The 57,671-nt window shown below is 54.5% G+C and carries 52 protein-coding genes (2 of these 52 cut by a window edge); 23 read left to right on the forward strand and 29 right to left on the reverse strand.

Features of this window, described 5'->3' with window-relative positions; all coding sequences use genetic code 11:
• Window positions 1-525 carry the 5' portion of a tetratricopeptide repeat protein gene (locus tag CAP31_RS09340; protein WP_087447279.1) on the reverse strand. 891 nt of this gene lie to the left of the window's left edge, so the window shows 525 of its 1,416 coding nt (coding positions 1-525); its start codon is at window positions 523-525; its stop codon lies off the left edge, out of view.
• Window positions 526-943: 418 nt separating this feature from the next.
• Here CAP31_RS09340 and CAP31_RS09345 point away from each other — a divergent pair, with 418 nt between their 5' ends.
• Window positions 944-1,555, forward strand: a complete 612-nt coding sequence (locus tag CAP31_RS09345) for a polymer-forming cytoskeletal protein (protein WP_087447280.1) — start codon at window positions 944-946, stop codon at window positions 1,553-1,555.
• A gap of 82 nt (window positions 1,556-1,637) precedes the next feature.
• On the opposite strand, the gene CAP31_RS09350 is transcribed toward CAP31_RS09345, so the two are convergent.
• The 8 genes from CAP31_RS09350 to selD all read right to left on the reverse strand — a co-directional run bounded on the left by CAP31_RS09350 (window position 1,638) and on the right by selD (window position 8,487).
• On the reverse strand, window positions 1,638-2,570 hold the full coding sequence (locus CAP31_RS09350) for a hypothetical protein (protein WP_087447281.1): 933 nt from the start codon (window positions 2,568-2,570) through the stop codon (window positions 1,638-1,640).
• A gap of 61 nt (window positions 2,571-2,631) precedes the next feature.
• A complete protein-coding gene (locus CAP31_RS09355; RefSeq protein WP_087447282.1) occupies window positions 2,632-3,045 on the reverse strand; it encodes a hypothetical protein in 414 nt (137 codons plus the stop codon).
• A 127-nt stretch (window positions 3,046-3,172) separates the two neighbouring features.
• Window positions 3,173-3,430, reverse strand: coding sequence for a BON domain-containing protein (locus CAP31_RS09360; RefSeq protein ID WP_087447283.1), 258 nt, complete (start codon window positions 3,428-3,430; stop codon window positions 3,173-3,175).
• A complete protein-coding gene (locus CAP31_RS09365; RefSeq protein ID WP_087447284.1) occupies window positions 3,427-3,744 on the reverse strand; it encodes a hypothetical protein in 318 nt (105 codons plus the stop codon). The genes CAP31_RS09360 and CAP31_RS09365 overlap by 4 nt, the downstream gene beginning before the upstream one ends.
• Before the next feature lie 222 nt (window positions 3,745-3,966).
• Complete coding sequence (locus CAP31_RS09370) at window positions 3,967-5,328, reverse strand: sigma 54-interacting transcriptional regulator (RefSeq protein WP_087447285.1); 1,362 nt, start codon at window positions 5,326-5,328, stop codon at window positions 3,967-3,969.
• A gap of 18 nt (window positions 5,329-5,346) precedes the next feature.
• A complete protein-coding gene (locus CAP31_RS09375; RefSeq protein WP_087447286.1) occupies window positions 5,347-5,880 on the reverse strand; it encodes a hypothetical protein in 534 nt (177 codons plus the stop codon).
• Window positions 5,877-7,385: an ATP-binding protein gene (locus tag CAP31_RS09380; protein WP_087447287.1), complete on the reverse strand. Its 1,509-nt coding sequence runs from the start codon at window positions 7,383-7,385 to the stop codon at window positions 5,877-5,879. Before CAP31_RS09380 ends, CAP31_RS09375 begins: the two co-directional genes overlap by 4 nt.
• Window positions 7,386-7,446: 61 nt before the next feature.
• Entirely contained in the window at window positions 7,447-8,487 is a 1,041-nt protein-coding gene (selD, locus tag CAP31_RS09385) for a selenide, water dikinase SelD (RefSeq protein WP_087447288.1), read from the reverse strand.
• 15 nt (window positions 8,488-8,502) lie between these two features.
• Here selD and mnmH point away from each other — a divergent pair, with 15 nt between their 5' ends.
• The 3 genes from mnmH (at window position 8,503) to CAP31_RS09400 (ending at window position 14,437) form a co-directional block, all read left to right on the forward strand.
• On the forward strand, window positions 8,503-9,579 hold the full coding sequence (gene mnmH / locus CAP31_RS09390; protein WP_087447289.1) for a tRNA 2-selenouridine(34) synthase MnmH: 1,077 nt from the start codon (window positions 8,503-8,505) through the stop codon (window positions 9,577-9,579).
• A 121-nt stretch (window positions 9,580-9,700) separates the two neighbouring features.
• Entirely contained in the window at window positions 9,701-12,460 is a 2,760-nt protein-coding gene (gene mgtA, locus CAP31_RS09395) for a magnesium-translocating P-type ATPase (RefSeq protein ID WP_087447290.1), read from the forward strand.
• Window positions 12,461-12,562: 102 nt separating this feature from the next.
• A complete protein-coding gene (locus tag CAP31_RS09400; protein ID WP_087447291.1) occupies window positions 12,563-14,437 on the forward strand; it encodes a pyruvate kinase in 1,875 nt (624 codons plus the stop codon).
• Between the two features lie 91 nt (window positions 14,438-14,528).
• Here CAP31_RS09400 and CAP31_RS09405 read toward each other — a convergent pair whose 3' ends face one another.
• Genes CAP31_RS09405 through CAP31_RS09420 form a run of 4 tightly spaced genes read right to left on the reverse strand, consistent with a single transcriptional unit; the run spans window position 14,529 to window position 17,366 of the window.
• Window positions 14,529-15,035: an efflux RND transporter periplasmic adaptor subunit gene (locus CAP31_RS09405; protein WP_223247237.1), complete on the reverse strand. Its 507-nt coding sequence runs from the start codon at window positions 15,033-15,035 to the stop codon at window positions 14,529-14,531.
• Between the two features lie 26 nt (window positions 15,036-15,061).
• Window positions 15,062-16,342: a TolC family protein gene (locus tag CAP31_RS09410; RefSeq protein WP_087447292.1), complete on the reverse strand. Its 1,281-nt coding sequence runs from the start codon at window positions 16,340-16,342 to the stop codon at window positions 15,062-15,064.
• A complete protein-coding gene (locus CAP31_RS09415) occupies window positions 16,342-16,851 on the reverse strand; it encodes a thioredoxin family protein (RefSeq protein ID WP_087447293.1) in 510 nt (169 codons plus the stop codon). The genes CAP31_RS09410 and CAP31_RS09415 overlap by 1 nt, the downstream gene beginning before the upstream one ends.
• Before the next feature lie 50 nt (window positions 16,852-16,901).
• Window positions 16,902-17,366: a TlpA disulfide reductase family protein gene (locus CAP31_RS09420; protein WP_087447294.1), complete on the reverse strand. Its 465-nt coding sequence runs from the start codon at window positions 17,364-17,366 to the stop codon at window positions 16,902-16,904.
• A 47-nt stretch (window positions 17,367-17,413) separates the two neighbouring features.
• Here CAP31_RS09420 and CAP31_RS09425 point away from each other — a divergent pair, with 47 nt between their 5' ends.
• The gene (locus CAP31_RS09425) at window positions 17,414-18,814 is read left to right on the forward strand and encodes an aspartate ammonia-lyase (RefSeq protein ID WP_087447295.1); all 1,401 of its coding nucleotides are present in this window, start codon (window positions 17,414-17,416) and stop codon (window positions 18,812-18,814) included.
• A gap of 56 nt (window positions 18,815-18,870) precedes the next feature.
• Here the strand turns inward: CAP31_RS09425 and CAP31_RS09430 are convergent, their stop codons facing one another.
• Window positions 18,871-19,437: a YqhA family protein gene (locus CAP31_RS09430; protein WP_087447296.1), complete on the reverse strand. Its 567-nt coding sequence runs from the start codon at window positions 19,435-19,437 to the stop codon at window positions 18,871-18,873.
• A gap of 152 nt (window positions 19,438-19,589) precedes the next feature.
• Here CAP31_RS09430 and CAP31_RS09435 point away from each other — a divergent pair, with 152 nt between their 5' ends.
• Window positions 19,590-21,164, forward strand: coding sequence for a hypothetical protein (locus CAP31_RS09435; protein WP_087447297.1), 1,575 nt, complete (start codon window positions 19,590-19,592; stop codon window positions 21,162-21,164).
• On the opposite strand, the gene CAP31_RS09440 is transcribed toward CAP31_RS09435, so the two are convergent.
• Window positions 21,165-22,328 (reverse strand): YihY family inner membrane protein, encoded by a 1,164-nt coding sequence (locus tag CAP31_RS09440; RefSeq protein WP_087447298.1) that lies wholly within the window; start codon window positions 22,326-22,328, stop codon window positions 21,165-21,167.
• An 89-nt stretch (window positions 22,329-22,417) separates the two neighbouring features.
• Here CAP31_RS09440 and wrbA point away from each other — a divergent pair, with 89 nt between their 5' ends.
• The 8 genes from wrbA to CAP31_RS09480 all read left to right on the forward strand — a co-directional run bounded on the left by wrbA (window position 22,418) and on the right by CAP31_RS09480 (window position 29,252).
• Complete coding sequence (wrbA, locus tag CAP31_RS09445) at window positions 22,418-23,029, forward strand: NAD(P)H:quinone oxidoreductase (RefSeq protein ID WP_087447299.1); 612 nt, start codon at window positions 22,418-22,420, stop codon at window positions 23,027-23,029.
• The gene (locus CAP31_RS09450) at window positions 23,026-23,379 is read left to right on the forward strand and encodes a DUF2069 domain-containing protein (protein ID WP_087447300.1); all 354 of its coding nucleotides are present in this window, start codon (window positions 23,026-23,028) and stop codon (window positions 23,377-23,379) included. The genes wrbA and CAP31_RS09450 overlap by 4 nt, the downstream gene beginning before the upstream one ends.
• A gap of 15 nt (window positions 23,380-23,394) precedes the next feature.
• The gene (gene serS / locus CAP31_RS09455) at window positions 23,395-24,681 is read left to right on the forward strand and encodes a serine--tRNA ligase (RefSeq protein ID WP_087447301.1); all 1,287 of its coding nucleotides are present in this window, start codon (window positions 23,395-23,397) and stop codon (window positions 24,679-24,681) included.
• Complete coding sequence (locus CAP31_RS09460) at window positions 24,681-25,349, forward strand: DUF1345 domain-containing protein (protein ID WP_223247238.1); 669 nt, start codon at window positions 24,681-24,683, stop codon at window positions 25,347-25,349. The genes serS and CAP31_RS09460 overlap by 1 nt, the downstream gene beginning before the upstream one ends.
• Window positions 25,350-25,457: 108 nt before the next feature.
• A complete protein-coding gene (locus tag CAP31_RS09465; RefSeq protein WP_223247239.1) occupies window positions 25,458-25,907 on the forward strand; it encodes a universal stress protein in 450 nt (149 codons plus the stop codon).
• Window positions 25,908-26,226: 319 nt separating this feature from the next.
• Window positions 26,227-26,589 carry a hypothetical protein gene (locus CAP31_RS09470; RefSeq protein WP_087447303.1) on the forward strand — a complete coding sequence of 121 codons (363 nt, stop codon included), beginning with the start codon at window positions 26,227-26,229 and terminating at the stop codon, window positions 26,587-26,589.
• Window positions 26,586-27,248, forward strand: a complete 663-nt coding sequence (locus CAP31_RS09475; protein ID WP_157662724.1) for an extracellular solute-binding protein — start codon at window positions 26,586-26,588, stop codon at window positions 27,246-27,248. The genes CAP31_RS09470 and CAP31_RS09475 overlap by 4 nt, the downstream gene beginning before the upstream one ends.
• 168 nt (window positions 27,249-27,416) lie before the next feature.
• Complete coding sequence (locus tag CAP31_RS09480) at window positions 27,417-29,252, forward strand: DUF4153 domain-containing protein (RefSeq protein WP_087447305.1); 1,836 nt, start codon at window positions 27,417-27,419, stop codon at window positions 29,250-29,252.
• A 178-nt stretch (window positions 29,253-29,430) separates the two neighbouring features.
• On the opposite strand, the gene clpB is transcribed toward CAP31_RS09480, so the two are convergent.
• Window positions 29,431-32,022, reverse strand: a complete 2,592-nt coding sequence (gene clpB, locus CAP31_RS09485) for an ATP-dependent chaperone ClpB (protein WP_087448343.1) — start codon at window positions 32,020-32,022, stop codon at window positions 29,431-29,433.
• A gap of 159 nt (window positions 32,023-32,181) precedes the next feature.
• Between clpB and nadC the strand changes: the two genes are divergently transcribed.
• Window positions 32,182-33,015, forward strand: a complete 834-nt coding sequence (gene nadC / locus CAP31_RS09490; protein ID WP_087447306.1) for a carboxylating nicotinate-nucleotide diphosphorylase — start codon at window positions 32,182-32,184, stop codon at window positions 33,013-33,015.
• Between the two features lie 8 nt (window positions 33,016-33,023).
• On the opposite strand, the gene CAP31_RS09495 is transcribed toward nadC, so the two are convergent.
• Both CAP31_RS09495 and CAP31_RS09500 read right to left on the reverse strand, forming a co-directional pair.
• Entirely contained in the window at window positions 33,024-33,836 is an 813-nt protein-coding gene (locus CAP31_RS09495) for a PhnD/SsuA/transferrin family substrate-binding protein (RefSeq protein WP_157662725.1), read from the reverse strand.
• A 70-nt stretch (window positions 33,837-33,906) separates the two neighbouring features.
• Window positions 33,907-34,716, reverse strand: a complete 810-nt coding sequence (locus tag CAP31_RS09500; RefSeq protein WP_157662726.1) for a phosphate/phosphite/phosphonate ABC transporter substrate-binding protein — start codon at window positions 34,714-34,716, stop codon at window positions 33,907-33,909.
• A gap of 197 nt (window positions 34,717-34,913) precedes the next feature.
• Here CAP31_RS09500 and CAP31_RS09505 point away from each other — a divergent pair, with 197 nt between their 5' ends.
• From CAP31_RS09505 to CAP31_RS09515, 3 genes are all read left to right on the forward strand, one after another.
• Entirely contained in the window at window positions 34,914-35,888 is a 975-nt protein-coding gene (locus CAP31_RS09505) for a hypothetical protein (RefSeq protein ID WP_087447309.1), read from the forward strand.
• Between the two features lie 125 nt (window positions 35,889-36,013).
• Window positions 36,014-37,288 carry an HD-GYP domain-containing protein gene (locus tag CAP31_RS09510; RefSeq protein WP_087447310.1) on the forward strand — a complete coding sequence of 425 codons (1,275 nt, stop codon included), beginning with the start codon at window positions 36,014-36,016 and terminating at the stop codon, window positions 37,286-37,288.
• Entirely contained in the window at window positions 37,285-39,702 is a 2,418-nt protein-coding gene (locus tag CAP31_RS09515) for a bifunctional diguanylate cyclase/phosphodiesterase (protein WP_087447311.1), read from the forward strand. The genes CAP31_RS09510 and CAP31_RS09515 overlap by 4 nt, the downstream gene beginning before the upstream one ends.
• Here CAP31_RS09515 and CAP31_RS09520 read toward each other — a convergent pair.
• From CAP31_RS09520 to mobB, 5 genes are read right to left on the reverse strand one after another with little or no spacing between them, the layout of a single operon-like run.
• Complete coding sequence (locus CAP31_RS09520) at window positions 39,687-40,835, reverse strand: aldo/keto reductase (RefSeq protein ID WP_087447312.1); 1,149 nt, start codon at window positions 40,833-40,835, stop codon at window positions 39,687-39,689. The two genes, CAP31_RS09515 and CAP31_RS09520, sit on opposite strands and share 16 nt — an antisense overlap.
• Complete coding sequence (locus CAP31_RS09525; RefSeq protein WP_223247240.1) at window positions 40,832-42,004, reverse strand: acetoin utilization protein AcuC; 1,173 nt, start codon at window positions 42,002-42,004, stop codon at window positions 40,832-40,834. The genes CAP31_RS09520 and CAP31_RS09525 overlap by 4 nt, the downstream gene beginning before the upstream one ends.
• Window positions 42,001-42,486: a 2-C-methyl-D-erythritol 2,4-cyclodiphosphate synthase gene (gene ispF, locus CAP31_RS09530; protein WP_087447314.1), complete on the reverse strand. Its 486-nt coding sequence runs from the start codon at window positions 42,484-42,486 to the stop codon at window positions 42,001-42,003. The genes CAP31_RS09525 and ispF overlap by 4 nt, the downstream gene beginning before the upstream one ends.
• The gene (gene ispD, locus CAP31_RS09535; RefSeq protein WP_087447315.1) at window positions 42,483-43,175 is read right to left on the reverse strand and encodes a 2-C-methyl-D-erythritol 4-phosphate cytidylyltransferase; all 693 of its coding nucleotides are present in this window, start codon (window positions 43,173-43,175) and stop codon (window positions 42,483-42,485) included. Before ispD ends, ispF begins: the two co-directional genes overlap by 4 nt.
• A gap of 13 nt (window positions 43,176-43,188) precedes the next feature.
• Window positions 43,189-43,674 carry a molybdopterin-guanine dinucleotide biosynthesis protein B gene (mobB, locus tag CAP31_RS09540; RefSeq protein WP_087447316.1) on the reverse strand — a complete coding sequence of 162 codons (486 nt, stop codon included), beginning with the start codon at window positions 43,672-43,674 and terminating at the stop codon, window positions 43,189-43,191.
• Window positions 43,675-43,790: 116 nt separating this feature from the next.
• Between mobB and moaA the strand changes: the two genes are divergently transcribed.
• Entirely contained in the window at window positions 43,791-44,777 is a 987-nt protein-coding gene (moaA, locus tag CAP31_RS09545) for a GTP 3',8-cyclase MoaA (protein WP_087447317.1), read from the forward strand.
• A gap of 1,128 nt (window positions 44,778-45,905) precedes the next feature.
• Here moaA and CAP31_RS09550 read toward each other — a convergent pair.
• Genes CAP31_RS09550 through CAP31_RS09560 form a run of 3 tightly spaced genes read right to left on the reverse strand, consistent with a single transcriptional unit; the run spans window position 45,906 to window position 47,935 of the window.
• Window positions 45,906-46,376, reverse strand: a complete 471-nt coding sequence (locus CAP31_RS09550; RefSeq protein WP_087447318.1) for a hypothetical protein — start codon at window positions 46,374-46,376, stop codon at window positions 45,906-45,908.
• 25 nt (window positions 46,377-46,401) lie between these two features.
• Window positions 46,402-47,598: an NAD(P)/FAD-dependent oxidoreductase gene (locus tag CAP31_RS09555; protein WP_087447319.1), complete on the reverse strand. Its 1,197-nt coding sequence runs from the start codon at window positions 47,596-47,598 to the stop codon at window positions 46,402-46,404.
• Window positions 47,588-47,935 (reverse strand): nucleotide pyrophosphohydrolase, encoded by a 348-nt coding sequence (locus tag CAP31_RS09560; protein ID WP_087447320.1) that lies wholly within the window; start codon window positions 47,933-47,935, stop codon window positions 47,588-47,590. Before CAP31_RS09560 ends, CAP31_RS09555 begins: the two co-directional genes overlap by 11 nt.
• Before the next feature lie 324 nt (window positions 47,936-48,259).
• On the opposite strand from CAP31_RS09560, the gene CAP31_RS09565 reads away from it, so the two are divergent.
• Window positions 48,260-48,934, forward strand: a complete 675-nt coding sequence (locus tag CAP31_RS09565; RefSeq protein WP_087447321.1) for a YIP1 family protein — start codon at window positions 48,260-48,262, stop codon at window positions 48,932-48,934.
• 110 nt (window positions 48,935-49,044) lie between these two features.
• Here CAP31_RS09565 and CAP31_RS09570 read toward each other — a convergent pair whose 3' ends face one another.
• Genes CAP31_RS09570 through CAP31_RS09580 form a run of 3 tightly spaced genes read right to left on the reverse strand, consistent with a single transcriptional unit; the run spans window position 49,045 to window position 52,707 of the window.
• Window positions 49,045-49,518 carry a bacterioferritin gene (locus tag CAP31_RS09570; RefSeq protein WP_223247241.1) on the reverse strand — a complete coding sequence of 158 codons (474 nt, stop codon included), beginning with the start codon at window positions 49,516-49,518 and terminating at the stop codon, window positions 49,045-49,047.
• Between the two features lie 49 nt (window positions 49,519-49,567).
• Window positions 49,568-51,634, reverse strand: a complete 2,067-nt coding sequence (gene tkt, locus CAP31_RS09575; RefSeq protein ID WP_304442133.1) for a transketolase — start codon at window positions 51,632-51,634, stop codon at window positions 49,568-49,570.
• 53 nt (window positions 51,635-51,687) lie between these two features.
• Window positions 51,688-52,707, reverse strand: a complete 1,020-nt coding sequence (locus CAP31_RS09580) for a class I fructose-bisphosphate aldolase (RefSeq protein WP_087447323.1) — start codon at window positions 52,705-52,707, stop codon at window positions 51,688-51,690.
• Between the two features lie 225 nt (window positions 52,708-52,932).
• On the opposite strand from CAP31_RS09580, the gene CAP31_RS09585 reads away from it, so the two are divergent.
• The 3 genes from CAP31_RS09585 to CAP31_RS09595 form a co-directional block, all read left to right on the forward strand.
• Window positions 52,933-53,277, forward strand: coding sequence for a hypothetical protein (locus tag CAP31_RS09585; protein ID WP_087447324.1), 345 nt, complete (start codon window positions 52,933-52,935; stop codon window positions 53,275-53,277).
• Window positions 53,278-53,492: 215 nt separating this feature from the next.
• The gene (locus CAP31_RS09590) at window positions 53,493-55,613 is read left to right on the forward strand and encodes an HDOD domain-containing protein (RefSeq protein WP_087447325.1); all 2,121 of its coding nucleotides are present in this window, start codon (window positions 53,493-53,495) and stop codon (window positions 55,611-55,613) included.
• 94 nt (window positions 55,614-55,707) lie between these two features.
• Window positions 55,708-57,671: the 5' portion of an EAL domain-containing protein gene (locus CAP31_RS09595; RefSeq protein WP_087447326.1), read on the forward strand. Its footprint extends 190 nt past the window's final position; 1,964 of the gene's 2,154 nt are visible here — the first part of the coding sequence; its start codon is at window positions 55,708-55,710; its stop codon lies beyond the right edge, outside the window.

Consider the following 57,671-nt stretch of genomic DNA (forward strand, 5'->3'; position numbering starts at 1 on the left):
ACCCAGGATATCGACCCACTTCCGCGCTTGCAGATGGTACCAGCCTTCCTCGAAGCGCCCCTGGCGCAGCAGTATGTAGCTCAGATTAAAGCGGGCGTTCGCATAACTGCCGTTCAGCGCCAGTGCCGTACGATAGCATTGCTCGGCCTCGCCTTCCCGCTTCATGCAGGCGAACAGTACGCCTTGGTTTGACCAGGCTGCAGGCGAGTCCGGCGCCAATTGCAAAGCATGCCGATTGACGGCCTCCGCTTCAGCAAAGGACTTTCGGGCCAAGAGCATGGCACCCAGATTGAGCAAAGTCTGCGCGTCGGGATGGATTGCAAGAGCCTGCCGGTAACATGCCTCCGCTTCTTCCATTGCGCCGGCTTGTTCGCGTAGCAGACCCAAGTTAGTCAAGGCCTCGGCAAATTCCGGATTCCGCAATAAAGCCTGCCTGAAACATTCTTCAGCTTCTATGGTCTCCCCGGCTTTCATGTGCTGATTGCCCTGAAAAAACAGGGCTTCGGCTTCGAGGTGCGCGTTCATTAAAGCCCTGACATGAAACAGGTGCATGCCCTTGCACGGATCGTCATTCCGGCAATATTGGGTTCGACAGCGATGTATGAGTGATTATGCACCCGGAAATTATGCACGCATATCTCAAATTCACAAATCCTTTATGCAGGGGAACATTCCGAGCATTATGTCGCTACGCGACGACAAAATACAATAATAATAACCATTTGTTTTATATTGATTTTTTACAAAAACACTCCATATCAGGTCGCTGACGGACGACAAAAATCTTTAATTTTCGCTGAAATATTTTGCACAAAACGACACAACCAATTGTTTATATTTAAATATTTTTATTGGCACAGTTCTTGCCATTAGTCCTTTCATGCTGTGGCACCCCCACCCACAACATTATTTGAATCCGATATTCTTAATGAGGACATTACTTATGCTCAAGACTTTCATGCAATCCCGTCAGAACGGGAGTCCGTCCGACACATCCACCGCTGCATCCGAAGCAAATAAACCTGTTGCGACTTCGCCAACAGTTCAAGCCTCGAAAGCGGAAGCTGCTCCAGCAGCCCCAAAGCCTGCACCACAAGAGGAAGGCAACAAGCTTATCGTAGGCCCCAATATCAAACTTAAAGGCTCGGAAATTACGGATTGTGAAATTCTGGTGGTAGAAGGTCGGGTTGAAGCTTCCATGAAAAGTCGTCATATCCGTATCGCGGAAGGCGGCGTGTTCTGCGGCAAGGCGGAAATCGATGTCGCTGAAATTCGCGGCCATTTCGAAGGCGAACTCATTGCACACAAACGCCTGGTGATTTATTCGACAGGCAAAGTCACCGGACAAATCCAATACGGCTCAATGACCATGGAAGAAGGGGCCAGTATCTCAGGCAGCATGGAAATGCTGGCCCCTGAAAACGACGCTGTCAATGCGGCTGGATTGGCTACCGCTTCCATCAGCCCGGCACAGGGCACAGTGGCCCGCCTCGGATCGGCTTATCCTGCCACACTGCTGTCGCGTCATATGGCGAACAAGCAGCGTCAGAACTAACCCGATTCGAACACATAAAAAAGCGCCTCTGCGGAGGCGCTTTTATTCGGCTTGAATTTTTCAGCCCGATATTTAATCAGCCCTATCCATTAACGACTTTAGCCATAGGCCTGTAATAATCGAGGATGTTCCCTGCCGGATTAGCCATATCGGCATACAACGGTTCCCGCTCGATCTCATTACCGCTGCTATCACGATAGACCAGTTGCTGCGTTTCGAAATCGTATTCCGGCAATAACTGATCTTGCCATTGATTCAAAAAATTCACATAGAACGGAGTGAACAATCCGCGTCTCGGCTTATCCCGGCGCAAGGCAAATATATATTCAGGCCATTCGCTGACGACAGTACCGTAGCAATACTGCACCCGGACATAATCGCCGGCAACGACCATTTTCCAGAACGGAACAGCATCGTAGAATTTGAGGCTTACGCGTTTGCCCTCACTCCTCAGCACCTCCAGGCAAGCGATGCTTGCCGCGATCTCCTGGCGATATCCCTCACGCAGGGCTTCCGGATTTGTGCTTAACCGCGTGCGTTCGTAAGCGCCTCGCCCCTCTGGGTTCATCAATAACACCCGTATCTCATTACTCTCATCGAGCACCTGGCGAATCCAGCAATGATCCTTGCCCAGCATCTCGTTACCGGTAACCGAAAGTATCGAAATCTCACCCGTCTCCTGCATACCCTTAAGCATTTTTTGATGGTTGCGCCATGACAGCCGGTCACCGCTTTCCCCGGCATGCACCAAAGAAGCCAGTGTATTGGCTTTTAACCGGCGTCCGTTATCCCAGGCGACTTTGAAAATATTGAACAGCAATACCAGCGCCGCAGCAATCACCACCTGCATCACCACCAGCAAGCCGGAACTCCCTTCCGGCCACCACTGATACAAAACATTCTGCGCCGCATCGGGCACGGCAAAAGCAACGCCTGTGGCAAGCAACGATAGCGTGACATGGGAAAAAACAGGTTTGACGCTATAGCCCAAACCCGGACTTTGATTGAATAACATTCGTTTACTCCTCAGTGATTAGCATGTTGTTCGGGATCCACCGATCTCAACTATCACAACCTCAAATTATCGTGATCCAGGTACCATGACCACGTCTGCCGCATTCTGTTGCCGCATCAACAGACATCCGATTCAGACTGGACACACGATAAACGGCATCAATCATAGCGAACATCTTTCCGCCGCCATTTTCTGCAGCGGTTAAGACCGCGCATGGCTGCGCAGTCGTTGCGGAAGCACGAATCGACTCAACAGACTTGCAGTCACGGCAAGGCGGCGTGTTTTGGGGAGACGTTTTGCCGGTTGGGCGTTTTGTCTCGACCGCCCTCCCTTTCGCCGTCACGGGTTGCGTAACAGGAGCATGGGAAGAAGGTATCCAGTCGGTCATGGCGACGATACCAAACAAGCTAAAGGCAGTAACTGAAATCCCTGACGCAACCAATACGGGATATAAAGCCTCGTTAAACATTTCCATAACAATCTCCATTAATTCTCTCGAAGTGCAATACCCAGTTCAAGGCGTCGCATTCGTCAAATGAATTAGGCAGACAGCCTCATCAGGTCTGAGCCATCGCGGACGACCACGATGGCACACAGTCCATTCAGCTGCCCTGGCTATTCAATTTCTTTGGAATCAGATGGTTAATTACCCCGTTCACACCCTCAACACCAGCGGCAATCTGACCAGCTGTAGCGATCTGTGCAACAGCAAGCGGTTTATTGCTGTCATCGACTACGCCACTCAACTGGACTATGCCGCTGTGGGTCTCGACATGTATCTGCAAGGCTTGCACTACAGCATTCTTATGCAACCCCGTTTTAACTTTTGCAGTTACGATGCTGTCGTCGAGGGTGTTCATTGCTTTTTTGACGGGGAGATTTTCAAGCGCTCGTTAACAGCCGCCGCCTTGATATATTCGTCATTGCTCAAATTGCCGTCATGATTGCCATCGGCAGCATCAAAATCCTGCGTGACCATGCCCATCGCTATTGCTTCTTTCGGGCTGACAAAACCGTCCTGATTGGTATCGTATTGCTCGAACGAACGATCATCCTTGGGCGCGACCATTCCAGTGGCATGGGCAGCATCCATTGCGCCGATTATGAGTACCGAACCCAGTACAACCCCTTGCGCCATTTTGTTGAATAAAAAGATAGGACCAGCATTGCCCATGAAAAAGCTCCTTGATTATAAATACAGCAAAATCGCTGACATTACATAGAGCATTTCCCATGCCAAAAATTATTTTGCCTATAAAACAGCATGTTACATGACATTAACACCATCCGCGACTCGTAAAAGTGTCGTTGCACAACTACACGAACCCAAGGAAATGATGGTAACAGTTTGAAAAATAACAGATTTGTATTGTCGCTGAACAACGACACGCAAGAGTCAATCAGACGCACGCTTGAAAACCGAGGCATCCAGATTATGACGTTCCAGCAGCTTGTAAAACTCGGTACGGTTGCGCTTGGCGAGGCGCGCCGCTTGCGTCATGTTACCCGCCGTCATTTTTAATACACGCACCAGATAATCCCGCTCGAACTGTTTACGCGCTTCTTCGAAAGAAACCAGCTGGTCTTCTTCCTTGTGCATGGCCTCATACACCAGGGTAGGAGAAATCAGCGGAGTGGTCGACAGCACGACGCATTGTTCGACGACATTCATCAGTTGCCGGACATTACCCGGCCAGGCAGCGCCCACCAGCATCTCCATCGCCTCCGGCGCAACGCCATTAATGGGTTTGTTATATTTCCTGGAGAGTACCCCCGTGAAATAGTTGGTCAGCAACGGAATATCCTCACGCCGCTGCGACAGCGCAGGGATCGTCATTGCCACCACATGCAACCGGTAATACAGATCTTCGCGGAAATTACCGGCGGCGACTTCGGCTTTGAGATCGCGGTGAGTGGCGGAAATAATACGCACGTCCACTGGTATCGTATGCGCAGACCCCACCGGGCGCACCTGTCTTTCCTGCAATACGCGCAACAGCTTCACCTGCAATAGCAACGGCATGTCGCCGATCTCGTCCAGAAACAGCGTACCGCCTTCCGCTTTCTGGAACAAACCCATATGATCGCGTACAGCGCCGGTAAAAGCCCCTTTGACATGACCGAACAGCTCGGACTCCAGCAGCTGTTCCGGAATCGCTGCGCAATTCACGGCAACAAAAGGCCGATTGCCGCGTTTGCTGGCTTCATGAATCGCATTTGCGAGCAATTCCTTGCCGGTACCGCTGTCACCGTGGATCAGTACGCTCGCATCACCCTCGGCAACCAGCTTGGCCTTGGTCAGCAAATCTTCCATTACCGCACTCTGGGTAATAATCTTCTCTCGCCATATGCCTGAAAATTCGTCGCTTTGGTTATAAAGACTCGGCGACAAGCGCAGTCCTTTGACCACCTGCGCCAGCAGTGCCTTGCTGTCAAACGGTTTGGACAAGTAACCGAATACGCCGCGCTGCGCCGCTGCAACCGCATCGGGTATCGTACCGTGCGCGGTCAGGATGATGACGGGCAAAGTCGGGGTAGTACGATGGATGTACTCAAACAGCGCCATGCCGTCCATTCCACTCATGCGCATGTCGGTAATGACCAGCTGAGGCCGCGAGACGTCCAGACGGTTAATGGCAATTTCTGCACTTTGTGCGGTTTCCACTTCGTAACCGGAAGCGGTCAACCGCATGGACAGCAGGTCCAGCAAATCGGTATCGTCGTCGACGATCAGGATTTTGGGGTTAGATACGGTCATATCGGCTTATTCTGCAAATCAGCGTTGATCCCTGCGGATGAGATTTTTTTCCATGTTTTTGATGGCGTTGACTTTATCCTGCAATCCATCAGCGCGCTTTTGCTCATCCTTCCATTTCTGAGTCAGATCCTCAGAAGTACGCTGCTGCTCGGTAAGCGAAGCGCTCAGCAAGCTTGCCAGACCATGCAAACCGGTATTGGTTGAATGCGTATCTTTCAGCATCTCGTTAACCAGTGCAAGCGCGGCCGCATTATCGTGAAATGTAGCATTCGGCAATGAAAGCAGCAACGCGACCCGTACCCTGTTCACGTCGTTTCTGGTTTGTGCCAGATTTTGCCGCGCCTTGTCGTATTCCCTGGCAAGCTCCGCCGGCTGCTGTTTGCGCAAATAATCGTAATACAGCAGCAACTCCTCAGCCTGGCTGGTCACAATCAATGATGGCACCCAGGCTGCATTGGCCGAACGCGGCTGACTGGGCAGAGTGGCGCAAGCGCTCATCAGCATTGCCAATGTCACTACCGACAAAATCCGGGGGCGGCAAATACGGTTCATACATTTTCCTTAATATCATGCAGTGGCAAATCGAGACGAAAGTGTGCTCCCACGCCTGATTCAGGCAAAAGTTCGATGCTGCCGCCATGCGCGAGCACATATTCGCGGGCAATGGACAAGCCCAATCCGGTGCCTTGGGTAGCACTCTCGGACGGTGCACGACGTCCCTGATAAAACGGATCGAACAATTTCGCCCGATCCGCTTCATCAATGCCAGGGCCGGCATCAGTTATATCCAGCTGCAATCTATCGCCGATTTGTTGCGCGCTGATCGCAATATGCCCATTACGGGGAGAGAATTTCACCGCATTGGACAACAAATTATCCAAAACGGTTTTAATTTTTTGTTCATCGCACTCGAGCATCAGCTCAGGTAAAGCGAGATCGACCTGCAACGCCTTGTTCATGATCGCGAGCTTATGATCCTGCAATACCGCATCAAGCATTGTCCTCAGATTCGCAAACTGTTTGACCAACACGGATTTTTCATGCTGCAAGGCACTAAAACTCAGTAAATCCTCGATACGCCGCTGCAATTGTACACTGTTGGCGTGGAGGATATCAGCTACCTGTTGCTGCTTGGCATTCAACTCGCCGACGACCCCTTCCGCCAGTAAATCCGAACCTTCCCGTAAGGCAGTAAGCGGCGTTTTAAGTTCATGCGACACATGCTGCAAGAACTCGGTTTTTTGCGCTTCGACTTCCAATAGCCGCTGCCGCATCCAATCCAGCCGCTCGCCCAGATATTTCAGATCTTCCGGCCCTTGTACACGGACCGCTTCTGACAACAGCCCTTGTCCCATATTGCGGATAGCTTCATCAATCTGGCGAATGGGACGCGTAATCAACACGGAAAAACCCAGTGCCAGCAGAATGGCAAACGGAATCAGCGCCAGCAATTGCCAGCCCACGACAGAACGGGCATGTCCGGCCATCGACTGCATGGCATCCACTTCATGCTCGATAAGCGCGTAACCCGAGGAGGAAAAAGCATGTGCCGAATCCAGCAATGGCACGAAATCACCAACCAGATCATGCAGATCATCAGGCGTCGCGTGCGAGACCATTACCCGTTGATAAATTGCCATCTCTGCTGACCGCAACTTCTCCAGCGCCTGCTTCAGATCATCCCGCAAGGAGAGTGCCGTCAGGGTGGAGGCCACATCCACAAATTTCTCATGCGCCTGGAAATAGCCTTCAAGCAGACTATCATCATTCAGGATGACAGTTTGCCGGATACTGCGCTCCATGGCGGTTATTTCGTCAGCCAGCACACGGCTGCCATGAGCGATTTGCGCAGCCTGATATACTGCTTTCCGGCTTTGCGTCGCAAGCTGATCGATGGAAATGGCACTATTGATCAGCGCGACGATAAGCGGCAATGCGACCAGTGCAAATCCGATCAGAATCAGTTTCAGAAAAGACTGAGGATTGCGCCGTAATAATCCCAGATAATTCGAATCGAGCTTCTCGTCTTGTTTTTCCGGTGTTACTTGCACATTCATTACGTCATCCCTTATTCGTGGCTCCGTCAGCCAGGCGACCGCACATCCTGATCGAACCGACTCAGCGCACTCTAACTTTGGCCTCTCCGTTCTTCAATTCGCCGATCACGCAGGCGTAACCGAAACCTTGCTGCCTGAATACCTCGAGCACGCCGCCAACAGCCCCGGGCGCACAAGTGACCAGCAGACCGCCGCTGGTTTGCGGGTCGCACAACAGGTTCTTCTGCCAAGCCGGCATGGCGTCCAGCAAACTCACGTCATGCCCGTAACTATTCCAGTTGCGGGCGGCAGCGCCCGGCGCATAGCCTTGTTTGGCCAGCTCCAGTGCCACCGGCAATACCGGCAAGGCAGCGAAATCAATTTCCGCAGCCAGCTTCGACCCTCGGCATATTTCCAGCAAATGTCCGAGCAATGCAAAACCGGTCACATCGGTCATGCCATGCACGGCAGGATTATCGACCAGAACCGAACCCGGCGTATTCAGCTGGGTGGTACTGGCCACCATCTGCCGGTAACCTTCGTCAGACAGCTCGCCTTTCTTCAGTGCCGCACTCATGATGCCGATACCCAGACCCTTACCCAGAATCAGCACATCACCGGCCTGCGCCTGATTATTGCGTTTTACCTTGTCGGGATGCACCAGCCCCAACGCCACCAAACCGTAAATAGGCTCTGGCGAATCGATGGAGTGACCGCCAGCAATGGGGATGCCGATCTTGGCACACACCGACTCGCCGCCCGCGAGGATACCCTGGATCACCTCCACCGGCAGCTTGTCGATCGGCATACCGACGACTGCCAGGGCAAAAATGGGATAGCCGCCCATGGCATAGATATCGGATATGGCATTGGTCGCGGCGATCTGTCCGAATTCGAACGGATCATCAACGATAGGCATGAAGAAATCAGTGGTCGCAATAATGGCCTGACTGTCATTCAAGCGATATACTGCTGCATCGTCACTGGTTTCGGTTCCCACCAGCAAGTTCTGATTGATCAGCCGGCTGGGCATTTTCGCCAGAATCTCACTGAGCACCGACGGCGCAATTTTGCAACCGCAGCCGCCGCCGTGAGAGAATTGTGTTAATTTGATCTTGTTCATTTATTAAGGCATGCATTGAGAAAAGTTACTCCCGCTACCGTAGCACACCTGGCCGATTTTGACGAGATTATCGACGTACGCACACCAGCCGAATTCGCAGAAGATCATATTCCCGGCGCCGTCAATTATCCGGTACTCAGCAACGAAGAACGCGTCATCGTCGGCACGCTATACAAACAGGCGTCTGATTTTGAAGCCAAAAAAGTGGGGGCGGCGCTCATTGCCCGCAACATCGCCAACCATCTCGAAGCCCACTTTGCCGACAAACCCAAAAACTGGCGCCCGCTGATTTATTGCTGGCGCGGCGGCAATCGCAGCGGCGCCATGGCACATATCCTGAATCAGGTGGGCTGGCGCGCCGGCAAACTCGAAGGCGGCTATAAAAGCTACCGCAGTGCGGTACTTGAAGAACTGGCGACCTTGCCGGACAAATTCAGACTCAATGTGGTGTGCGGTCTGACCGGCTCCGGCAAAAGCCGGTTATTGCAGGCTCTGCACATGCTCGGCGCCCAGGTCCTGGATCTGGAGCAGCTGGCGGCGCATCGCGGTTCCATCCTGGGCAACCTGCCGGATATTGCACAACCATCGCAGAAGATGTTCGACAGCCTCATCTGGTGGCAATTACGCCAGCTCGATCCCGAACGACCAATATACATCGAAGCCGAAAGCAAGAAGGTAGGCAGGCTGCGTGTACCGGAAGCGCTCATCTCCGCCATGTGGCTCGAACCGAAATGCCTGCGCATGGAAATCAGCAGCGAACACCGCGTGGCATTGCTGAAATCCGAGTACGGGCACTTTCTGCAAGATCCGGCCAGCCTCAATGCCAAGCTGGAATTCCTCACTCGCACCTACGGCCACGAGCAGATCGGCAAATGGAAAGCACTGGTAAACAGCGGACAGTGGGATACACTGGTACTGGAACTGCTGGAAAAACATTACGATCCGTTTTACACCAAATCCATCACTCACCATTATCCGGACTACGACCACGCAGCCACAGTGATGGTGACCGACATCAGCGAAGCAGGCATGCTTGCACTGGCACGCACCATCCTCGAGCAGCACCAGGATGATATGAGCCGGTCATCCTGAAACCAAAACCTCCAGCCGCATATGCGTAAAATGCAAAATGGATGACTGAACGCTGACCGTCAGCCAGAAGACAACTGAGCATGACATAATCGTGCCGCTCGATTGATGGGGGAATGACCGGATGAATCCATTAAAAAAATTCGTTGTACGTCTGACGCGGCCTCGCGCCATGAGCCGGCATTTCCGCCGGTTAACGATACTGGAATCGATCACCGGCACCGGTGTCAGCAAGGAAGTGCCGCCCACTCTGGCACAAACGCTATCTGCTGCCGCTACCGCCGATACCGACATTTTACTGCGCGAGCTCGGCTCGCACATGGAAGGCCTGACCGCCAACCAGGCCGACCAGGTACGCGAGCACGTCGGCCCCAATGAGATCGAGCACGAGAAACCGCCATCGGGCTGGTATCACCTGTGGCATAGCTACCGCAATCCGTTCAATCTGCTGCTGTCGCTGCTGGCGCTGGTGTCTTATCTCACCCATGACATGAAAGCCACCATCGTGATCAGCAGCATGGTATTGCTGTCCACACTACTGCGCTTCTGGCAGGAAACAAAATCCAACAAGGCCGCAGACAAACTCAAGGCCATGGTGAGCAACACTGCGACCGTGCTGCGTCGCGACCTGGCCGCAGATGCCGCGGAAGAAGCCCTCCAGTATTTCAACATACAACTCCACCCCAAGCCTGCCAGCCGAGTCGAGCTCCCGATCAAGAAACTGGTGCCGGGCGATGTGGTCATCCTCTCGGCCGGCGACATGATCCCGGCGGATTTGCGCGTACTCAATGCCAAGGATCTGTTCCTGAGTCAGGCAGCGATGACCGGCGAATCGCTGCCGGTAGAAAAGTTCGCCCACCATGGCAATCCCGCAATCACCAACCCATTAGACCTCGACAATATCCTGTTCATGGGTACCAACGTGGTCAGCGGCTCGGCCACGGCGATCGTGGTCGCTACCGGCAGTCACACTTATTTCGGCGCACTGGCGCAACGCATGACCGCCACTGACCGTGCACCCACCGCCTTCCAGGCCGGCGTCAATAAAGTCAGCTGGCTGCTCATCCGCTTCATGTTTGTGATGGTACCGCTGGTATTGCTGATCAATGGTTTCACCAAGGGTGACTGGGTCGAAGCATTCCTGTTTGCGATGTCGGTTGCGGTCGGATTGACGCCGGAAATGCTGCCGATGATCGTCACCTCGACACTGGCAAAAGGCGCCGTGGTACTGTCACGCAAGAAAGTGATCGTCAAGCGCCTCGACGCGATCCAGAATTTCGGCGCAATGAACGTGCTGTGCACCGACAAGACCGGTACACTGACGCAGGACAAGATTTTCCTGGCGCGCCATACCGACGTGTTCGGCGAAGTCTCCGATCAGGTGCTGGGCTATGCTTATCTCAACAGCTACTACCAGACCGGCCTGAAAAACCTGCTCGACGTCGCCGTGCTCGAGCATGCCGAGGTGCACCGCGACCTCAATGTCATGCAGCATTACCGCAAGGTGGACGAGATCCCGTTCGATTTCCAGCGGCGGCGCATGTCGGTCGTGGTGTCAGAACGCGATGACCACCATGAACTCATCTGCAAAGGCGCGGTCGAGGAGATCCTGAATGTATGCAACCGCGTCCAGCATGGCACGCAAATCGAACCGCTGACGCCGGCATTATTGCAGCAGGTCAATACATTGACCGCCGCGCTCAATGCCGAAGGCTTGCGCGTCGTGGCTGTGGCGATGAAGGAGACCCCACCGACCAAAGAGGTCTATAGCGTAGCAGACGAATCGGACCTGATACTGGTCGGCTATATCGCCTTTCTCGACCCGCCCAAGGAATCCACAGCCCCCGCCATTGCCGCCTTGCAGGCTCATGGCGTCACCATCAAGATCCTCACCGGCGATAACGAGCTGGTGACCGCCAAGATTTGTCATGAAGTGGGTCTGCCGATGCATGGCGTGCTGCTCGGCTCAGCCATCGAGGCACTGGATGATGTTGAACTGGCAGCTCTGGTAGAGCAATATAATGTTTTTGCCAAGCTCTCCCCCGCGCACAAGGAGCGCATCGTGCGCCTGCTCAAGACTAACGGCAATGTGGTCGGCTTCATGGGTGACGGCATCAACGATGCCCCCGCGCTGCGCGCTGCCGATATCGGCATCTCGGTCGATACCGCAGTGGATATCGCCAAGGAAGCGGCCGACATCATCCTGCTGGAAAAAAGTCTGATGGTGCTGGAAAAAGGCGTGGTCGAGGGCCGAAAAACCTTCGTCAACATGCTCAAATACATCAAGATGACCGCCAGCTCCAACTTCGGCAACGTATTCTCGGTACTGATTGCGAGTGCTTTCCTGCCGTTCCTGCCCATGCTGCCGCTGCATCTGCTGGTGCAGAACCTGCTCTACGACGTGTCGCAGATTGCAATCCCCTTCGACAATGTCGATGAAGAATTGCTGAAACAGCCGCAGCACTGGAAACCCGGCGACATCAGCCGCTTCATGATCTACTTCGGCCCGATCAGCTCGATATTCGATGTGAGCACCTTCGCCATCATGTGGTTCATATTCCATGCCGATAGTGTTGCCAGCCAGACGCTGTTCCAGTCCGGCTGGTTTGTGGAAGGACTGCTCTCGCAGACCCTCATCGTGCACATGATACGCACGCGCAAGCTGCCATTCTTGCACAGCCGTCCTGCCGGTTTACTGGTGTTCATGACCGCTAGCGTAATGCTGCTGGGAATATTCATCGTCATGGGGCCATTTGCGCATTACTTCAAGCTGCAGGCATTGCCGCCGGACTATTTCCCGTTCCTGCTTCTGGTGCTGATCGGCTATGCAGTATTGGCTCAGCTCATGAAAACCCATTATGCACGGCGTTTTGGCTGGCAATAACCGCGCTGTTACCGGCGCCGGCAGCATGTAACCAAGTTTTCATAAAGCCGTCGTACACTGGGGTTCATCCCGCACCGACCACGAAAATCCGGATTATCTATCATGCCGCAAGAGCAAACCGATGTTGCTGAAATCAAGACCTTGGCGCAGCAGCTGGCGGCATTGCGCGATGCCACCCTCGCCACCCAGGCCGAACTGATAGCCCGCTGGCAGCCCTATCTGCACAATCCGCAATATCAGCCCAGCGCTGCCAATCTGGCGGCCTACATCGGTCTGCGCCGTCATGATCTGCGTCAGCTGCAAAGTCGTCTGAGCCGCATCGGCCTGTCATCACTGGGGCGCTGCGAAGGTCACGTGATGGCGACTCTGGATGCCGTCATCTATGCCCTGGCCATGATGGACAAAGCGACGACATTGGCGAGCCCGCTGCCGGACATCGATCATGCCATCACCCGGGACCAGATGCTGCTACGCCATAATACCACCCGGCTATTCGCCAATGCCCACAACAAACACGGTACATTGATGATGGTGACCATGCCCAGCGCAGCGGCGGACGATTACGATATAGTGCGTGAAATGCTGGAATCGGGCATGGACTGTGCCCGGATCAACTGTTCACACGACGATGCCGACGCATGGCGGCAGATGGTGGCCCATATCCGCCAGGCCGCGCAAGAAAGCGGGCGCGAATGTCTGGTGATGTTCGATCTGTCCGGCCCGAAACTGCGTACCGGCGAGATGGCAGCCGGCCCGCCGATTTTGCATATCAAAATCAAACGCGATGACATGGGCAACCCGCTATATCCGACCCGAATCATCCTGGATGGCTCGGGCAATCCGGGCTGCCCTGCCACTGGCGACAAATTGGGGCACGCCCAGCTCGCGCGCCTGAGCGTTTCGGCAAAATGGCTGCAAAGGCTCAAACAGGGTGACCGCATCAAATTTCATGACGCGCACAAACGCAAGCGCGAATTCATCGTTATTCAGCACCTCTCGCCACTGCAAGTCATGGTCAGTTGCAAAAATGGAGCCTATATACCCCCAGGCACCGTACTCGAACATGTGAACACCAAACACCAGCACGCCCGGGTTAATACCGGCGATTTCGTCGCAGCGCCGCAACGCATCCATGTCATGCAAAATGATGTGCTGCTGCTGACTCGCGCCCAACTGCCGGGACAAATTGAACAGCGCGACGCAACCGGCAACAACATAAGCCCGGCGCGTATTTCCTGCTCCGAACCCGATGTATTTTCGTATCTCCAGCCGGGCCACAGCGTGTGGATAGATGATGGCCGCATCGGTTGCCTGATTGAGCATATCGATGCCACAGGTGCCTGGCTGCGCATCACCCAGGTTCGGCCCAGTGGCGAATTCATCGAGGCACAAAAGGGGCTGAATTTTCCTGACAGCTCGCTCAAGCTGTCAGCACTCACGGCAAAGGATATGGAGGATCTGGATGTCGCCGTGCGCCATGCCGATATTATCGGACTGTCATTCATCCAGCATGCCTCAGATATGGATCTGCTGCACATGGCACTGGCTGAACGCAATGCCGGCCAACTCGGCATCATAGCCAAAATCGAAACGCAGGAGGCGGTAAAAAACCTGCCGGATATCATCATCCGTGGCGCCGGTCATGGCGCATTCGGCATCATGATCGCACGCGGCGACCTGGCGGTGGAAATCGGCTATGAACGGCTGGCGGAAATACAGGAAGAAATGCTGTGGCTATGCGAAGCGGCGCACATTCCGGTGATATGGGCAACGCAGGTACTGGAAAGCCTGGTGAAGCTGAACTTGCCCTCCCGTGCCGAAATCACCGATGCCGCGATGTCCGGCCGCGCCGAGTGCGTGATGCTCAACAAAGGCCCGTACATCCTGCATGGCATGTCGGTGCTGAATGAGATCATCACCCGCATGCAATCGCATCAGGACAAGAAAACGCCGCAGTATCGGGCGCTGCACTGGTAATCCTCAAAAAGGTAGGGGCAGTTTCCTGCCAAATGACCGTTTGCGCAAAACTCCACACCCTACCGATTTGCGCAAACAACTCACTGTTAAGTCATTTACTCAAGATAATCAGCGTAGCCGGTTGCAATTCGGCCGACACGACCATGCCCGGCTCGGCCAGGCGCTTGCTTATGGTACCTTCAAACGGAGCGCGCAAGGTGCTGTATTCGAGGTTTTTACGCGCGACAAGCAAACGGGCTTGCGCTTCCTTGTACAGGCCATTTGTACGCGAATAACGCACCTGCGCCTGCTCCAGCTCGGTGGTGGAACTGACTGCGCGGCTGTATAATTCCTTGGCACGCTTAAGATCGCGCTCGGCTTCCTGCGCATCCGCCTGCAAACGCTCCACGCTGCCTTCCGCTTCCATCACACGCGCCTGGAATATGGCATCATCCAGCACGACCAGCTTTTGCCCTTTTTTCACACTTTGCCCCTGCCGCACCAATACCGTCTTGACCACACCGGACACCGGCGTAGTGAGCGCCACATCAACCGCTGCCGCGGGCAGACTCGATGTCAGCAGAATCATCCCGACGCATGTCATCAACCATTTATGCATACTCATCATTATCGACCCTTAATCAATTATTTGGCGGCAGCGAGCTTACTTAATTCATTAACCGGTTCGCCGGTCAGTGCGGCCAGGCGCGCGACCGCCAGCGCCAGCCTGTATTCCACACCCCGCGTCCGCTGTTCTGCAACCATGGTTTGCGCCATGCTGTCGCCCAGATTGGTTTTCAACTCCAGCTCATATTCGGCACGACTGCGATCCAGTGCGATGTCGCGATAGCTGGCTTGCTGTTTTGCAGCAGGGCGGGCGCTGCTGCGCAACTGATTGATTTCCAGCATGGTTTGCAATAAAGCCTGCGACAAGCTCATCTTCAAACCCGCTGTTTCCGCCTGAAGTTTGTCGAACTGGGCCTGTTCGCGCGCAATGCGTGCATCTACGCGACGCCCCTGGTAAATCGGCCAGGTCATAACCAGTGCACCGCTCACGCTGTTGCGCGTCATCGCATCGCGACTGTAGTCGCCCGCCTCGAACTCGGCATTCAGCGTGGGGGATGTTTCGTGGCGCAAGCTGTCGAGGCGCTTCTGCGCAGCGATCAGCAACTGTTTTTGCGCCAGCCATGCCGGATTATGGTCCAGCACCACAGGCAACAGCGCTTCGTATTCGGGAAGTTTGACATCGTTATCCGCCAATACCGGATCTACCAGATCAGAAACCAGTTCGCCGGGACGATTCATCGCATTGGCCAATGCGCTGCGTGTCAGACGCTGGCGAGCAAGACTGGCATTGCGTTTTTCACGTATATCCTGGTATTTGGCTTCGAACACGGCGAGATCAGGGCGAGAGATTTGTCCGACTTTAAAGCGGTCACGCGCATTGTCGAAACTCACATACGCCACAGCCATGAATTCGTTATCGGCAGCATACTGCTGATCGGCAATGAGCACATCGAAATACCGTGCCATCACATCCAGCCTGTGCTGATCCCGGCTGCTTATCAGCGCCTGCTCACGCGCGGCAAGCTCGGCATCGGCGGCATCGACCGCACTGCTGGTACGGGAAAAATCGTACAGCGTCTTGCGCGCAATCACATGCCCGACGTTATCCGGACTCCAGCCGGTATTGCCTAACGTGGGCCGGCCCTGGCGCAGCGCGCCTTCCACCGTAACAGTCAGATCCCGTCCGGCGCCGGCAGCCGTCACATCGGCCTTCGCACCGGCCACATCGGCCTCAGCCATCGCCACATCGGGATGAGACCGATCGGCGGACGCCAGTGCATCTGCCAGCGTCAACGGCAATGAATCGGCAAAACAGGCGCCGCTGAGACCCAGCAGCGTAATGGCAACCCAGCGGCGCATTACTTGATGCTTGCTTTATAAGCGGAGAATGGTTCCGTTTTATAGGCGCCATCGACCACATAGCGCCCGAGCAACAGAAACTCAGCAGCGTCCCTGGTCGGACCGGTAAAGCGCGTCACCGGATCACCCTGATTATCGAAGAAAATAAAAGTAGGCGTGGCGCGCGCGCGATTCTTCAATGCAAAATCCTTTTCCGTGGTGTTTGCGCCCTTGAAATCGGTCATCGGGGAGTCGCCTCTGACGTCCATTTCATAGATCAGGAAATGTTTACGGTAGTAATCCTGCACTTCGGATTGACTGAGTATCGTGGACTCCATGCGTGCGCAGAACGGACAATCTTCCTGAACGAACATCAGCAACACTCCAGACTTGCCGGTGTGTCGCGCGGTCTCAAGGTCGGCCTTGAAATCGCCCAGCTTGGGCTGGAAGAAATAATCCTGCACACTGCGCATTTCCGCCGCCGCAGTCGTCGCCCACAATAATAACGCGATACCCACTAGTCGTAACATATTGACTCCTCATTGTTTTATTTTTATGGAGCGTTGCAAAACCGGCCCGACTATTTTTTCACCGGTTTCTTGCCGTTGATGTATTTTTCCACAGCAGCCTTGGTCAACGCCCCGACCTGATACGCCACAATCTTTCCTTCCGGGTTATACAGGTAGGTTGTAGGCAGTCCCTGCACCTCGCCTATCTGTGATGCTATGTTAGCGTTACCTAGCACAATCGGATAGGAGATAAACATACTATCCGCAAATTCGGTAACCTGTTTCGGATCGCGATAATCCATCGCAATGCCAATCACCACCAGCTTGGTTTTGCTGTATTTTTCATGTAGCGCGATCAAATCGGGGATTTCCTCCAGACACGGCGGGCACCAGGTTGCCCAGAAATTCACCAGCACCCATTTGCCCTTATAGGCGTCCAGACTTTGGGTGTGCCCCTTGGTATCGGTGAAACTGAATGCCCAGGCCGAAGTAGCCATGAACGACAATGCGATAATAACCAATGCTCGTTTTAACATGAATAAAATCCTATAATCCTGTTTTTCAAATTAGCCGCCGTTCATTCATGACTGACTACCGTATAGAAAAAGACTCGCTAGGCGAGTTCAAAGTTCCTGCCGATGCCTGGTATGGCATACAAACAGCCCGTGCCGTGGAAAATTTCCCCATTTCGGGACGCATGCCGGACATCGATTTCGTCCGCGCCCATGTGCAGATCAAACTGGCTGCTGCCCTGGCCAATACCCAGCCAGACTGGCTGACCGCCACCCAGCGCGACGCTATTGTAGCCGCTTGTGAACGGGTTTTGAATGGCGAATTCCTCGATCAGTTCGTGGTCGACCGTTTCCAGGCCGGTGCCGGCACCAGCCACAACATGAATACCAACGAAGTCATTGCCAATATTGCCAACGTCGCCCTCGGCGCTGAAAAGGGGCAATACGCTCCCATTCATCCCAACGACCACGTCAATATGGGGCAATCGACCAACGACACCATCCCGACCGCGATTCGTCTGGCGCTGCTGGCAAAACTGCCGCGCTTGCTGAACGTCATCGAACACATGGCCAGCGCCTTTGACGACCTTGCCGTTCAGGAGCGCGACACGGTAAAAAGCGGACGCACCCATTTGCAGGATGCCGTGCCTACGACATTAGGCCGGGAATTCGCCGCCTATAGCTGGATACTGCGGCGCTGCGCAACCAATCTGGCCAACGTACGTCCGTTGCTGTGTGCTACCGGTCTGGGCGGCTCGGCTGCAGGCACCGGGCTCAACACTTCACCCGACTACGCCCAACGCGTCGCTCGCGAATTATCCGTGCTCACCGGCGAAACCATCACCGTCGGCAATCTGGCCGCACAAATGCAGTCGATGTCCGACATGCAGACCTTGTCCGCTGCCATCCGCGGCGTGACGCTGGAACTCACCCGCATCGCCAACGATCTGCGCCTGCTTGCATCCGGCCCGCGTACCGGCCTCGGCGAAATCACACTGCCCGCGGTGCAACCCGGCTCGTCCATCATGCCGGGCAAGGTCAATCCGGTCATGTTCGAAATGCTGAATCAGGTCTGTTTCCAGGTGCTGGGGCAGGATGCCGCCGTCGCCTACATGACCCAGGCAGGACAACTGGAGCTCAACGTAATGATGCCGGCATTGGGCTCGGCTCTGTTCGATGCGATGGACTGGCTCACCAATGCGGTGCGCGTCGCGACCGACAAGAACCTCAAGGGCCTTATCATCAACCGCGACCGTTGCGACCGCTTCATCCATGACAGCGTCGGTCTGGCCACGTTGCTGAATATCCGCATCGGCTACATGAAAGCGGCCGAGATCGCCAAGGAATCGGAACAAACCGGCAAGCCGGTACGCGAAATCGTGGCTGCACATGGCCTGATGAGCGAAGCCGAATTCAACCAGCTGGTACTGGCGGCCGCCCACGGTGTAGGCAGCGGCGGCGGTGGCGGTTAAACGCAGCCCGTAAAAAAGCGGTGCACTTGCACCGCTTTCCGCTTGCCCGTGCGCTATCAATGCTCGGATTTCGTGTCTGCCTCTTCGCTATCTTTGCCGTGCGATTCCGAAGCATGAGTGAAATACAATGCCACGCCGATCAGTGCAATCGCCCCACCCAGATACAACAAGTCCAATGGCTCATTCATCGGGATTTTGAGTGCCTTTTCAAACAGGTTCACAATCAGGATCATCAGCACCACTTTAGCCAGACGCTGCTTCAAGTCATCCAGATTGTTGATCACCAATATCTTGCTGGAAGCACGGCTACCGTGGGCTTCATCGATATCGCTGACAAATAGCTCATACAATCCCAGCGAGAAGATCAGCATGAACGTTGCCAGCAAATAGCCGTCCACGACCTCGACCACGTGAGTTATGGTTTCATCGTGCAGGGCCTTGCGCGCTTCGCCGGCCAAACTGCTATCGGCATAATGCAGCACATGCTGAACCAGATACACCACATCGACCGTCGCCATGTACATGACGACCAAGGCTGCCGCCATGCTCGCCAACACCGCGAACACAACCATGTAACGGCTACGCCACAATGCCCCTTCAAATAAATATTCCATAAATTTCATACGATTACCTTTGTAAAATTCAATTTTTCGATATGGGCGCCGCTCACCGGCATCACGCCCGGTTTGCCAATTTTACAAGCCATGAAATAAGTCATACACTCTCAACATAAACTCACCCAAATCATGACCAAATAATAATTGATGTGCGCATTATGACGCCAGGCTTTACGATCCCGACTCCCGACACGCGACTTGCGCATCTCACCGAGACGCGCCCCAGACATTTGCAGACATGGCTGGAAAATCTGCACGTGAGCGACCCGCAAACGGCTTCGCAGGCCATTTTAGCATCATTATCCGCCCTTAATCGCCAACCGTTGTCCGGTGACATCCGGCTAAAGCTGCTCGCGTTGTACCGGAACACCATCCAGACCCAGGTCACCATGTTACAGCTGCAGCTGTCCGGGAGCATGCTGCCACTTTCCGGGAAAGCGGATGCCCAGACTCGCCTGGCCCGGGAGCTGCTGCTCGAACTTGGCCACGGCTACAAGCTGGTGCTGATGGATAATAACACCAGCCTGTTAAATTTTTACAGCAAACCGGATACTGCACCAATCATCCATCAGCTGCTGTTGACCCAGCAGCGGGTGCTGGAATTATGCTACGAGATGTATGCACCCGTACCTGCAGGTTTATGGCTGGAAATCCACCGAACCTATCAATACGCAGATGAACTCGGGGTAACGCAAGCCACCGGCAGCGATGACCCGACCGCCTCCATCGTCCACGCCTATCAGCAAATATTGCTGATAGCGCTAGCCGACCCTTATCATCTGATGCAAGGGGAACTGGCACAAGTCATCGAATTGACGCGCGAATACGCCTTGCTGGGCGAAATCCAGTCAACGAGTTCTGCCACCAGCAATATATTCACCCTCAACCTGACCGTTGATGCGCCACCACATATCACTACCCGGCTGGACATCAAGGGACAGAACGACCCCCTATGCTTTTTCAGTACTCACAAGCTGATCGAGCATCTGCTTTACCTGCTCGCCAAGCTCGAATCCGGCGCACCTCCCGCTGCCCTAGGTTTGCCTGCAGCAGCGGCTGAGCCTGAATATCGCCACTTGCTGCATCACTTGATTCACAGCTGGGGAATGCCACATTTACGGCGCTTTAACCGCTATAACATTCAACCCAGCAATATTGAACTGGGTCTTGGTCTGCGCACGATCCACGCCCTGCTCGGCAATAGTGAAACCACCAGCATCAGTGACGATACCTTCATTGAAATCACGATGAACAGCTTTGCCCTGCCCGAACACAGCAGCCGCAATCATTACGTCGCCAAATGGCAAATATTGAATAACAGTGCTCAGGGACATACCTTGCGCACAAAGGGTACGCCGCCCGCTCATATCAAGGTAGGCGAATTGATCGCCATACGTGAACGGGCAGGCGATCAGTGGAATCTATGCGTCATCAAATGGATCAAGAATATCGATACCGGCACCGTCGAAATCGGCGTCCAGTTACTGCCGCCACACGCTCGCCCCGTTTCCGTATACAACCCGCTCTCGCCTATCAAAAATGTTCAGCCCGGCATGCTGTTTCCCGAAAACGACATCCTGAAACAGGATAACCTGCTGCTCGCCCCACACGGCATCTACATGAAAAATGTGCGCATGGATCTAATCACCGATACCGGCCGGATCATCATGCCGGGGAAACTCGTCTTGCAGACACAATCTTTCGATTTGTTTGAATTCAAGACCGTATCCTGATCACTCAGCCTGCCATTGACTCAGACTCAATTGCGGCTGTTGCGCCAATTTCGCCAGCATCTGCGGGTGATGCGGAGACAGAAACACCAATCGCTCAAACACCTCACGCACGATAATATGATCCGGGTGCGTAGCCAGGGCCCAACCCTTGCCGGAACGCAGCACCCAGTGCGCATCGGCAAGCAGTTCCAGCACTTGTTCCAGCTGATCCCAATTGGTCTGGGTACGTGTCGCCAGTTGCCTGACCGTCAGCACTTCCCCCTGCTGCTGCGCCGACGCCAACTGCTTGAGTATCGCCAGCGCACTAAAAAATTTGCTGCCTGGCACCTGCTTGCCCGCCTCGTGAGCGACCAGATAATACGGTAATGTCGCGGTAATCGTCGCACCCAGCAACACCATCATCCATGACAAATATATCCACAACAGGAACAACGGCAAAGCGGCAAACGTGCCGTAAACCATCGTATAGGATGGAAAATGGCTGACATAGGCGGAAAAAAGCAGCTTCATCGCCTCGAAACTCAGTCCCGCCACCAGCCCGCCTATCCAGGCATGACGCGCCGGTACATAGCGATTGGGCACTGTCAGATACAACATGGACATCGCACTGACCGTTAACAGCACCGGAACCAGCTTCAGCAAAAACAGACTTATCCCGTGCACCTGATGCCCGAGTCCGAACGCAAGACTCGCCAGATAGGAAGTCACATACAAACTTGTTCCTATCAGCAAGGGGCCGAGCGTCAATATCGACCAGTACACCAGAAAGCGCTGTGCCAGCGCCCGCGCACGCTGCACGTGCCAGATGCCATTGAGCGCATGTTCGATCGTCTGCATCAGCATGAATGCCGTTACCGCGAGCAATACCGTACCGATCGCCGTCAGTTTCCCTGCATTTTCCGAGAATTGGAACATATATACCGTGATCACCTTGCCGGCGGCTTCCGGCACCATATTATTGAGCAGGAACACCTTGAGGCTGGTAGAGATTTCGGTGAAGGCCGGGAACGCGGAAAAGATCGTCAGGCCTATTGTGATCAGCGGCACGATCGCCAGCAGCGACGTATACGTCAGACTGGCCGCAGTCTGGTTGGAACCGTCGGCGATGAAGCGTCTCGCGACCAGCCACAGAAAATGATAAAGACGCAGCAAATGAGTGTTCATGCGAACGAGTTTAATGGATAACGCTTCCAATCACCAGAACCGCGCCTTCTCGCGTTATAATCTTGCCAATCAATCAGCATAAAGCCACCATGCACGACATCCTCGTCCTCTACTACAGCCAGCACGGTTCCACCCGGACGCTCGCCCAAGCCATCGCGCGCGGCATCGAATCCGTTCCCGGTGCACAAGCCCGGCTGCGCACTGTACCCAAGGTCGCTGCGGCCATTCAGGTCGCGGCACCGCCTGTTCCTGACTCCGGCGCACCTTATGTCGAACTTGGGGACTTGCACGAATGCATCGGCCTGGCGCTGGGCAGCCCGACACGCTTCGGCAACATGGCGGCACCGATGAAATATTTCCTGGACGGCACTGCCGCGCTGTGGATGCAAGGCGCGCTGGCCGGCAAACCTGCCGCCGTATTCACCTCGACCACCACCATGCACGGAGGTCAGGAAAGCACCTTGCTGTCGATGATGCTGCCATTGCTGCATCATGGCATGCTGCTGGTCGGCATCCCCTATACCGAAGCCGAGCTCACCAATACAGCCAGCGGCGGCAGCCCATACGGCGCCAGCCATGTCAGCGGCGGCAGCAACAGCACGCAGCTCACCGACGACGAACGCAAACTGGCATTCGCACTCGGCAAACGTCTGGCGCTCACCGCCCTCAAACTCGTCACCCCTACAGAAAGCCGCACATGAACCGCATCAGCACCACCTGGTTACAAAACATCAGCATTGCCAGCCTCATCGCGCTGATTTTCCTGTCTGTCGCCTGGGAAGGCTGGCTGGCCCCACTCAGACCCGGCGGCTCCATGCTCATCTTCAAGGTATTACCGCTGATGGTGCCGTTATTCGGCATCCTGCATGGCAAGCGCTACACCTATCAATGGTCGTCGCTGATGATACTGGTGTATTTTACCGAAGGCGCAGTGCGCGCCTGGTCGGATCACGGCCTGTCGCAAATGCTTGCGTCGATTGAAGTCGCCCTGACCGTCATTTTCTTCTTTGCCGCCATTTATTACGCGCGCGCCACCGGACGCGCCCATTAACACACAGGGAACACCATGCTAGACATCCAACTGCTCCGCAACGATCTGACCAGCGTCGCCGCACGTTTATCCAGCCGCGGTTTCGAGCTCGACACCGCCGAATTCGCGCGTCTCGAAGCCGAACGCAAAACCATACAGACCCTGACCCAGGAACTGCAAGCCAAGCGCAACGCCAGCTCCAAGCAGATCGGCATCGCCAAGTCCAAAGGCGAAGATGCCAGCGCAATCATGGCAGAGATCGCGCATCTGGGCGACGAACTCAAGGCCGCCGAAACTGCACTGGCAGCCTTGCAGGCACCACTCAATGCGCTGCTGATGAGCATCCCCAACCTGCCGCATGAATCGGTTGCCATCGGCAAATCCGAAGAAGACAACGTCGAAATCAGCCGTGTCGGCACACCGCGCAGCTTTGACTTCCCGGTCAAGGATCACGTCGAACTCGGCGAAAAGCTCGGACTGGATTTCGAGACCGCCAGCAAGATCGCCGGCGCCAGATTCTCACTGTTGCGCGGCGGCCTGGCCAAACTGCACCGCGCACTGGCGCAGTTCATGCTCAACACCCATACCGATGCCCATCAATACACCGAAGTATATGTACCCTACCTGGTAAATGCCGAATCCATGCGCGGCACCGGGCAATTACCCAAATTCGAAGAAGACCTGTTCCATGTGCCGCGCACGGATGCAGAACAGCTCTACCTGATACCGACCGCCGAAGTCCCGGTCACCAACATGGTCCGCGGCGAAATCGTGCCGCGTGAACAACTGCCGCTCAAATTCGTCGCTCACACCCCATGCTTCCGCTCCGAAGCCGGCGCTTACGGCCGCGACACACGCGGCATGATCCGCCAGCATCAGTTCGACAAAGTCGAGCTGGTTCAGCTGGTCGAGCCGGAACACAGCTATGCCGCACTGGAATCCCTTACCGCCCATGCCGAAGCCATTCTGCAGATGCTCGGCCTGCCCTATCGCAAGATGGCGCTGTGCACCAGGGACATGGGATTTTCCGCCGCCAAGACTTACGACCTGGAAGTCTGGCTGCCGGCGCAGAACACCTACCGCGAGATTTCATCCTGCAGCAATTTCGAGGCGTTCCAGACGCGCCGCATGCAGGCCCGCTTCCGCGGCGAAAACGGCAAACCGGAATTACTGCACAGCATCAACGGCTCGGGGCTCGCCGTAGGGCGTACGCTGGTAGCGATACTGGAGAACTGCCAGCAAGCCGACGGCTCCGTCACCATCCCGGAAGCGCTGCGCCCCTATATGGGCGGGATCAGCACGCTGACTCCGACAGCAGGCTGATGCAGTCAATAACCGCACTGCGCAACCTCAGCGATCACCAGCGCGTCAGCATAGCGATTATCGCCGGCGCCATGGTGATGCTGGGGCTGCCCGGCAGCGTGCTGGCCGATACCCGCCTGATCGCCGGCTGGGATGCGGGAGCCAGCATGAGCCTGTTACTCGCCTGGCTGACCATGGCAGGTGCAGATGCGCAGACGACCAAACGCAGCACCCATGACAAAAGACAAAGCAGCACGGCTATCTTGTGGCTGGTTACCCTGGCAGCACTCGCGAGCCTGTTGACCCTCATCTTCCTGTACAAAACCGAAACCAATGCCGGCTCGCTGGAAAAGGCTGTCCATATCGGGCTATCGGTGCTGGCGTTAATGCTGTCCTGGCTGCTTATCCATACCCGCTTCGCCTTTCACTACGCCCATCGCTACTATGTCAGCGGCGGGCCGCACAATACCAAGGAAATCGGCGGGCTGGATTTTCCCGGCGACAATGAACCGGATTATCTGGATTTCGCCTATTTTTCCTTCGTAATCGGCATGACTTCGCAAGTATCCGACGTCGCTGTCACCTCGCGCATCATGCGCCGCCTCACCCTCATGCACGGCTTGCTCGCCTTTGCATTCAACATGGCCGTACTGGCGCTCAGCATCAACATCGTCGCCAGCATCATCTAAAGATACGCTCCATCCGTACTGCTCATTTGCCGCAGCACACTGCAATCCTGATTGCATATGTGATGTCAGATGCTAGACTCAATACAACAATCCAACTCGGGGAGACGAATGATGTATGCAAAAATCCTAACTGCCGTCGATGGCAGCAGCACTTCCAACAAGGCACTGGATGAAGCGATACAGCTGGCCCGACAGCACAAGTCGAAGCTGCGGCTGGTACACGTAGTGGATACCGCGATGATCGACCTGGACAATGGCGGCCTGTTATCGATGCCCGAAGTAATGATTGCCTTGCGCGAGAGCGGCAACAAACTGCTTAAAAAATCCGCTGACCATGTAACACAAGCCGGAATCGGTGTAGAAACCGCACTGCTGGAAACCCTGGGCGTCACCCGGGTCGCTAGCGAAATCGTCGAGGATGCCAGGAAATGGCCGGCAGATCTGATCGTGCTCGGTACCCATGGCCGGCGCGGTTTCACCCATTTGTTACTCGGCAGCGTAGCCGAAGACGTGGTGCGCATGGCAACCATGCCGGTACTGCTGATACGCGGCAAGTAAGCTGTATTAAACGCGTTAACCGCCATCCGGATACGGTAGCAATCCGGACGGCAGGACAGTAATTGATACCGCCCTTACTGTCAGTTAATCGAAGCCCGCACAACCCTGTGGATATCATCGGGCAACCTGTTCAAGCTCATACTCCCCTCATAATATCGAATGGTATTTCCCTCCCATTACCCCTTCCTCAACCACCTGATATGCTGAATTCAGGCGCATACTCAGCCCGCATTTTTTGCATGCGGAACTTTGGCTGTAATTGCCTGCCTAGCTTTTTCCCCGGACATCCGATCAAATCTACGCTATTAGAGGATAAATCATGCAATTAAATAAACTGCTTACTGCATCCGTGGTATCCCTGCTCTGCATGAGTATCAATACGGGCACTGCCGCCGCAGCCGATGCTGAACAGCCTGCCCAGCAGAATCCCGCCGCCAAAAAATTCGAGATGATTCCTGCCAACAAGGACGATGATCTCCGCGTATTCTATCCAGACGGCAAGGTAATCAAGGGCGAGACCGCATTGCAACTGATGCAAGCCAGCAAACCGGGCTTGACCATCTGGTTGGCGGGTAATCAGTTCTTCGCTATGGAAGATGTCATTCACGCTTTTCAGAAACAGCACAAGGATATAGTGGGCGTCATCACCATGCCCCCGGCAAGGTGCTGGATGCGATCATGAAGGGCGGCTGGACTTACAAGGACAAGGATTATGCAATATCGCCGGATGTGTTCGGCATGGTCGATATGGGTTCCGTGAAGAAGCTCAAAGACGCCGGCAAGGGCCAGGATTACGTGACCTACATGCACAATCAGCTGGTGCTGATGGTCGCTGAAGGCAATCCCAAGCATATCAAGGGCATCACCGACCTCGGACGCCCTGACCTCCAGGTGATGCTGCCCAACCCGGTCACTGAAGGCATCATGAAGTTCTATGCCAAGAAGGTTCTGGAAAATAACAGCCTATGGGAAAAACTTTCTGCCGGCAAGGAATGCCAGGCCTGCAACGGCGCACCCAATGTCTACTTCAGCTCCGTCCATCACCGCGAGATTCCGGCAGGCATCAAGGCAGGCAAAGTGGATGTGGGCATCGTCTGGGCCACGGAATACAAGAATGCGCTGAAAGAAGGCCTCAAGGTAGGCGTCGTAACCATGCCCGAGAAGGACAGCATGAAAAACGAAGTGAATTACATTGCTGGCAACATTCCAGGTACGCCCCATGAAAAAGCTGCAAAGGCATATCTGAAGTTCCTGGGTAGCAAGGCAGGACAGGCTGCTTACGCGAGCCACGGCTTTATCGAGGCATCCAGGGACGAACTCAAAGTCCGTCAGGTTCAATAACGGATTGCAGTCATCTAATGTGGGAACAGGCTTGATTCGCCTGTTCCCAATCACCCATAAATAAAGCGGAACATTGTGTTCCGCTTTTTATTTGCTGGCTGAATTAATTATTTCCCGAACAGGTACAATCAGACCATATATATTGATAACAGCAAAAGGAGGGACTTCATGCTACATGATAGTGCGATGACGGATATGCTCATGCCGCAATCCGAAGTCAGCTCGAATATTGCCCGAATACGACTTGCAGCGGGATCTTTTCAAGGCTGCATCCTGTATTTCCTCTACCATGCGTCCAGAAACCAAATCTGGCCAGCAACTGACAGTGCAATATTCGCACCTTTACTGCTGATATTCGGATTTATTCCAATTATATTCATTTCCGGTCTTGGGCATCTGACAAGCCGCGTACTACAGCGCTGGTTAGTGCTTGCGACGGCTATCGTTGCCGGCCTGGGGTTTTATGATGTGTGGCGTGCCGGTGGTCTGCACGATCTGGAGACAGGTTTCAGTGTCGCCCAATCCATGCACTTTCCTACGTTGCCGATGGTCATCGCTATTGCTTCCGGTCTATTTATTGCCCATGCGCTAATATTGGCAGCAGCACACGATAAACGGTATATCGCCAATTACCCGTCTTATTTTGAAACCGCTTGGAAGCTTCTCATTCAAATAAGCTTTTCTGTCCTGTTCCTGATTACGCTATGGTTGGTACTTTGGTTAGGTGCCGCCCTGTTCATGCTGGTAAAGCTTGATTTTTTAAAGACCTTGCTACAAGAATCCTGGTTTGCAATACCGGTGACTATTTCTGCCTTTTCCTTTGCAATACACATTACCGATGTGCGGCCAGCTATCGTACGAGGCATACGGAATCTGTTACTGGTCTTATTGTCCTGGATTTTACCCGTTGCAGTATTGATTGTAGGCGGTTTCTTGCTGAGCCTTGCCTTTACCGGACTGACTCCTTTATGGGGAACCCGATATGCAACAACAATTTTACTTGGTACTGCTGCCTTGCTGATAATTCTGATCAACGCAACCTTTCAGAATGGTGAGGTCAGTGCTGATATTGCACGTCTGCTGCGCAGTAATGCACGCATTGCCGCTTTCTTACTATTACCAATTACCACAATCGCCATCTACTCCCTCAGCTTGCGAGTACAGGAATATGGCTGGACCAACGACCGTATCACTGCAGCTTCCTGCTTGATAATCGCAGCTTGTTACACATTAGGCTATGTTTGGGCCGCATTACAAAAACACGGTTGGCTAATTTCCATCCCCAACGTAAACATCGCTACGGCATTTATCGTCCTGGGAGTATTAACGGCTTTATTTACCCCGCTTGCCGATCCGGCACGTCTCTCCGTCGCGCATCAACTCAACCGTCTAAAAGATGGCCGCATCAGTGCCAGCCAATTTGATTTCGACTATCTGAAGTTTAACGGAGCCCGCTATGGCATAACCGCATTGCAACAACTTGGAACCGTCACCAAGGGAGCAGATGCTGCTACTATCCGCGAAAAATCCAGGCTGGCATTACAAAAAGCAAATCGCTGGATACAACCCGCGCCGCAAAAAATCACCGCCACCGATTTACACGCCAATATCCTTTTCTGGACTGACACGACGACCCCACCCGATTCATTCTTCGATCAAGACTGGCATGATGCCAGGACTTGGCAACTACCCAGTTGTATGAAGCAGGAAGACAAAAAATGTGATGCCTACCTGATTGATTTTACCCATGACAATAAGCCGGAAATCTTGTTAATCGGCAATACCCCGGGGACAGGGGCGACTATATTCACGCAGAATGGGCAACAAAAATGGGTAGTTCTGAGCGTGTTGCCCTACTATATAGCAGGTTGCGATGCCTTGCGTCTCCAGTTAAGGCAGGGAAATTACCAACTTTTGACGCCGCCTCTGGATAACATCCAAATCGGAGATCAACTGATTACATTGACAGCGGCAAATAGCACAAACACTTGTATAAAAAAGTAATAGCAGGAAGCACCCTGAATTCATAACAAGAGGAACGGAAAATATTATTGCATCGCTGACATATCAAACTTTGATACAACAGCACTAACATGCCATAACAATAAAAAACGGAACGCCTTACCGGCGTTCCGTTTTTTATTGGTCGATTGTCAGCAAATGCATCCTTGCTGACAACCGCTCAGGCTACTTGCTTTTCGAATACCATCGCATCGTCAACAAAATCCACATGCACGGTATCCTTCTCGGCGAAACGCCCGGCCAGGATTTCCTTGGCTAAAGGATTTTCCAGCTGCGACTGGATAGCCCGTTTCAGCGGCCGCGCACCGAATACCGGGTCGAAACCGACAGCCGCCAACTCATCTAGTGCCGCATCACTGATGTCGAAGCTCATACCCATTGCTGCCAGACGCTTGGCCAGATATTGCAGCTGGATCTTGGCGATGGAGCGGATATGCGCGGCGCCCAAGGCATGGAACACCACCACTTCATCAATACGGTTGATGAATTCAGGACGGAAATAGGTTTTCACCTCGGTCATCACCGCGTCTTTCACTGCCTGATACGGATCGCCGCTCATTTGCTGTATCATCTGCGAACCGAGGTTCGAGGTCATCACGATCACGGTATTCTTGAAATCCACCGTACGCCCCTGACCATCGGTCAGACGCCCATCATCCAGCACTTGCAGCAGCACGTTGAACACGTCCGGATGCGCCTTCTCCACCTCGTCCAGCAGGATTACCGAATAGGGTTTACGCCGCACGGCTTCAGTCAGCGTACCGCCTTCTTCGTAACCGACATAACCCGGCGGCGCACCGATCAAACGCGATACGGAATGTTTCTCCATGAATTCGCTCATGTCAACCCGCACCAGATGATCTTCCGAATCGAACAGGAATCCGGCCAGCGCCTTGCACAGCTCGGTCTTGCCCACGCCGGTCGGCCCCAGGAACAGGAAAGAACCATAAGGCCGGTTCGGATCGCCCAGACCGGAGCGCGAACGCCGGATCGCATCCGACACCAGACGCACGGCTTCATCCTGGCCGACCACGCGATTATGCAGCGCGCCTTCCATTTGCATCAGCTTATCGCGCTCGCCTTCCATCATCTTGGATACCGGTATGCCGGTCGCGCGCGACACCACTTCGGCGATTTCTTCTGCGCCGACCTGGGTGCGCAACAACCGATTGGGTGTCGCCTGTTCAGCGTTCTCTGCAGCTTGCGCCTGATGCAACTGCGCTTCCAGCTGCGGCACGCGGCCATACTGAATTTCCGACATTTTCTGCCAGTTGCCTTCGCGTTTGGCTTCTTCCATATCCACCCGCGCCTGATCGAGCTGTTCCTTGATGTGCTGGGTACCCGCCACCATGGCTTTTTCAGCCTTCCAGATTTCCTCCAGATCGGCGTATTCGCGTTCCAGCTTGGCGATTTCTTCTTCCAGCAGGCCCAGCCGCTTCTGCGAGGCTTCGTCCTTTTCCTTTTTTACCGATTCGCGCTCGATCTTGAGCTGAATCAGGCGACGGTCGAGCTTGTCCATGGATTCCGGCTTGGAGTCGATCTCCATGCGCACGCGCGAAGCGGCTTCGTCGATCAGGTCGATTGCCTTATCCGGCAGGAAACGATCAGTGATATAGCGATGGCTCAGCTCGGCTGCGGCGACAATGGCCGGGTCGGTAATATCCACGCCGTGGTGCACTTCGTATTTCTCCTGCAGCCCGCGCAGAATCGCAATGGTATCTTCCACGCTAGGCTCATCCACTTGCACCTTCTGGAAGCGGCGCTCCAGCGCGGCATCTTTTTCCACGTACTTGCGATACTCATCCAGCGTGGTCGCGCCGACCAGATGCAGTTCACCGCGCGCCAGAGCCGGCTTGAGCATGTTGCCGGCGTCCATCGAACCTTCGGTCTTGCCGGCGCCGACCATGGTATGCAACTCGTCGATGAACAGGATGATACGGCCTTCGTCCTGCGCTACTTCCTTCAGTACCGCTTTCAGCCGTTCCTCGAAATCACCGCGATACTTGGCACCTGCCAGCAACATCGCCATATCCAGCACCAGCACGCGCTTGTTCTTCAGCGTCTCCGGCACTTCGCCATTGACGATACGCTGTGCCAGACCTTCAACGATCGCGGTCTTGCCCACGCCTGGCTCGCCGATCAGCACCGGGTTATTCTTGCTGCGGCGCTGCAATACCTGGATAGTGCGACGGATTTCGTCATCGCGCCCGATCACCGGGTCGAGCTTGCCCATGCGGGCGCGTTCAGTCAGATCCAGTGTGTATTTGTTCAGTGCCTCGCGCTGACCTTCGGCTTCAGCACTATTCACGTTCTCACCACCGCGCACCTGGGTGATCGCGGCATCCAGAGCAGGTTTGGTCACGCCATGCTGTTTCAATGTACGGCCAAGCTCGCCCTTGTCATCACACGCTGCCAGCAGGAACAGTTCGCTGGCAATGAACTGATCGCCGCGCCGTTGCGCTTCCTTGTCGGTCACATTGAGCAAACTGGCCAGATCGCGCGACACCTGCACTTCGCCGCCATGCCCTTCCACTTTGGGCAGGCGCTCGATCAGGGTTTGCAGCGCGGGGCGCAGTGCGCGCACATTGCCGCCCGCCCGCGACAGCAAGGAAGTCGTGCCGCCTTCGGCATTGTCGATCAACGCTGCGAGCAAATGCACCGGTTCTATGAACTGATTATCCTGACCTACGGCCAAGCTTTGGGCGTCGGCCAAGGCTTGCTGAAACTGGGTCGTTAATTTATCAATTCGCATCATTACCCCCTGGTAAAATATCAATATAGACGATAAATGAGGCAGATGTGATTAATTTCAACCCTGCATATCCTGAATTTATCGGATGAGCTTTTTAGTTGCATGAATCTGCCTCTCCCTGCACAATAAGCGCCCAATCGGAATTACTCAGCGCACTCCATGATAGACCCTGTACAACTCGCACACACCATTGAAGCCAATGTGATCGCAGCATTAAGTGAGGATATGGGCAGCGGCGATGTTACCGCGCAGCTCATTCCCGCCGACCACCATGCCCGCGCCTATGTCATTTGCCGCGAGAAAGCGATTTTTTGCGGGCAAGCATGGTTTGAGGCCTGTTTTCGCCAACTCGATCCCGCGATAAAAATCAATTGGTATACCAGGGATGGTCAATGTATCGGGGTCGATCAGGTGCTGTGCGAAGTAAGCGGCAATGCGCGTGCGCTGCTTTCCGCCGAGCGTCCCGCACTGAATTTCCTGCAGACGCTGTCCGCTACGGCGACTGCCGCGCATCGTTACGCCGAAATCGTCAAAGGTACTGGCGCAGTGATCATGGACACACGCAAAACCCTGCCCGGATTACGCCTGGCACAAAAATATGCGGTAATTGCCGGTGGCGGTACGAACCAGCGTATCGGCCTGTTTGACGGCATCCTCATCAAGGAGAACCATATTGCCGCTGCCGGCAGTATCGAAGCGGTGCTCAAAGCCACCCATGACGCTACTGTCCCGGTGCAAATCGAAGTGGAAAACCTGAATGAACTGGAGCAGGCACTGAACGCCGGCGCCAAATTGATTCTATTGGATAATTTTGATCTGGTGCAATTGCGTGCCGCAGTGGCATTGAATCAAGGACGCGCCGAACTCGAAGCTTCCGGCGGCGTCGATCTGGAAAGCCTGCGCGCCATTGCCGAAACAGGCGTGCACCGCATTTCCAGCGGTGCGATTACCAAACACATCGATGCGGTAGACTTGTCGATGCGCATTCAATAACGCCGAATTTACAATTTCACGCCGATCGCTTGCGCCAGCACTGCATAATCCTGTTTGCCGCAAGAAACAAACTGATTGACCGGAACGTGAATGGCTTTCTGCAGACTGTCCACCGCGGCGGCCGGCAATGACAACAGTGTCTTGCGTACGGATTCGGCATAGCTTGCGGCTAATTTGTCATGGATCAACACGGTAAAATCAGGCGAAGCAGGTAGCGGATACCATGCTTCGTATTCACCTGTCGCAATCATCCTGTTGGCTTTTTCCGTGCGCAGCACACCGGCTTGCACCGCTTTCTGTTCGAGCAGAAAAGCAACTGCATCCTGCGTTTTCACCGTCTGCAGCATGGCCGACGTAGCCAATTTACGTTCGGCGATGACATTCTGCCCCATGGCGCCCAGCCAGGAATCCGGCTCGGTAATCCCGATGCTGGTCACCGTCTGCCCCTTGCGCCTGACCAACATGCCTGTTGCCAAATCACGGACACGCACCAAAGGCTGATAACCATATTGCATCGCATGGATTGCAACTATCGGCGGTACAAACAGGATATCCGTACGATTATTGCTAATCACCGATTCGATTAGCGAAAAGCTGCGATAAGGTTCCGCATAGACTTTCTTTCCCATGGTGCTGGCGAGCGCAGTCGCCATCGGCTGGGTATAGATTTTGAACAGTTGCAAATCGATTTCCTTGGCGCCTGTTCCAGGATAAATGGAAATAATGACATCTCCATGTCCCGATAGCAGCAACGCCTTGGCCGACTGATTTGCGAACATAGTCGTCGCGACCAATGTTCGCAGAAAGAAACGTCTATTCACAAACAACATCCTTGTACGTAACGCCGGCCGCCAAAAGGAAAAGTCCATTTGTCGCTTCGGCTAAGTGTAATTATGTCACTGCCGCTATCTTTTTCAATATTTCGTAATCCTGTCTGCCGCACGGCACGAATTGCTTTATTGTTGCTGGAATCAAAGTCTGCAAGCCATTAATGGCAGGGGCCGAAAGCGACAGCATGGTTTGGCTGATCGGCTCGGCATATTTCGCCATCAACTTCTGATGCATCAGTAAAGTGAATCCGGGCGTACTGGTTAACGGGAACCATGCTTCATACTGGCCGGTCGCGATCATATTATTGGCTATCTTGGTCCCCAAAACTCCGGCTTGTACCGCCCCTTGCTTGAGAAGAAACACCACCGCATCCTGATTCTTGACCGTTTCCACCATTGCTGGCGTACCGAGCTTGCGTTCAGCGATCAAATACAGGCCCATCGCACCCGGCCAAGAGTCGGGGCCAGTCATCGCAATGCGCGTTACAGTTTCGCCTTTGCGTTTAATCAGCATGCCAGTTAGAAAATCTTTTACGCGTACGACGGGTTCATAACCATGCTGCATCGCATTGACCGCCAATGTCGGCGGGACAAATAATACATCAGCCCGCGCGTTATCAATCACATTTTTGATCAATGAAAAACTGCGATAAGATTCAGCATACACTTTTTTGCCGATCTTATCCGCAATGGCTGCCGTCAGCGGATGCGTATAATCCTTGAATGATCGCAAATCGATATCCGCGGCGCCTGTACCGGGGAAAATCGCCATGATCAAATCCCCACTGCCTGCCAGCAGCAACGCATGTGCTGAGTAACTGGGCAGCATGGCTGTACCCAGTAACACTTGTACCAGTCTGCGACGATTCATCTTCATCCCTCACTAATTATAATTTTTTATTTAACGGAGCAGGCTACATCGACCAATCATGCATTTCAATGGTATGAAAAGACGCCTGCCGGCATACAAAACTACCAAATTCACATACCACCTTCATTCCCGGTCAATGCTAAACTACCTTTATGAATATCAGCCTGCTTATCCCTCACCTCCTTCCTTCCGCTGAAATGAATGCATCGCTGCTCCACGATTTGCAGTTGCCGGCTCTGAAAACGCTGCTGGCACGAGCGAGCCGTACGCAAACCGACGCCAGCGGCGGGATAGAGGCTATCCTGTGTCAGCATTTCGGCGTAACCAGGCAAACGGATTGGCCCATCGGGCCGATCACATTACTGGCTGATGGCGGTGACTCCGGCCATCATTACTGGTTTCGCGCCGACCCGGTGCATTTTCGTGCAACGCGCGATCAGTTGATGCTGGTGGACAGCGGCGCATTTAATGTAAGCCATGCCGAAGCGGAGCAGTTTGCGGAAGCATTTAATCGTCACTTCCAGGATGAGGGTTATTTGCTCTATCCGCTACGCCCCGATCGCTGGTATCTGCGTGTCGACGCCACACCGGAACTCGCCACACATAGTATCAATACGGTAACCGGAAAACATATCGATGCCTATCTCCCCAACGGAGCAGATGCATTGGCCTGGCATCGTTTTTACAACGAAATCCAAATGCTGTTCTTTGGCCTGGCCATCAATCAGGCGCGGGAGGCCCGCGGCGAACTGCCTATTAACGGTCTGTGGTGCTGGGGCGGAGGTGTCATGCCAAAGATGCAGCCAATCACGGCCAGCAAATTCCTCGCAAACGACAGTGATGCGCGCGCGCTGGCTTTTGCCGCCGGCGTAGCCAATGACAGCCTGCCCAGGAACGCCGGCAAGCTCGACCAGTCCGCACTGCTCCTGCTTGACGCCTTGAATGGCGCGGCACAATACGGCGACTATATCGGCTGGCGTGAAGCGATATTGCAGATGGAGAAGGACTGGTTCGCCCCCTTGCTCAGCCAGCTCAAATCGGGAAAATTGTCATCCGTGAATATCACCACCGCGACCGAAAAACATGCCGTGATCTGGCACACCCGACGGATGGATTTATTAAAATTATGGCGCCATGCACGCCTTGTGCAACTGCTGTCCGCGCCGGCATGAAATCATGCACGCGTCAGCACTGCCGCTGACCGTAGCGTAATTGCACTAAAAATTCAAAAAATGACTTTAGTCGTAATACAAGCATGCTACGATAGCGCATAACAAATATTTGGCTCTGAAATTTAATGGATAAAAATAATACCCGATTAATAGATGTTGCTGATTTGCAAATCGGGATTTATGTATTTCTGGATCTGGGCTGGATGCAACACCCCTTCCCGCTGAACCATTTCAAAATCCAGCATCAAGCGCAAATAGATACGATACGCACACTGGGTGTGAAGCGGGTCCGGTATTCACCGGAAAAAAGCGACGTCATTATCAATGCGCGAGGCAGCTCGGGGCGCAGCGCGGCTAAAGCTGCCACAACCGAGACCGCCAGCGCCGATGAGAAACAGCAGCATAAAGCCATACTCAGTCAGCAGCGCGCTCAACTGCTTTCCTGCGACCGCCGCTTTAACGAAGCTTTAGGGGTTTACAAGGACATTATCGACAATGTCACCCAACGGCCTCAATCCTGCCTGGAAAACGCAGAAAAACTGATTTCCGAATTTGTCAGCGACTTCCTCAGCCAGGACGAGGTTTCCATTCGACTGTTATCCGAGAATCACGGCGAAAAGAACCTCTTGCACTCGCTCAATGTCACCATATTGTCCATGCTGCTGGCCAAAGCCAGCGGCATGGACGCAAAGCAGACTCATGATATTGGCATAGCCGCGCTTCTGCATGACATCGGCAAGATCATGCTGCCTGACCGTATCCGCTGGCATGACAAGGACTTTACTCCGGCGGAAAAGAATCTGTACGAAACCCATGTTGCGCACAGTCTGACATTAGCCAAAAAAATGGGCTGCGCGGAAAACATCCAGCAAATCATTGCCCAGCATCATGAGTATGCCGATGGCAGCGGCTACCCGCTGCACGTCACGGAAAAGGACATCCCGGTACCGAGCCAGATCGTGGGCCTGATCAATACCTATGACCATCTGTGCAACCCCAACAATCCCAGCTCCTCCGTCACGCCGCACGAAGCGCTGTCGATCATTTTCGCCAAAATGCGTACGAAATTCAATACCGGTACCATTTCGCGCTTTGTTCACATGATGGGCGTTTATCCACCGGGCTCGGTCATACAATTGAACGATCAGCGTTATGCGCTAGTCATCACCGTCAATTCATCCCGTCCATTAAAACCCAAGGTGCTCATTTACGACGCCAACATACCCTGCGACGAAGCGCTGATAGTAGACCTGGAGGCACATCCGGAAATCGGCATACAACGCAGCCTGAAACCGCTGCAACTGCCAAAAGTCGTATTTGACTATCTGTCGCCGCGCAAACGCGCCTGTTATTTCTTTGAGCGCGGCCGTTCGATCGACACGGCCCAAGAACCATCATGATGAACGCACACTGGCTAGCATTCATTGAGGGCATGCTGGACGCAGTCTGGCTGGTCGATCCCATCGACTTGCGTATTGTTGCCGCGAATCGGCCAGCGGCCGCTTTGATCGGTGTCGAGCAGGATTGGCTGGTCGGCAAGCCAGTTATTGATCTGGCCTGCACTCCGGAAGACATGTTTTTCTGGGAAGATGTCGCGATAGGATTGAGCAGCGAAATCCATTCGGAAACGCTGCTCAATCATCAGGACGGCTCGGTGCTCAACGTCGAGCGCCGCGTGACGATGATACACTCCGATGAAAGCGTGCTGTATATCGTTGCGATCCGCGACGTGACTGAACAGCGCCACACCGAGAATGAACTGGAACGCCTCATCGCCGAGCTGCGCGCGACGCTGGAATCCTCAGCGGACGGCTTGCTGGTTACCGATCTCAACCATGCGATACGCGCATACAACCAGACATTTGCGACGTTATGGGACATGCCGGTTACTTTGCTGACGGAGCGCAATGACGCCGCCATTTACGAATGGATCAATCAGGCCATCGTTACCCGCATCGAAAACCACATGGCGATATCCGGCAGCACCCACTTGCTCCAGTCTGCCGAAACACTGACTTTGAAATCCGGGCGCATTCTGGAATGCGTTTCCCTGCCGCAATATTCACGCGGACAGCCCATAGGCAAGGTCTATACCTACCGCGATATCAGTGAACAGGTTGCCAATGAGGCACGTCTGCAGCTCGCATCCAAGGTATTCGAAGCCAGCCTGAACGCCATTTTCATTACCGACACGCATCACAACATCATCGCCGCAAACCCCAGCTGTGAAAGCCTGACAGGCTATACTCAGGCGGAACTGCTGAACCTGAAGCTGTGCGATCTGTTTTTCATCCATTGCGACGACAACAAGATAGACGAGCTGATGGCGCAAGTCGATGGCCAGGGATATTGGGAAGCCGAACTGTGGAACCGCCACAAGAATGGCGACAGTTATCTGTGTGTCGCCTCGCTTGTCAGGGTCCAGGACCCGTTCCACCAGACCACCCACCACCTTTGTTTCCTGAAAGACCTGACCGAAACTCACGTAGCCAAGAAACGCATCGAAGAGCTCGCCTACAACGACGCGCTCACCGGATTACCCAATCGGCTGCTGCTGACACAGCAGATCGAACGTACCATCAACCTGGCAAAACGCAACCATACCAGTTTCGCCGTCCTGTTCCTGGACCTCGACCACTTCAAGAAGATCAACGACTCGCTGGGCCATCAATTCGGCGATCAGGTGCTGGTTGAAATAGCACAACGACTCAAAAACTGCATACGCGAAATAGACATGGCATCGCGATTGGGCGGCGACGAATTCGTGCTGATGCTGGAACAGACCGACGCGCGCGGCGTGGAAATCAGCGCCAAACGCATACTGGATGCACTGACCCAGCCGTTCTCCGTCAACGAGATCAATTTCACTGTCACCTGCAGCATCGGCATCGCCATGTATCCTGAAGATGGCGACACATTCGACGACCTGATCAAGAACGCCGACAGCGCGATGTACCATGTCAAGGAACGCGGCCGCTCGGATTTCCGTTTTTACCAGCCGCAAATGAATATCGGACTGCTGTCGCGGATGAAGCTCGACTACGCCATGCGCCAGGCGTTGGAGCACAAGCAATTCGAGCTGCACTATCAGCCGCAAGTCGAGCTCAAGACAGGAAAAATCATCGGCGCAGAAGCGCTGATACGCTGGTACGACGAAGAATTGGGCCACATCAGTCCGGATCAGTTCATCCCTGTGGCGGAAGAAACCGGCGTCATTATCCCGATCGGCAACTGGGTGGTACGCGAAGCAGTCAAGCAGGCGGCGATATGGTACGGCCAGGACAAACAACTGGTGGTCGCCATCAATGTTTCAGCGTTGCAGTTTCAGCAAACCGGTTTTGTCGAAAGTATCGCCGCTGCCCTGCGCGAATACAGCTTGCCGGCGGACCAACTGGAACTTGAGCTGACCGAATCCATCCTCATCAAGGACGCGGAAGTCGCGCTGCAACGTTTGAAGGCATTATCGGCGCTCGGCGTCAGCTTATCGGTCGACGATTTTGGAACAGGTTATTCGAGCCTGAATTATCTCAAACGTTTCCCGCTCAACAAACTCAAAATCGATCGTTCGTTCGTGCAGGATATTCCCGGCGACGAAAGCGACATGGCGATCGCAATCGCCATCATCAACCTGTCGCACGCCCTGAATCTCAAAGTCATTGCCGAAGGGGTAGAAACCGAAACCCAGCAGTCCTTCCTCATTTCCGCCGGGTGCGACGAACTGCAAGGCTTTATTTTTGCTCCCGCCTTGAATGTCGGCGAGTTCGAGCAGCTATTGGCTGCCCAAACGGACAAGCAGAACTACTCGGTACGCTGATACATCTGCAGGTATGCCGTTTTCTCCAGCGGTGCGATATGTGCAACCGCCAGCGCATCCTGCAAATGGACTGGCGTGCTGATTCCCACCAAAGTCGTACCTACGCCCGGCGTCGAACGATTGAACTGTATCGCACGCTGGGCATCGTTCTTCAGCATGGGCATGGTCTGTATCACCGCATCCATCGCCTGCGTTGCCAGATGCCCCTTGAACATGGTGTGACTGGCCATCAGATACACGCCAAGCTGGTGCGCGGCCTGGATGGTTGAAGCCACGTTGCCCTGGCCGGTAGTCTGGCTGAAACGGGTAAAGCCCTCCTGCATCACCTGATTGAACGGCATTTGCACCACTTTGAACTGATGCTTCGCCTGATCGTCTTTCCAGACCGCACGCGCCGCTTTTTCGGCATGCCCCTGCATCGAAGTGATCGACTGGAACAGCGGATTATCGGTCTCCACACGGAAGCCGTTAAATGTCGAGATGCCGTAATAGCGCAGCTTTTTATCCTTGATGGCCTGCTCCAGCACCATGAATACCTTTTCCAGCTTGCGATTAAGCTGATCCTTGCCGATCACCGGAATATGCACTTCGGGCTGGTCGATGAGGAATGCATCCAGCGTTTCCACGCCCATCAACTGCCGTGACAGTTCCAGCTGGAACGCGATGTATTCCGGGCTGATGCAGTGTGCCTGAATCAGATCCTCGACCCGCCCCAGCCCTTTATCCACCACTTCGGTTTTGAACCATGCCTGCAAGTCATCCGGGCGGCCTTCGCGGAAGCTTAGAAAGCCGCCTTTGGACACGAGGAACATCTGCTCGCGCTTCACGCCCGCTTCCATCGCCCGGCGGACACCCGCGCCTACCGCAGCGGCAGACCGGCCGTAACGGTAATGCGCGCCAGTATCGATCACGTTGATACCGTGGGTCAGCGCCTCGGTCACGATATCGGCATATTGCGCATCAACCTCGTTTACCGGCGCTCCGGGAAATGTCCCCAGACCGATCGAGGACAACTGCAAATGCACATTGAGAAAATCGCTGTAATGACCTGCAGCGCAGTCTTTGCCGATCGTGGTGACATATTGTTTGGTCGCCATCATCGTGCAATGGCCGGGAATGAGCGTCGTAGTCATGGTGTTTGCAAAAAAGGATGTTGTTGAACGGATAGAATGAGGTCTTTGATTTCGGGGCGGACGGCAAGATCAGTCAAGGCATCCAGTCGCGAACTGAATAACTGCTCGAAGTGGGCTTCTTCTTCGTCCAAATCCCAATTGACGGCGCGCAACGCAGCTGCACCGGCTGCAGGCAACGCCTCGGGCAATTCACGTCCGGACAATAATGCCCACAAACCGGCCCAGGCTCGCGCCAGTACCAATGGATGATACCCGCCCCCGCCGGTAACAAGCAAGCGCGGGGTGCCGTCCGGATGCTGTGGGCAGGTGTCGAGTATGGTTTGCGCGGTCGCCAGAAACCCTTGCGTCGACAATCCCAGCTTGCCCAATGGGTCGGCGAAAATCATGTCCGTCCCTGCCTGCAGCACGATGGCGTCGGGCCGGAATCTGTCCAGCACCGGCTGCCACACTGCATCGAACACCATGCGATATTCGGCATCGTGAGTGCCCTTGGGCAGCGGCACATTCAGGCTGGTATGCCCGGCCTGCGCGGTATCGCCGAGTTGCCCGCCCTTGAACGGATAGGCATAGCGGCTGTCCATATGCAGCGACAGGGTGAAGACGTCGGGGTCGTCCACAAACGCGGCCTCCACGCCGTCGCCGTGATGCGCGTCGATATCCACATACAACACCCGCCAGCCTTCACGACGCAGCCGTAAAATCCCCAGCACCGGGTCATTGAAATAGCAGAAACCGTGCGCCTGATCAGGACGCGCGTGATGCATGCCGCCAGCCGGGTTGAACGCGATACGGCCGCGGATCACTTCCTCGGCTGCCTGGATGGAGGCGCCGGTCGCCGTTGCCGGAATAGTGAAAAACTGCTCGAAATAAGGGTTTTCCAGCGTGCCCAGCTGATGGCGCTGGCGTACCGGATTGCTCACCCTTCCCAGCACTTCGGCACGCTTGAATGCCGACACATATTCCGGCGTATGAAACCATTCCAATTCATAATCAGCCGCCTTGCGCGCCTGCAGAAATTCGTCTGCCATCAGCGCACCGTAGGCATCGATCAACTCGGTCGCCAGCGACACGCGCGGAATGGCCAGCGGATGATTGCTGCCGTAAGCCTTGCGGCGATATTTTGAACCAGCGATATAAGTGGCCTTGCGTGCGGGCTGCAAATTACTCATGTGCGCCCGCTCAGTATGCATACGGCCTCGGCGGCGATACCCTCGCCGCGTCCGGTAAAGCCCAGCTTCTCGGTCGTGGTCGCTTTCACATTGACCGCGCCGATCGCCACCCCAAGATCAGCGGCAATATTGGCCTGCATGGTCGCAATATGCGCCGCCATTTTCGGCGCTTGCGCGATGATGGTGCTGTCCAGATTGACCAGCCGGTAATCCTGCGCCGCAATCAGTGCGGCCACCTCGCGCAACAGATGACGGCTGTCGATGCCGCGGTAACGCGCATCCGTGTCAGGGAAATGCCGGCCGATGTCGCCCAGCCCGGCCGCACCCAGCAATGCATCGCAAATCGCGTGCAACAGCACATCCGCATCGGAATGCCCGGCCAGACCCAGCTCAAACGGTACGGTGACGCCGCCGATAATGAGTTTGCGCTCTTGGGCAAAGGCGTGCACATCAAAACCGTGGCCGATACGTAAATTGCTCATGTTTCTGCTCTTTCCTGCGCCAGCATCAGCCGCGCCATCGTCAAATCATTGGGATAAGTCACTTTGAAATTGCTGCTATCCGCTGCCACCAGTAACGGCGCATGGCCCAGCGCCTCCATCGCGCTAGCTTCGTCGGTAGGGATGAACCCGTTATCCAGACTCAGGGCCTGCTGCAGCATGGCGTGACGGAACATCTGCGGGGTTTGCGCCTGCCACAAGCCTTCGCGCGGCTCGGTGGCGCTGACATGCAGCCCTCGCGCCCGCTTCAGGGTATCGGCAACCGGTATCGCCAGCAGGCCGCCGATTTCGGTCTCGCCTACGGCATCGATCAGGCTGGCAATCATCGCCCCGGTCAGGCACGGCCTGGCCGCATCATGCACCAGTACCCAGTCCTGCGCATCCACTCCCATTGCCGCCAGACCGTTGGTCACGCTATCGGCGCGGGTGGCGCCACCGCAACGCAGCACCTGCAGTTTGCCGGCAAATTCGGCCCAATCGTATTCATCCCACCAAGCATCGTCGGCAGCAAGCACCACAAACACCTGAGCGATCCGCGGCGAGGATGCCATCGCGCGTACAGCGTAATAAATCATCGGTCGACCAGCGATTTGCAGATATTGCTTGGGCAAATCGACGCCCATGCGCGACCCGGTACCCGCAGCGGGGACGAGCCCGTAATAGTGACTCATAAAATGGCAGCTTTCAAAATCTGGCTTTCAAAAAATCATAAACTTGTTGCGGCTGGTTCAGATCCAGACAGGGCAGGTGCGTTTGCACAGCCGAATCAGTCACCACCGCCATAATCGCATTATCGCCGGGGTGCAAGCCGGGTTTGCCCAATGCGGCACGGTACACTTCAAGTTTGGGCACTTCGGCGAATTTGCAACCCTCGATCAGCACCACATCACATGGCGCCAGCCTGGACAGCAACTCCGGCAATCCTGGCTCGGGAGCATCGCCCAGCTCGTGCAGCAGCGCCCAGCGCTGATTCGACGCCAGCAACACTTCGGTTGCACCGGCCTGACGATGGCGCCAGCTATCCTTGCCGGGATAATCGAGATCAAAATCATGATGCGTATGCTTGATCGTCGCCACGCGCAGGCCGTCCGCTACGAATAATGCAATCAACCGTTCGATCAACGTAGTCTTGCCGCTACCGCTCCAGCCCGCGAAACCAAATACCTGCATCAATCTTTATCCGTGTCGTTGAAGCTGTGCCAAAAATTAATTAGCGACGGCCTTTGATTTAAAATTCGAAAAGGGTTATATTCGAAATAGCTTAACGCCCATTACCATTTTACACCATGCCCAACCTCACAGGTTTATCCGATCCCTTCGGCCGCCGTATCGAATATCTGCGACTCTCCGTCACCGATCGCTGTGACCTGCGTTGCAGTTACTGCATACCCGAAGATTTTCGCGATTTTGAAGAACCTGCACACTGGTTGAGTTTCGATGAAATCGAGCGCCTGCTGGGTGCCTTTGCCCGGCTGGGCCTGCAGCGTATCCGCATGACCGGCGGCGAGCCGCTGTTGCGCCGCCACCTGCCCCAGCTCGCCCAACGCATCGCCGCCCTGCCCGGCATCAATGACCTGTCGCTGTCCACCAACGCCACCCAGCTGGATAAACACGCCGCAGCGCTCAAAGCTGCCGGCGTCTCCCGGCTCAACGTCAGCCTCGATTCATTGCACCCGGAGCGCATCAAGGTCATCACCGGGCGCGATGCGCTGCCGGATATTCTGGCCGGTCTGCAACACGCCAGACAGGCAGGATTCTCCCCCATCAAGATCAACATGGTCGCCATGAAAGGCACCAACGACGATGAAATCGATGACATGGTCGCCTTCTGTATCGAACAGGGCTTTACCCTGCGCCTGATCGAAACCATGCCCATCGGCGCCACCGGACGCAACAGCGCCTATCTCGACTTGCAGCCAGTCAAAGCTCGCCTTGCCAAGCAGTTCGGCCTGATCGATGCCACATTCCACGGCGCCGGCCCGGCGCGCTATCTGGCAACGCCAGACGGCGCATTCTCGGTAGGCTTCATCACCCCGATCTCGCAACACTTCTGCGAGACCTGCAACCGCGTCCGATTATCGGTAGACGGCACGCTGTACCTGTGTCTGGGGCAGGAAGACAAATTCGAATTCCGCCCGCTGTTACGCGGTGGTGCAACCGACAGCGAGCTGGAAGACGCCATCCGCCTTGCGCTCACCCACAAGCCGGAACGCCATGAATTCCGCGAACAACCCGAAAAGATCATGCGCTTCATGTCGATGACGGGTGGTTGAAAAGCCTAGTCCACGAAAGACGCGAAAAGCATGAAAAAATCTCTCTGCAACAACAAAGACTGACCGGCACGACCAAATCAAAAAGTCACGCGTTTGCGCTAACTCCAAACTTGCTACATAGCTAGGCCAGACCCCAAGTTTTCCGAATTTTTCATTCATCGCAATGTTTAAGCAATACTACAACTGCCATCATTAAAGGCCGGGGGCAGCCCGGCGGCTGGTATCTTTCTTTTGCTTGCCCAAAAGAAAGGTACCAAAGAAAAGGGCCCCCCGTTCCGCCGCCCCGGCGGGGTCCCCTGCGTTGCTCGTCAATCCGGGCGGCTGCGGAACTCGGCCCAAGGGCCTCAGACAGTCCTCGCCGACATCCCCCGGCTCGACTGCGCTACTCGGCGGTGGAGAGGGGATTTTAAAAGCGGAAATTCAAAAACTAACCATTGTCCGGGCAAAGCCCGGACAAACAAAACTTAATAAATCCGTCACGCGCTTGCGCGTAACTCCGCGCCTTTAATGCTTTTCTCCCCTTCTGCATCGCTTCGTCCGGGCCGTTCAGGCGGGAGGGGTAGGCGAGCACTGTTCGAGTTCCGCAGCAGCTTGCGGGGTGTGCAAGCTGTCAGGGCGAGTTGCGCAGCCCCCGCCTGAACGGTTCGGACGAAGGCACCCCGAAGGGGCGAAGCTGTAGGGTGCCGTTCTCTTTGGTTACTTTCTCTTGGGCAAGCAAGAGAAAGTCACTTGCCGCCGGGCAACCCCCGGCCTGACACAACTAGACCTGACCCCATGCTTTGCCCGGCAGTAATTGTAGTGGTCATGATTATTTCCTTGTAAATTATTTATCTTGATGTTCAGTATTCGGAGTGCACCCAATTCGCATATTTGCGTCATTTGACGAGCATTCCCCGTCTCGCATCATGCGTCCAATAGAATTCTTCCCTAGCCCAACCCAAGCCCCTTTGTAATAAATCAAATTCATACACGAGGTGTTTGAATACCGCCCGGATGTAGGCGCGTGAAGAATGAAGTGGTATTCGGGCTGAACAAAACTACTGTTAAGTTTCTGAATTCCCTCTGGCGCAATGCGTGACTGGCGTATCAGGTCGTCTTCATTACCCTGTATCACTAAATTAATTCTGGTTAAGTCAGCAGGGAATTCGGATAAAGGAATGCGCTGCCATGCATCGCCATCGTATTTAAAAAAACATAAGGTGGATTCGGTCTGCCCCACTTGTTATATGAAATACAAAGATTGGGCGAGGTCACCAGATAGGGTGTGCCGTTTTCCACATGCAATGCCAGCAAATCAAAATTGGCATGCCCAATGTCCTCAGTCGTCTTGTCTTCCCAGCTGATGGTTTTATCTGTGCCCGGCAAAATAAAGCTCAGGGATTGTTCCTTGATAGGTGGCGGCTGTCCAATTTCGTGACGACCGCCATAACTTTGCGATCGGCTAACCAGTATCGTACTGCCATCATTCTGCAACGCCTCTTCCTTCCAGCTCGTACTGCCGAAGCCGAATAGTCCTGCATTAGCATGCTGAATCGTCCCCAATACCAAGACCAGCCCTATAGCGGCGAACAGTTTCAACCACCAATCTTTGTTATCCACGTCATCCCCTATTAGCATTTTCGAGTTACACACTTTGCCCCGCCACCCATCCCGACGACCACGCCCACTGGAAATTATACCCGCCCAGCCAGCCGGTCACGTCCACCACTTCACCGATAAAATACAACCCTGGTACCGCCCTGACTTCCATGGTCCTGGAGGACAAGGCGCGTGTATCGACCCCGCCCAGGGTGACTTCAGCCTTGGCATAGCCCAGCGTCCCCGCGGGCATCAGCTCCCAGGCTTCCAGCGCCGTCTGCATCGCGGCAATATCGCGGTTGCTGTGCTCGACCAGCGGTTTCTCCCAATGCTGCAGCGCACACCATTCCTGCGCGAAACGTTTGGGCAAATGCTCGCTCAACAAGGATGCCAAGGTTGCTTTGCTGTGGCGATGGGAATTCAGCCATACGCCGACATCAAGATCGGGCAGCAGGTTGATGCTGACGGGCTGTTTTTTGCCGCTTTTGTAACTCTGGTTTTGCCAGTAGCTGGAAATCTGCAGTATCGCCGGGCCGGACAGGCCGCGATGGGTAATCAGCATGGATTCGCGGAAGCTCGGCTGCTGTCCGCTGCAATGGCTGATGACGTCCAGCGATGCACCGGCCAGGCCCTGCAACGGCGCCAGCGTTTCCGGTGCCAGCGCCAGCGGCACCAGCGCAGGCTGCGGTGCGATCACCGGGATGCCGAATTGCTCGGCGAGCCGGTAGCCAAAAGGCGTTGCGCCTAACTGCGGTATCGCCAGGCCGCCGCTGGCAACGACCAGAGACCGGCACGCGAACACACTCTCTTCGGTGGTCACATCAAAACCGTCAGCCGATTTCGCCACGCCCAGCACCTTGCACGGCTGCGCCCACTGTACGTTGCCGCGGTCGCATTCTGCCCGCAGCATCGCGATGATTTGCTGCGCGGAATCGTCACAAAACAACTGCCCCAGCGTTTTCTCGTGATAAGCGATGTGGTAGCGCTCGACCAGCTTGATGAAGTCGAACTGGCTGAATTGCGCCAGTGCCGAGCGCGCGAAATGCGGGTTCTGCGACAGGAAATTGTCGGCGCTGATGTCGCGATTGGTGAAGTTGCAGCGTCCGCCTCCGGAGATACGAATGCGCTCGCCGATTTTGGCAGCATGGTCGATCAGCAGCACCCGCCGCCCGTGCTGGCCCGCCTGCGCGGCACACATCATCCCTGCCGCGCCGGCACCGATGACGACAACATCAAAATTCATTGTATTTCCTGGCGCTGCCGCGCACCTTTTCTGCCGGGTATTTCTTGGCATTCGCCGCTATTTTCTTGTCCACCGCATCCGGCAAATCCACATTGAGCTGATCGGCCAGCCGGATCAGATAAATCTGAATGTCGGCCAACTCCTCCCCGACCTGAAACAATTTATCCTGCGACAGCGCTTGTGACTGCGCTTCGTTTAGCCATTGAAAATGTTCAACCAGTTCGGCTGCTTCCACAATCAGCGCCATCGCCAGATTCTTCGGGGAATGATATTGCTGCCAATCGCGTTCTTCGGCGAATTGGCGGATGCGTGTCCGCAATTGATCAAAGTCTGACATAGGGGTTCCAGCGCTGTTGTATCCGTCTATTTTCACGCATTATTAAAAAATGCGCAGAACTTTAAATAAGCTATTGATTTCAAGCATGCATTGCGCGTATGCTAATCACTCATTCACCTGCAGGAGGTGCTATGAATATCAACACTGTCGCATAGTTTCGGCATCACCCTATCCATGCATCGGCAGGAACTTCCGGTCTCTGCCGCTGTCTATTGGATGTAGCACTGGTAAGCCTTTTCAAGGCGTCCGCCATCCGGTTTAACCGCCTGACGTTATGCGTCTTGCAACAAGGCATTCGCAAACCTATAACATCAGGAGGCAGCCATGCAACTCACTCACTCAACTCACCCGCATCCGCTATGGTCGTTTGAAAATCTGGAACATTGGATTCATCAATACCACGTGCAGACCGTCAGCATGTTTGCATTCTTCGTTTTACCACTCTCGGCTATCGCGCCACTGATGTTCTATTATGCGGGAACGCACAATTCCATCGCGTTGCTCTCCACGCTGACTTCGAACCAGCTTGCATTCGTCAGCACGGTGTTCTTTGTCGCTGAACTGGCGATGACGTTCATCCTGGCGGGTTTTATCGAATGGCTGGGGAATGCAACTTTCCGCATCATTCATACCCGGTATGAAATGCTGAATTATCCGACCCCGGACACACCCAGCCCCGGAACATTGCTGGAACATCGAAAAGTGGAATTCCGCGATGCCTATACGCTGGCAGCCATTGCTCCTGTTCCGCTCTGGCTGGTTTCAGTTGCATTGTTCATACCGAGTTTCGCAATCGTCGCCACACTGGGAATGCTTGCGTTAGGTCTGTCCATGTATATCCTCTACTCAGCAGCACCCGCCATTCTAAAGATCGAGGGCAAAGGTGAAGGGGTATTGATGGGATGGGTATTGCTAAGCACCGGAATGGTCGGTGGCGCCGCAATGATGTATCTGACCTTTATTAGCTGGGCCTATATCACCAGCTCTCCGTTCAGGTAAGCAAAGGGGTTTGCCACCGCAGAATGCCGGCACGATCCCAGCTCACCCTCCATTGCGGGCGGTGGGCTGGGTCGGCATGACGGGTCTTGCCGTGATTGTCTTTGACGCAATCAATTATTTTTTGCTGCGGGATCGGAAAATACCGCAATCTCTCCCGGTTTGCGCAACATCTTGTCCACTTCCCCTGCGTGCAGTTCTTCCTGATAAATCAATTCGCGCGCATATTCTTCCAGCATCACCGAACGGTCTTGCGTGAGTTCGAGCAGATGCTTGTATTCCGCCAGAGCACAGCGCTCATGCTCAAGCGACTCATGCAGAATTTCGCCGATATTATGCTGATGGGTTTCCAGCAATGGTCCGATCGCCAATGACGGATGCCCGCCAAGATGGGTTACCAGCTCTCCGGCGCGCTGGGCGTGGATCAGGCTTTCATCAGCCTGTTCGCGCAGCCAGCTGACGATCGGTATGCGGTTGTAACCGAAGATCAGCAGGGAATAATGCGTATATCGCACCACGCCGGCCAGCTCCAGTTCCAGTATCTTGTTCAATACGCCAATTACCGCTTCTTTATCAATTTCCTTCATGTCCATCTCCTTTTATAGAATTCAAACAGGCGGTCACGTTTCCAAACAGCTAATGCTCCAGATGCCAGATCATGCTGCGGTCTATCTGCTGCGCCGCTTGAGCGACGACATGCTCAGCGGTAAAACCGAATTGCCGAAAATTCTCGGCGCCGGGGGCGCTTGCGCCAAAATAATCAATACCGATCACCGCTCCGGCATCCCCGACCCATTCGCGCCAGCCAAATGAAGCTGCGGCTTCAATGGCCAACCGCGCCTTTATGCGCGGCGGCAAAACCTCATCCTGATACGCCTGCGGCTGGGCGCGAAACAACTCCCAGCTCGGCATACTAACGATGCGGGCATCGATGCCATTCGCAACCATCTTATGATAGGCAGCCATAGCGATATGGAGTTCCGATCCGGTGGCGATAATAATAATGCCGGGCTGCACACCCTGCTCCCTGACCAGCACATAGGCCCCCCTTAGCAACCCCTCAGCCGCACCAAGCCCGGTCCGGTCAAGCACAGGCAGGCTCTGCCGGCTCAATACCAGCATGGTAGGCCCCTCCCTGCGTTCGATAGCCGCACGCCAGGCATAGATCACTTCATTCGCATCGGCCGGACGAATCACGACCAGACCCGGCATGGCACGCAGTGAAGCCAGCTGCTCGACGGGCTGATGGGTCGGTCCGTCTTCACCCAACCCTATCGAATCATGGGTCATCACATAGATAACAGGCAAACCCATCATTGCGGCCAGCCGTATCGCAGGCCGCGCATAATCGGTGAAAATGAAAAAGGTGCCCGCATAAGGACGCACTCCGCCATGCAAGGCCATGCCAGATGAAGCCGCGCACATCACGTGTTCACGGATGCCCCAGTGCATATTGCGATTGGCGTACCGGCCTTTGGAAAAATCACCGCCCCCCTCCAGCAGGGTGTCGGTGGAAGGCGCCAGATCCGCGCTGCCGCCCATCAGCCAGGGAATATTACGGGCGATACCATTCAACACCTTGCCTGATGCGGAACGCGTTGCGACCGGTCCTTCCTGTGCCGAAAAAACAGGCAGATCATTCGCCCAGCCTGCGGGCAGACTGTCGCTTAATGCTTCATCGAAACGCCTGGCCAGTTGCGGATGCGCCTTCCGATAGGCCGCCAGTCGCGCTTGCCAAGCCTGTTCCAGCTGCCTGCCCGCTGCAACGGCCTGACGCATATGTGCCAGCGCCCGCGCTGGCACAAAGAATTGAGCCTCCGGCGGCCAGCCATAGGCCTGTTTGGTCAGGCGGATTTCTTCCGCCCCCAGTGGCGCGCCATGTGCCTTTGCGGTGTCTTGCAAATGTGGCGCACCATAACCAATGTGCGAACGGATGATGATCAGCGATGGGCGCTCCAGCTCCTGCTGGGCATTGCGGATTGCCATTGTCAGTGCGTCAAGGTCGTTAGCCTGCTCACCGAGATTCTGCACATGCCAATGATAGCCGGCAAAGCGCATGGCCACATCGTCCGAATACGCCAGGCTCGTATCGCCCTCGATGGAGATGTGATTATCGTCATACATGCAGATCAGCTTGCCCAGCCCCAGATGTCCCGCCAGCGAGGCCGCCTCGTGCGACGCACCCTCCATCAGGTCGCCATCGCTGCAGATGACGTAAGTACGGTGATCGACGATATGGTGACCTTCGCGATTGAACACCGCCGCCAGATGCGCTTCCGCAATCGCCATGCCAACGGCGTTCATGATGCCCTGTCCCAATGGCCCGGTGGTGGTTTCTATCCCGTGCGCCAGCGCATACTCGAGGTGCCCCGGCGTTTTGCTGCCCCATTGACGGAATTGGCGGATATCTTCCAGCGAAATATCGTAGCCGCTCAGATGCAGTGCCGCGTACAGCAGCATGGAAGCATGGCCGGCTGACAATACAAAACGATCGCGGTTGAACCACGCAGGATGTTCCGGACTGTAGCGCATGACTCTGGTCCACAGTACATAAGCGAGCGGCGCCAGCGCCATCGGGGTGCCGGGGTGCCCCGAGTTCGCCTGCTGTACCGCATCCATTGCCAGAGTACGCATGGTGGCGATACACAGATCATCGACAGGCATGCTTGCCAGCGCCCGCTCAAACATGGTCGTATCGTTCATGATATTTCCTTCAAGCTTAAAACGGGAATTTCATGCATATTGCAGAAGCCGTACTAATCGATTTCCATTGAAGCCTGATATTTTCCTTGCCGCGCAAGGCTGTTCAGGCGAGCGCGCTTGAGCAGCGCCTGCTGTCCCGCTGCCATATTGGCCGCCTCGCCGTGCCATGCCTTGAGCGCAGGCGCCTGCAATGCACGGCCATAAGAAAAACTCAGCTGCCAGGGTTTGCGCTCCGAACGTGCGTTAATGGCATTGAGATTGGCGGTCGCGGCTTCATCGCTTTGCCCGCCGGAAAGAAAATGAATGCCCGGCACGGCGGCAGGCACCGTACGCCGGAAACAGCGCAGTGTGGCGACAGCGATTTCTTCGGGTGTAGCCTGCCAGGGGCTGTCCGTACCGGGAAGCACCATATTCGGTTTCAGCAGCATGTATTCCAGTGCCACGCGATGCTGATGCAGGGCATGGAATACCGTTGCCAGCACCTCCTCAGTCACGCTGGCGCAACGTTCGATCGTATGATTTCCATCCATCAGCACTTCCGGCTCCACGATGGGCACAATGCCGAGTTCCTGACAAATGGCGGCATAACGTGCCAGACCGTCGGCGTTCACCTCCATGGCGCGGCAGGAAGGCAGAGCGTCGCCTATCGTAAACACTGCTCGCCATTTCGCGAAACGCGCCCCCTGCTCCTTGTATCCGGCAAGCCGTTCAACCAGGCCGTCCAGCCCCAGCGTGAATTTATCGCCGGGGAAATTGCTGAGCGCCTGAGTGCCTTTGTCCACCTTGATACCAGGCACGATTCCTTGCGCTTCCAGCAATTGCGGGAAGGGCATGCCCGTTGCGCTGCACTGTTTGAGGGTTTCCTCAAACAGAATCACGCCGCTGACATAGCTGTTGAGCCCCGATGCAGTAAACAGCGATTCACGGTAACTGCGCCGTATCTCCTCGGTGGATTGCACGCCGACATTTTTCAGGCGCTTTTCCATAGTGCCGGTACTTTCATCTGCAGCAAGAATGCCCTTGGTCGGCGCAGTCAATTCCACGATTGTGCGTTCCATTACTGATACCTGCATCGAACACCTCCTGATTAATAAAATCCGGGAACGCCTTGAGGCGCGCCAGAGCGATTCTCATTTCAATATAGACCAATTTCGCCTCATTGCCGCGGTTAAAAGTCGCTTATCCCAAACATATTCGGCATGGTCGTTTTATGAGCAGGTGCTATATTTGAAACTGGGGATACGAAATGGAAGAACGCATTCCGGCATTATGCTGATTGAAATTATCGGAGATTAACGATGCAGATATCTGACCTCGTCAAGGAATGGGAACGCTCGGGAGGCGGTCAAATGAGCGCGCGCGAATACCGGATTCGCTTGCCGCTACGCGATGCCGCAAAAATAGCGGCGCTGGTGGATATGTATCCATTACGCAGCGAAACGGAGATTATTTCGGAATTGCTGAGCGCTGCGCTCGATGAGCTGGAGCGCGCCATGCCCTATGTGAAAGGCAGCAAGGTGATTGCGGTGGATGATCAGGGCGATGCCATTTTCGAAGATATCGGCCCGACTCCGCGCTTCAATGCACTATGCAAACAATACTGGGAACGGATGGAAAACACGGGTGAGCCGCATACCAAATAATCGTGTGCTGGGTATCCGCCGCAACGCACTACAGCCGAACACCGACATCGATTCAGGAATGATTCCATGGCTTGTACGGCAGTTTTTTACGGAAACGCAAATCTTGCGTTCACAACAACAAAAGTTTATTAAATGTCATACTATTTAGGGCTTTACATTACACTTATGTAGTATAAAATCAGGTAAGTGATTTAATTGCCTGTTTAAATAACCTTATGACACCAGTCGCTTCACAACTGATACGCACGCTGGAGATTACGAATCTCCCTTCATTGCCCCATGTCCTGATACAAGTACTTGACATGTGCAATCGCGATGACGCCTCGCTCCGTGCGATCGCGGATATTATCGACAAGGATGCCGCACTCAGCTCCAAAGTGATAGGTGCAAGCAGCACTGCGCAGTTCAGCAGGCAAAACAAACTCGATTCGCTCGAACAGAAGCTGACTCTGCTTGGTCTGGACATGGTCAAGACCATTGTAATCAGCTCCTCGTTTTATCAGGTTTTCAATAATCTCAGCATCGGTCCCGGATTCGATCTCAAGACTTTCTGGAAGCGGTCCCTGACCGCCGCCTTCCTCGCCAAGCAGATCGCCCAGGAAACGGCTTATCCGCATCCCGAAGAGGCTTACCTCACTGGACTCCTGCTCGATATCGGCCAACTGGTGCTGTTGAGCAACTTCCCCAAACAGTATGCAACGCTGCTGGCCGGCAAAGGCGATGAAATGCAGCTGCTGGCGCAGGAAACAGAGAAGATCGGCAATAATCATTGCGAGGTTGGCTCCTGGCTGGTCACTAACTGGAACCTGAATTCGTTCATGGCCGATGCGGTGCTCTACCATCACATGCCACCGGATCAAATTGCCGATGCGCATCAATTGATACAAATCGCGCATGTGGCTAACAGCCTCGCCATGACCGGCGCCGGAAAAACCGGGGCTTTCGTCAGCGGAGAGCTGTTGTTGGGCATCACGCCAACCAGCCTGCAGCGGATCATTGACAATACCGGCACGCTCGTCAGCAAAGTGGCGCAATCCATCGGCATAGAAATCGAGACGCCGGAAAAAGCCGAACCGGATAACATGCGTCAGCAGAAAATGCAGCTTGCCATGGAATTACGCGACATCGTTCTGATCGGCAGAAATCCGCTGGGTGCAGGCACGTCAATCTCGCTGGATGATACCTTGTCGTCGATACAACGCTCGGTGCAGATTCTTTTCGGCATGCAGAACGTCGTCTTTTTCCTGCCCGATCAGCAAGGCAGGTCGCTCCAAGGCAAATGTCTTGCGGGCCACGGCGCGATGATCAACGAAATGAGCATCCCGCTGAACAAGCAAAACAGCATCGTGACTGAAGCCTTTCTGACCAGGAAACCCGTCACCTCCTTTGCGGTCGGCGACAAGCCTGCTCCCAGCATACCGGATGAACAGATCGTTCGCCTGATGCATGCGGAAGGTTTTTACTGTCAACCGATGTTCACTCGGAACGCTGTCGTCGGCATCATGATATTCGGCCTTACCCAGACGCAACTGGCCTATGTCCGAAAACAGCAAAAACTCATGTCGATGTTCGCCCAGCAGGCAGCTCAGGCCATCGCTTTACTGAATGCCCATGAGGAACAGGAAACCCGCATCAAATCCGAGATGATGGCAGCAAACCGCAATCAGGCCTTGCAAATCGCACATGAGGCGAGCAATCCGCTGAGCATCATCCAGAATTACATCAAGCTATTGGGTATCAAGCTGCCGAAGGAAGACCCGGCGCAGGAAGACCTGAAAATCATCAAGGAAGAAATCGACAGGGTTACCCGGATTTGCCGGGCAGCTTCGGCCGCAGCCGAAGCCGAAGCAAATTCGCCGCAAGAACTGAATATCAACGATGTGATTCAGAATCTGGGCAAGATATTCCTTGAACCCATGTTTGCGCTCCATCAGGTCACCGTGCTGACACAGTTTGACCCGGCATTGCCGAATATCGTGACCCAGAAGGACAAATTGATCCAGGTCGTCATCAACCTGATGAAAAACGCAGCCGAAGCCATGCAGAATGGCGGCACACTGCAGATCGGCACACGCGTTAATGCTACGCGCAATGGCGGCGAATACGTTGAAATCTCCTTCAAGGACGACGGCCCCGGGATTCCGCCGGAAATCATGGAGAATCTGTTCAGACCGATTGCCAGCAGCAAGGGAACGAGACATGCCGGGCTTGGCCTGTCCATCGTAAAAAACCTCGTCGATGAACTGGGTGGCAAGATATTCTGCCAGAGCAATGAAATATCAGGCACGGTCTTTCAGATACTGCTCCCCCGACACCTTGCCGTGAACGAAAAATGACCATCTCATACGTCTGTCATAAGCAATCCGTACCATTAGCAAATGACAAAACACAAAATCCGATAAATATGTCATTAATAATGGATACTCAATTATGAATGCACTAGCCAAACAGCCATCGATACTGGTTGTGGACGATGAGCCTCACCTGCGCAACAGTTTATGCTCCCTGCTTGGCTACCACGGCTATCCGTCATCCGCTGCAGATGGCGGGAAATCCGCGATGGAAGCACTGAACAGCAAGTCTTTCGAGCTGATTTTGCTGGATTTGTGCATGCCCGGTATCGATGGGCACCAGGTGATGGACTGGATCATTGAAAAGCAACTTGATACCTGCATTATCGTTGTCAGCGGCGACACCTCTGTCGATTCCGCCATTAGCGCACTTCGCTACGGCGCTTGCGATTTCCTGAGAAAACCCTACGAAACCGACGAGCTCGTATTAAAGATCGAGAATGCGCTGGCCAAGCAGCGCTTGGAAAAAGAAAACAAGTTGATCAATCAGCAACTGAAAGAATCCGAACGCTGGTATCGCTACATGGTGAACAGCTCGCCGGATTTCATTTATACGCTGGACGCTGATGGTTACTGTACTTTTTGCAATGACCGTGTGAAATCGTTGCTGGGGTATGACAAGAAAGATGTCATCGGCAAACACTTCTCGACATTCATTCATGCAGAGGATATCGACGCGGCACAATATGTCATCCAGGAAAGAAGGACCGGAGATCGCGCTGCCAGCAACATAGAAATCAGGATTCCCCACGGCACCGAATCCACCCTGCTGACACTGGAATTCAATTCTTTCGGGATTTACGACGAATCCGATGATGCAATATCCCCCCGCTATATCGGCACTTATGGCGTAGCAAAAGACATCACCGAAAGAAAAAAAGCGGCTGAACTTATCATGTATCAGGCTTACCACGATCTACTTACCGGCCTGGCAAATCGCAAGCTGTTCAAAGATCGCCTGGAACTGGCTATCGCGCAGGCAAAACGCTACAAGCATGCGCTGGCATTAATGTTCCTGGATCTGGATCGATTCAAGGTGGTCAACGACACACTGGGTCATGTCATCGGCGATAACTTGCTGATCGAAGTGGCCGCCCGGCTCAAGAACTGTGTGCGCGAAGGTGACACGCTTGCCCGTCAGGGCGGCGATGAATTTACCCTGCTGCTGCCGCAGGTTGACAACCGGGAAGGCGTCACACGTACCGCAGACAAGATCATCAAGGCTTTTGGTGCACCATTCCTTATCGACGGACATGAGCTCTATGTACCCATGAGTATCGGTATTGCGCTCTATCCCGAACACGGCGACACCATCGACACCCTGATCAAGAATGCCGACATCGCCATGTACGACAGCAAGGCCAAGGGCAGAAACCGTTACCAGATCTACTCACCCAGCATGAACGTCACCTTCGATGACAGATTCTCGCTGGAAATACAGATGCACAAGGCGCTGGAGCGGGATGAGTTTCAGGTGGTCTATCAGCCGCAGATCAACATCGCCACCGGCAAGATTTCCGGCATGGAAACACTGCTGCGCTGGGCATCTCCGCTGCTGGGCAACTTGTCGCCGCTCGAGTTCATTCCATTGGCGGAAGAAACCGGCCTGATCATTCCGATTAGCGAATTTGTATTGCGGTCTGCCTTCACCCAGGCAAAATTGTGGAAGCATGCGGGGCTGTTGCCAGAGCGTATCGCTGTCAATATTTCCTCCCGCCATCTGGAACAGGACAATTTTGTGGACTTCATCGCCCAGCTGCTGCGAGAATATGAATTGGCCGGCTCAATGTTCGAAATGGAAATAACCGAAAGCATGCTATTGAATGACGGCAATCATATTGTCGAGAAACTGCACATGATTTCGGACATGGGAATAAAAATCGCCCTTGACGACTTTGGTACCGGCTATTCCTCCCTGAGCTACCTCAAGAAATTCCCCATCAACACCATCAAGATAGATCAGTCGTTCATGCCCGGATTCTCTGGCGATTCCAGCAACGAATCCATCGTTACCGCCATATGCACCATGGCGCAAGGGATGAA

Source organism: Sulfuriferula sp. AH1, assembly GCF_002162035.1.
Classification (GTDB): Bacteria; Pseudomonadota; Gammaproteobacteria; order Burkholderiales; family Sulfuriferulaceae; genus Sulfuriferula.

Bases quoted from the DNA above. Each gene is read 5' to 3' on its own strand.
- CAP31_RS09510 (WP_087447310.1), top strand. From the start codon at position 36,014: ATGGATAAAAATAATACCCGATTAATAGATGTTGCTGATTTGCAAATC.
- mobB (WP_087447316.1), bottom strand. From the start codon at position 43,674: ATGCAGGTATTTGGTTTCGCGGGCTGGAGCGGTAGCGGCAAGACTACG.
- CAP31_RS09470 (WP_087447303.1), top strand. From the start codon at position 26,227: ATGCAATTAAATAAACTGCTTACTGCATCCGTGGTATCCCTGCTCTGC.
- CAP31_RS09460 (WP_223247238.1), top strand. From the start codon at position 24,681: ATGCAGTCAATAACCGCACTGCGCAACCTCAGCGATCACCAGCGCGTC.
- CAP31_RS09400 (WP_087447291.1), top strand. From the start codon at position 12,563: ATGCCGCAAGAGCAAACCGATGTTGCTGAAATCAAGACCTTGGCGCAG.
- CAP31_RS09360 (WP_087447283.1), bottom strand. From the start codon at position 3,430: ATGAACACCCTCGACGACAGCATCGTAACTGCAAAAGTTAAAACGGGG.
- mgtA (WP_087447290.1), top strand. From the start codon at position 9,701: ATGAATCCATTAAAAAAATTCGTTGTACGTCTGACGCGGCCTCGCGCC.
- clpB (WP_087448343.1), bottom strand. From the start codon at position 32,022: ATGCGAATTGATAAATTAACGACCCAGTTTCAGCAAGCCTTGGCCGAC.
- serS (WP_087447301.1), top strand. From the start codon at position 23,395: ATGCTAGACATCCAACTGCTCCGCAACGATCTGACCAGCGTCGCCGCA.
- CAP31_RS09515 (WP_087447311.1), top strand. From the start codon at position 37,285: ATGATGAACGCACACTGGCTAGCATTCATTGAGGGCATGCTGGACGCA.
- CAP31_RS09355 (WP_087447282.1), bottom strand. From the start codon at position 3,045: ATGGAAATGTTTAACGAGGCTTTATATCCCGTATTGGTTGCGTCAGGG.
- CAP31_RS09430 (WP_087447296.1), bottom strand. From the start codon at position 19,437: ATGAAATTTATGGAATATTTATTTGAAGGGGCATTGTGGCGTAGCCGT.
- moaA (WP_087447317.1), top strand. From the start codon at position 43,791: ATGCCCAACCTCACAGGTTTATCCGATCCCTTCGGCCGCCGTATCGAA.
- nadC (WP_087447306.1), top strand. From the start codon at position 32,182: ATGATAGACCCTGTACAACTCGCACACACCATTGAAGCCAATGTGATC.
- CAP31_RS09415 (WP_087447293.1), bottom strand. From the start codon at position 16,851: ATGTTACGACTAGTGGGTATCGCGTTATTATTGTGGGCGACGACTGCG.
- tkt (WP_304442133.1), bottom strand. From the start codon at position 51,634: ATGAACGATACGACCATGTTTGAGCGGGCGCTGGCAAGCATGCCTGTC.
- CAP31_RS09380 (WP_087447287.1), bottom strand. From the start codon at position 7,385: ATGAATGTGCAAGTAACACCGGAAAAACAAGACGAGAAGCTCGATTCG.
- selD (WP_087447288.1), bottom strand. From the start codon at position 8,487: ATGAACAAGATCAAATTAACACAATTCTCTCACGGCGGCGGCTGCGGT.
- CAP31_RS09370 (WP_087447285.1), bottom strand. From the start codon at position 5,328: ATGACCGTATCTAACCCCAAAATCCTGATCGTCGACGACGATACCGAT.
- CAP31_RS09410 (WP_087447292.1), bottom strand. From the start codon at position 16,342: ATGCGCCGCTGGGTTGCCATTACGCTGCTGGGTCTCAGCGGCGCCTGT.
- ispF (WP_087447314.1), bottom strand. From the start codon at position 42,486: ATGAGCAATTTACGTATCGGCCACGGTTTTGATGTGCACGCCTTTGCC.
- CAP31_RS09475 (WP_157662724.1), top strand. From the start codon at position 26,586: ATGAAGGGCGGCTGGACTTACAAGGACAAGGATTATGCAATATCGCCG.
- CAP31_RS09350 (WP_087447281.1), bottom strand. From the start codon at position 2,570: ATGTTATTCAATCAAAGTCCGGGTTTGGGCTATAGCGTCAAACCTGTT.
- CAP31_RS09435 (WP_087447297.1), top strand. From the start codon at position 19,590: ATGACGCCAGGCTTTACGATCCCGACTCCCGACACGCGACTTGCGCAT.
- CAP31_RS09505 (WP_087447309.1), top strand. From the start codon at position 34,914: ATGAATGCATCGCTGCTCCACGATTTGCAGTTGCCGGCTCTGAAAACG.
- CAP31_RS09565 (WP_087447321.1), top strand. From the start codon at position 48,260: ATGCAACTCACTCACTCAACTCACCCGCATCCGCTATGGTCGTTTGAA.
- CAP31_RS09555 (WP_087447319.1), bottom strand. From the start codon at position 47,598: ATGAATTTTGATGTTGTCGTCATCGGTGCCGGCGCGGCAGGGATGATG.
- CAP31_RS09580 (WP_087447323.1), bottom strand. From the start codon at position 52,707: ATGCAGGTATCAGTAATGGAACGCACAATCGTGGAATTGACTGCGCCG.
- CAP31_RS09345 (WP_087447280.1), top strand. From the start codon at position 944: ATGCTCAAGACTTTCATGCAATCCCGTCAGAACGGGAGTCCGTCCGAC.
- CAP31_RS09420 (WP_087447294.1), bottom strand. From the start codon at position 17,366: ATGTTAAAACGAGCATTGGTTATTATCGCATTGTCGTTCATGGCTACT.
- CAP31_RS09405 (WP_223247237.1), bottom strand. From the start codon at position 15,035: ATGCATAAATGGTTGATGACATGCGTCGGGATGATTCTGCTGACATCG.
- CAP31_RS09480 (WP_087447305.1), top strand. From the start codon at position 27,417: ATGCTACATGATAGTGCGATGACGGATATGCTCATGCCGCAATCCGAA.
- CAP31_RS09520 (WP_087447312.1), bottom strand. From the start codon at position 40,835: ATGACTACGACGCTCATTCCCGGCCATTGCACGATGATGGCGACCAAA.
- CAP31_RS09560 (WP_087447320.1), bottom strand. From the start codon at position 47,935: ATGTCAGACTTTGATCAATTGCGGACACGCATCCGCCAATTCGCCGAA.
- CAP31_RS09450 (WP_087447300.1), top strand. From the start codon at position 23,026: ATGAACCGCATCAGCACCACCTGGTTACAAAACATCAGCATTGCCAGC.
- CAP31_RS09525 (WP_223247240.1), bottom strand. From the start codon at position 42,004: ATGAGTAATTTGCAGCCCGCACGCAAGGCCACTTATATCGCTGGTTCA.
- CAP31_RS09440 (WP_087447298.1), bottom strand. From the start codon at position 22,328: ATGAACACTCATTTGCTGCGTCTTTATCATTTTCTGTGGCTGGTCGCG.
- wrbA (WP_087447299.1), top strand. From the start codon at position 22,418: ATGCACGACATCCTCGTCCTCTACTACAGCCAGCACGGTTCCACCCGG.
- CAP31_RS09585 (WP_087447324.1), top strand. From the start codon at position 52,933: ATGCAGATATCTGACCTCGTCAAGGAATGGGAACGCTCGGGAGGCGGT.
- CAP31_RS09465 (WP_223247239.1), top strand. From the start codon at position 25,458: ATGATGTATGCAAAAATCCTAACTGCCGTCGATGGCAGCAGCACTTCC.
- ispD (WP_087447315.1), bottom strand. From the start codon at position 43,175: ATGAGTCACTATTACGGGCTCGTCCCCGCTGCGGGTACCGGGTCGCGC.
- CAP31_RS09570 (WP_223247241.1), bottom strand. From the start codon at position 49,518: ATGAAGGAAATTGATAAAGAAGCGGTAATTGGCGTATTGAACAAGATA.
- CAP31_RS09500 (WP_157662726.1), bottom strand. From the start codon at position 34,716: ATGAATCGTCGCAGACTGGTACAAGTGTTACTGGGTACAGCCATGCTG.
- CAP31_RS09365 (WP_087447284.1), bottom strand. From the start codon at position 3,744: ATGGGCAATGCTGGTCCTATCTTTTTATTCAACAAAATGGCGCAAGGG.
- CAP31_RS09375 (WP_087447286.1), bottom strand. From the start codon at position 5,880: ATGAACCGTATTTGCCGCCCCCGGATTTTGTCGGTAGTGACATTGGCA.
- CAP31_RS09425 (WP_087447295.1), top strand. From the start codon at position 17,414: ATGACTGACTACCGTATAGAAAAAGACTCGCTAGGCGAGTTCAAAGTT.
- CAP31_RS09590 (WP_087447325.1), top strand. From the start codon at position 53,493: ATGACACCAGTCGCTTCACAACTGATACGCACGCTGGAGATTACGAAT.